A 57,528-nucleotide genomic window follows, 5' to 3' on the forward strand; every position below is an offset into this window, starting at 1 on the left:
ACGATCTTGGCGGCGATCTGCCTTTGCGTTCCCATCGCGTCGATGGTGACGATCGCGCCTTCGAGGGCGAGCATGTCGAGAAGCTCGGGAATGGCGGTGATCTCGTTGCTCTTGGTGTCCACCGCCCGCTGCGCCAGCACGAGGCCCGCCTCGTGCGCCCAGGCCTGAACGAGATGCAACGCGCCTGTCCCGTCGGCGTCCTGTTTGGAGCCGCGCACGGTCTTGCCGTCGATGGCGACGACGCCGCCGATGCGCCCGGCGAGGCTCTTCACCCAGGCGGCGAACGCCGTCTCCAACTGTCGCGGATCGAGCCGTGCGAGCGTCCGTTTTAAGGTCTGCGCCGGCGCAACCCCATGCGCGAACGGCAAGATGCGCCGGAGCCAGTCGAGCAGTTCGACGCCCACGTCCTCGATCTCGTCGAAATCCTCCGCTCGGCACAACAGGCCCACCAGCACCGTGAGCAGGATCTCGTCGAGCCGATAGACCACCATTCCGGGCACGCGAGGGTCTTCAATGTCGTCAATATGATCGAGAAAGCTTGCGTCCATCGCCGGTCTCCTTCCCGGCCAAAAGAATCCCGCTTGGTTACCAGAGCGTTAACGATTCATGATTCCGCCCTGTGTCGGCCCTACCGCAGCTGGGCCGCTTGCGCTAATGTTAGATATCGAAGGCTTTCAACCAAAGACCCCGTCCATGCACCTCACATCGCTCCTGATCTTCGCCGCCGCTTTGTTCGTCGCCGCTGGCTCGCCTGGTCCATCGATCGCGGCGCTCGTCGCGCGCGTCATCTCGAAAGGCTTTCGCGACGTGTTCCCGTTCCTGCTTGCGATGTGGATCGGCGAGGGCATCTGGCTGTCGCTGGCAGTATTCGGGCTAGCTGTGGTGGCGCAGACATTCCATTTTGCCTTTGTTGTCGTGAAATGGGTCGGCGTCGCCTATCTCGCCTACCTTGCCTGGAAGATGTGGACTGCACCTGTCGATGGGAAAGAGGGCGAGATGCCGCGCGAGGATTCTCCGGCAAAGCTGTTCTTCGCCGGGATGGCGGTGACGCTCGGCAATCCCAAGATCATGATGTTCTACCTGGCGCTGTTGCCGACCATCATCGACCTCGCTTCGGTCAGCGTCGTCGGCTGGGTCGAGCTGACGGCGACCATGGCCGTGGTGCTGGTCGCCATCGATCTGGCCTGGGTGCTCGCCGCGTCACAGGCGCGCAAGCTCCTCAGGAGCAAGCGCGCCATGAAGATCGCCAACCGCATCAGTGCCACGACGATGGCCGGCGCGGCTGCGGCGATCGCGGCGCGGTCGTAACCCGTCACATCATCTCGATGATCGGCGCGATCTCGACGCTGAAGGCCGGGTTCATCAGGATCGGGCAATCCTTGGCCTTGGCTACGGCATCGTCGATGTCTTTCGCTTCGACGATGGTGTAGCCGGCGGTCGGATTGCTGCCGCCATTGTTCTCGACCTTGCCGCCGGGTAGCACCATCTTCGACATGCCGACCGGATTGCCGCCGTCGACCACGGCCGAGCCGAGCTTGCCGTACCAGCCGTTCCAGGCGTCCATTGCGGCTTTCCGTTCGGCCTCCTCGGTCGGCATCTTACCGGAGCCGTGATAGATGTAGAGATATTTCGCCATGTTCTCCTCCTTGATCAGCGGCATCGAACCGACATGCGGCCATGCCGCCTGCCGATCATCGGACCAAACCGGCAAACAAGCAACGAGAATGCGAAACAGCTAATATAAGGCCTGTCGGGCTCCAGCCACCAGGTCACCGCGCCATGGCGTGATATTCGTCGTTTGGCCGCATATCGATCGCCGCCGCCACCCGGTTCGACATGTTGAAGAAGGCAGCGGTCGAGGCGATGTCCCAGATGTCGCGATCGGTGAAGCCGGCCTTGCGCAGTGCTGCCCGATCGGCCTCGACAATCTTCGCCGGCTCCTCGGTCAACTTGACGGCGAATTCGAGCATTGCGGTCTGCTTGGGCGAAAGATCGGCGGCGCGGAAATTCATCACCATCATCTCGCCGAGCGCCGGGTCGCCGGACAGCTGGCGTACCGCCGCGCCATGCGCGGTCAGGCAATAGTAACAATGATTTATCGAAGAGACGGCGACCGCGATCATCTCCCGCTCCAGCTTCGACAGGCCGGAGTCTGCGAGCATCAGGTCGTTGTACATGTCGGTGAAAGCACGCAGCTTCTTGTCGTCGAAGGCGTAGGCGCGCAGCACATTGGGACGAGGCCGAGCTTCTCCTCGCATTTGGCGAAATAGGTTTTTGTCGCCTCGCTCAATTCTCCCAGGCCAAGGTCAAGCGCGGTGATTTTGCCGGTCATGGGTCATTTCTCCTCCGTTGGACGGCGTCTTGTTGCCGAATTCCGATATTTCTTTGCAAGCCGTCAAACCTTTGTCGCCAAACAGCGGTCATCTGCTACCATAGTCGTAAAAGCATTGACGGGAGGGAAGTGCCTCATGGCCAGCGTGAAATCCGCGAGCAAGCCGAAGAAAAAAATCACGGCAGCGGCAAAAGCGGAGGAAAGGCCAGCCGGGCTTGCCGACTATCTGCTCGCCCGCGCGCCGGCTGAAGATCTCGCCGCTTATGAAATGGCCGATCTCGAACGCGCCGCCGATCTCGCCGGCCAGGCAATAGCCATTCACAAAAAAGGCGAGTGCGTCATCGCCGTCGATGCCGATTCCGGCGTTGTCCGAGACGGCCGCCCGGTGACGGTCATCACGGTCGTCAACGACAACATGCCGTTCCTGTTCGATTCCATCCTTGGCGAAGTCACCGAGACATCAGGCGAACCGATGCTGGTCACCCATCCGGTCATCGTGGTTCGTCACGGCAAAGACGGTGTGGACGAAATCCTCGGCGACGGCAATTTCGCCAAGGATGACGGCAACCACGACCGGCTGAGCGTCATCCATGTCCACATACCGCGGCTGACCGCGGAGCAGGCGAGCGGATTGACCGAGCGGTTGCGCAAGACGCTCGGCCAGGTTCATGCCGCTGTCCACGACTGGAGACCGATGCTGGCCCGCCTCGATCAGGCGATTTCCGAATTCCGCTATTCGGCGGTGCCGCTCGACAAGAAGAGCGTTGCCGAGGCGATCGCTTTCCTAGAGTGGCTGCGCGACGACAATTTCACCTTCCTCGGCATGCGCGAGTTCAAATACACCGGCGGCGAGGAAAGCGGCACGCTGGAGCGCGCCGACAAACCCGGCCTCGGCATCCTCGCTGATCCCGATGTGCTGGTGCTCAGGCGCGGTACCGAAGCCGTGACGACAACGCCTGAGATCCGCGCCTTCCTGCATGGGCCGGAGCCGCTGATCGTCACCAAGGCCAATGCCAAGTCATCCGTGCATCGCCGCATCTATCTCGATTACATTGGCGTCAAGACCTACACAGCCAAAGGCACGCTGGCGGGCGAATTGCGCATCGTCGGCCTGTTCACCTCGACCGCCTACACGCGCTCGGTGATGAAGATCCCCTACCTGCGATCCAAAGCCGAAACCATCATCGCCAAGTCAGGCTTCGACCGCCACGACCACTCCGGCAAGGCGCTGATCAATGTGCTGGAAAGCTATCCGCGTGACGAGTTGTTCCAGGTGCCGGTGCCGATCCTGAGGAAGCACGCCGCCGCCATTCTCGGCCTGGTCGAGCGACCGCGCGTGCGGGCGCTGGTGCGCGCCGATCAGTTCGACCGCTTCGTCTCGATCCTCGTTTTTGTGCCGCGCGACCGCTACGACAGCGTGGTGCGCGAGAAGATCGGCCTCTATCTGAAAACTGTGTTCGAAGGCCGGCTGTCGGCCTATTACCCAGCCTTCCCCGAAGGCGGGTTGGCGCGCGTGCACTTCATCATCGGCCGTTCCGGCGGCAAGACGCCGAAGGTCGAGCAAGCGACGATCGAAGCCGCGATCCGCGACATCGTGCGCACCTGGGAAGATGCACTTTCAGATGCGGCGGAGGCCAATGGCGCCGACCAGACGTTGAAGGCAATTGCCGCGCGGCTGCCGGAAAGCTACCGCGATTCGTTTAGCGCCGCGGTGGCGCTGGCCGATGCCAGGCGGATTGCCAAAATCAGCGCCGGCAATCCGATCGCCATCGACTACTATCGCCATGGCGAGCAGAAGCCGCACCAGGCAGCGCTGAAGATCTATCACCACGGCAGCCCGGTGGCGCTGTCGCGGCGCGTGCCGGTGCTGGAAAACATCGGCTTCCGCGTCATCAGCGAACGCACTTTCGAGGTCGGCGACGGTCAGTCCGGCCAGATCAGTGGTGATCAGACCGGCCGGGTCTTCATCCATGACATGGAGCTGGAGAACAGCTACGGCGAGCCAATCGATCTGACCGATGGCGGGGCACTGTTCGCGGACGCGTTCTTGTCCGTCTGGCGCGGCGACGTCGACAATGACGGCTACAATGGCCTTGCCCAGACCGCGGGCCTGTGGTCGGGCGAGATCACCGTCCTGCGCGCCTATGGCCGCTACCTGCAGCAGGTTGGCATTCCGCAAAGCCAGGATTTCATCGCCGCCGCGCTCAATCGCTATCCCGATATCGCGCGCGGCCTGCATGCGCTGTTCATCGCCAGGCTTGGCCCGACAGCCGAGACCGAAGGCGTGGTGGCGGCAAAGCACCTCAAGGCCAAGATCAAGGATGCGCTGGAAGACGTTCCCAACATCGACGACGACACCATTATCCGGCGCTATCTCAATCTGATCGAAGCTTCGCTGCGCACCAATCATTTCGTCGCCGATACGAAAGAGAAAGGCCAGTCGCTGGCGATCAAGCTCGATTCGCATGCGGTGGACGGATTGCCGGCGCCGCGGCCGTGGCGGGAGATCTTCGTCTACGGTTCCGAAGTCGAGGGCCTGCATCTGCGCTTCGGCCCGGTGGCGCGCGGCGGCCTGCGTTGGTCGGACCGCGCCCAGGACTATCGCACCGAGGTGCTCGGCCTGGTCAAGGCGCAGCAGGTCAAGAACGCCGTCATCGTGCCTGTCGGCGCCAAAGGCGGCTTCTACCCGAAGAAGCTGCCGATGACCGCCGGCCGTGACGCGATCTTCGAGGCCGGCACCTCGGCCTACAAGAACTTCGTCTCCAGCCTGCTGTCGATCACCGACAATATCGGGCTCGAGGGTGTCATCCCGCCGGCCGGCGTCGTGCGCCGCGATCCGGACGATCCGTATTTCGTCGTTGCCGCCGACAAGGGCACGGCGACCTTCTCCGATACCGCCAACGCCATCAGCGAAAAGCACGGTTTCTGGCTCGACGACGCCTTCGCCAGCGGCGGCTCGGCCGGCTACGACCACAAGAAGATGGGCATCACCGCCAAGGGCGCATGGGAAGCCGTCAAGCGGCATTTCCGTGAGATCAACCGCGATATCCAGACCTCGCCTTTCACTGTCGTCGGTGTCGGTGACATGTCGGGCGACGTGTTCGGCAACGGCATGCTGTTGTCGCCGAAGACCCGGTTGATTGCTGCCTTCGACCATCGCGACATCTTCATAGATCCCGATCCGGACATGGCCGCGTCGATGTCCGAGCGCGAGCGCATGTTCGCTCTCCCCCGCTCGAGCTGGCAGGACTACGACAAGACCAAACTGTCGGAAGGCGGCATCATCGTCTCGCGCAACCAGAAGTCGATCACCTTGCCGGCGGCAGCGGCGGCGGCGATCGGCTTGGCCAAAACCATCGCCACGCCGGTCGAGATCATGACCGCCATCCTGAAGGCGCCGGTCGATCTTCTGTGGTTCGGCGGCATCGGCACATATTTGCGGGCTTCGACCGAGACCAATGCCGAGGTCGGCGACCGCGCCAATGATGCTATCCGCATCACCGCGCTGGACGTGCGCGCCAAGGTGATCGGCGAGGGCGCCAATCTCGGCGTCACGCAGCGCGCGCGCATCGAGTTCGGCATGAATGGCGGCCGCTGCAATTCCGACGCCATCGACAATTCCGGTGGCGTCAACTGCTCCGACGTCGAGGTCAACATCAAGATCGCGCTGGCGTCCGCCATGCGCAAGGGATCGTTGACGCGCCCGGCACGCAACAAGCTGTTGGCCGAGATGACCGACGAGGTCGGCTCACTCGTCCTGTCCAACAACTACCAGCAGACGCTGGCGCTTTCGATCGCCCGCAAGCGCGGCCTCGCCGACATCGCGCATCAGAGCCGTTTCATGACGGCGCTGGAGGCGCGCGGCCTGCTCGACCGCGCCGTCGAGACGCTGCCGTCGCCGGCGGCGCTTGCCGATCGCGAAGCGCGCGGCGAACCGCTGACCAGGGCCGAGCTCGGCGTGCTGCTCGCCTATGCCAAGATCGTGCTGTTTTCCGACATCGTCGCCAGCGACGTGCCGGACGACGCGCATTTCGACCGCGACCTGATGGGCTATTTCCCGGATCGCATGGCGAAGAAATATGCCGCCGAAATCCACGGCCACCGGCTGCGCCGCGAGATCATTACACGGGTCGTCGTCAACGATCTGGTCAATCGCGGCGGCCCTTCCTTCGTCAACCGGCTGCAGGAAGCCACGGGGCGCACTGCCGCCGACGTGGTGCGCACCTTCGCGGTGGTGCGCGACGGCTTTGCCTTGCCGGCGCTCTATCGCGAGATCGACGCGCTCGACAACCAGATCGATGGCCAGGTGCAGCTCGATCTCTATCAGATGGTCAGCCGGCTGATCTATGTGACCAGCGGCTGGTATCTGAAGAACGATGCCAGCACGGCAGCCCTTGGCCAGCGCATCGCCGAACTGCTGGAAGCCCGCAAGGCACTGGAGCCCAAGCTCGTTTCGCTGCTGCCGGCCTTCTCGCGCGAGCGGATCGAGGAGAAGCGGCACGGGCTGTTCAAGAGCGGCGCGCCGGAAAGACTGGCCGCGCAGCTGGCGCTGAGCGAGGTGGCGGAACTCATCCCCGATATTGCGTTGACGGCGCGCACCGCCGGCGCCGACATCGTCGCGGCGGCCACGGCATTCTTCGCCGTCAGCGATGCCTTCCGCATCCCGCGTGTCGAGGACGCGGCACGCTCGATCACGCCCTCGGACTATTACGATCAGCTGGCCCTTTCGCGCGCCACCGACACGATAGGTGCCGCGCGGCGCGGCATCGCGGTGGCGGCACTCACCGGTCATGCCAAGGCAGCCGATCCGGTGGCCGCCTGGCTGGAGGCCGGCGGCGAGCGGGTGGCGCGCATCCGCGAGCGGCTGCAGGCGCTGACCGAAGGCGGCGACATCACCGTGTCGCGGCTGTCCGTCGCTTCCGGGTTGATGAGCGATTTGACGGGGATGTGAGTTGGTTTGTTTTCATCCGGCCGTCGTCACCTTCTCCCCGCATAGCGACGAGGGAAGGGATATGGCCGCAATGCTGGCACCTATCTCGCGATCCGGGAGAGCGGCGCAATGGTTGATGTTTACATGAATGCTGGAAAAATGCAGACATGGCGCCCGATACGGGCACGGCCGGGGGGATCATCATGGCGGTAGAGGCAGTGCAGCGTGCGTCTGGACGTGGTATCTGGGGATGGATGCTGTTCGACTGGGCCGCGCAGCCGTTCTTCACGGTCATCACCACCTTCATCTTCGGGCCGTACTTCGTCTCGCGCATGGCGAGCGATCCGGAAACCGGCCAGGCGGCCTGGGGTTACGGCATCGCCGCGGCGGGCCTGGTCATCGCCGTGCTGTCGCCGATCCTAGGCTCGATCGCCGATCAGACCGGCCCACGCAAGCCGTGGATTGCGTTCTTCGCCGCGGTCAAGGTCACCAGCCTTAGCCTGCTTTGGTTCGCGGCTCCCGGTTCGAACCTTTTCCTGGTCGTGTTCTTGTTCTCGCTGGCGTCGGTCGCGGCCGAGTTTTCGACCGTGTTCAACGATTCGATGATGCCGCGCCTGGTGCCGAAGAGCGAGATCGGCCGGATCTCCAACATGGCCTGGGGAATTGGTTATCTCGGCGGCATGATCGCGCTGATCTTCGTCGTCGCCTGCTTGGCCGGTTCGCCGGAGACGGGCAAGACGATCATCGGCATCGACCCGCTGTTCGGGCTCGACCCGAAGCTCGGCGAAGACGCCCGCGCCACCGGGCCGCTGTCGGCCGGCTGGTACTTCCTGTTCATCCTGCCAATGTTCTTTTTCACGCCCGACGCCCTCAAGGGGCTGCCGATCGGCCCGGCGGTGCGAGAGGGGTTGGCTGAGTTGAAAGCAACACTGAGCGAGGTGCGCAAGCGCAGCGGTATCTTCCGCTTCCTTGTCGCCCGCATGATCTATCAGGACGGCGTCAACGCTCTGCTGGCGCTGGGTGGTACGTTTGCGGCTGCAATGTTCCATTGGTCGATCACCGAGATCGGCATTTTCGGCATCATTCTCAATGTCGTCGCCATCTTCGGCTGCCTGGTTGCGGCGCGTCTCGACACGGCGCTTGGCTCAAAAACCATCGTGATGATCTCACTGGTCCTGCTCGGCATCGCCACGATCGGCATCGTCTCGACCGGACCGGGCTATACTTTGTTCGGCCTCTGGATGATGCCCGGGCCAGACAGTGGCGGACTGTTCGGTACGGCGGCGGAAAAGGCCTACATCTTCTTCGGCCTGTTGATTGGCGTGGCTTTCGGGCCGGTGCAGGCGTCGTCGCGTTCCTACATGGCGCGCAGCGTTACCGCCGCCGAATCCGGCCGCTATTTCGGAATTTATGCGTTGGCCGGGCGAGCGACCAGTTTCCTGGCGCCGTTCATGGTCGCGTCCGTCACCCTCGCCAGTGGCTCGGCGCGCCTCGGCATGGCGGTGATCGCGCTGTTCCTTGGCCTCGGCATGGCGATCCTGATCAAGACGCCTTATCCGGCGGACCGGCCGGCGGAGTGAGTTTACCCTCCCCCTTGTGGGCCACAAGGGGGAGGGTAAGGCAGTTAATGCCGGAAATGCCTGACGCCCGTAAACACCATGGCGATGCCGTGCTCGTCGGCGGCGGCGATCACGTCCTTGTCGTTCATCGAGCCGCCAGGCTGGATGACGGCAGTGGCGCCGGCGGCGATTGCGGCCAGCAGTCCGTCGGCGAAGGGGAAGAAGGCGTCGGAAGCGACGACCGAGCCCTTGGTCAGCGGTTCGGCAAGGCCCGCGGCCTCGGCGGCGTCGAGCGCCTTGCGCGCGGCTATGCGTGAGGAATCGACCCGGCTCATCTGGCCAGCGCCGATGCCGACGGTGGCACCATCCTTGACGTAGACGATGGCGTTGGACTTGACATGCTTGGCGACGCGGAAGGCGAATTTGAGGTCGGCCATTTCGGCCGGCGTCGGCGCGCGCTTGGTCACTACTTTCAGCTCCAGGTCGTCGATGACGGCGTTGTCGCGGGACTGGACGAGCAGCCCGCCGGCGACGGATTTGACCGTCGTGCCTGACGTGCGCGGGTCCGGCAGGCCGCCGGTGACCAGCAGGCGCAGATTTTTCTTTGCCGCGACGATCGCCGCTGCCTCGTCGGTCGCGCCGGGCGCGATGATCACCTCGGTGAAGGTCTTGACGATTTCTGCGGCGGCCGCGGCGTCGAGGATCCGATTCACAGCGACGATGCCGCCGAAGGCCGAGACCGGATCGCAGGCCAGCGCCTTGGCGTAGGCCGCCTTCAGCGAGATGCCTTCGGCGACGCCGCACGGGTTGGCATGCTTGATGATGGCAACCGCGGCGGAACGGTCGGGATCGAATTCGCCGGCCAGTTCGAAGGCGGCGTCGGTGTCGTTGATGTTGTTGTAGGAGAGCTGCTTGCCCTGCAACTGACGCGCCGTGGCGACGCCGGGCCGCTTGTTGCCATTGAGGTAGAAGCCGGCGCTCTGATGCGGGTTCTCGCCGTAGCGCATGACCTCTTCCAGCTTGCCGCCAAAGGCGCGCCATGTCGGGTGCTCGATCTCGAGCGCTTCGGCAAACCAGCCGGAGATCGCCGCGTCATAGGTGGCGGTGCGGGCAAAGGCCTTGGCCGCCAGCTTCTTGCGGAAATCCAGCGACAGCGAGCCGATGTTCATTTCCAGCGCGTTCAGCACCGAGGCGTAGTCGCCGGGATCGGTGACAATGGCGACATAGGCGTGGTTCTTGGCCGAGGCGCGGATCATTGCCGGTCCGCCAATGTCGATGTTCTCGACGATCGAGGCGTAATCGGCGCCGGAGCGGCGGACCTCCTCGAACGGATAGAGATTGGACACCACGAGATCGATCGGCTCGATACCGTACTTGCGCATTGCAGCCGCATGATCCGGGTCGTCGCGCACGCCAAGCAGCGCGCCATGCACGCTGGGATGCAAGGTCTTGACCCGGCCATCCATGATCTCGGGAAAACCGGTTAGCTCGGAGACGTCGCGCACGGCGAGGCCGGCCTCGGCGATCGCCTTTGCCGTGCCGCCGGTCGAGACCAGTTCGACACCGGCCGCTGCCAGCGCTTTGGCGAAATCGAGAAGGCCTGTCTTATCGAAAACGGAGAGCAGGGCGCGACGCACCGGAACGAGGTCAGGTGCTGGAATGTTCTTGGCGGCGACGGCCATGGGCTGGCGGCCTTTCACGACTTGATTTGAAGCATCCGGGGGCCGTAGCACATGACGCCCGGAAATCAAGCGCCGACGTTTTCGTATGCAATTTGCTGGCCCATATATAAGCTTGTCTTGCTGGTGGAGGAGAAGAATTGATGGCGTTTGTGCGCGTTGGCCAATTCAAGGCGTTGCCGGACACGACCGAGCAATTGCGGGCGATCTATGAAACCGAGGCGATCCCCGCCATCCGCGCCGCAAGCGGCAACATCAGCGCCGTGCTGCTGCAGCAACATCAGGCGAGCGACACATTCATGGCGATCACAGTGTGGAGCACCGTCGAGGATGCCGAGCGCTATGACCGAAGCGGCCAGGCGGCGGCGATGGTCGACAAGATCCGCTTCGCATTCGCCGGTCCGCCCTCGCTCACCACTTACGATGCTTTCGGTGTCCCGCAGCAAGCTTGAGCCGGCCGGCTGCTTTCGCACGGCAGGCTCAGTTGTTTTCCGGGTAACCGGCGATGCTGGTGCGCGTCAGCTGCCAGTGGACTTCGGCAACCTCCGAGGCCTTGAAGGCAAGCACGATCTGGCGGCTGCGGCGCGGGCCGCCAAGACCGGCGAAATAGATCGATTCCTCGACCTCCGGCACCACTTCGGCGCAAGTAAATACCCAGTTGTCGGCCTGATCGGCGGTCATCACCAGGCGATCATGCTCGTCCTGCAACAGGTTGATGTCGGGGTGGACGTGGAAGCGAACGGTGACGAAGTCGCGGCCGTTATTGCGGATCGAGGCATTGCCGGGCCGCTGGAAGCGGTCCCTGCCGACCAGCACATTGCCGTTCGAGGAGAGCTTCAGTTCGCGCTCATGCAGGAAACCGAAACGCGCGACATAACCGTCATGGCGGGCGATGAACCCCTGAACGCCCTTCTGGTCGATGCGCTTGCATTGAACATGCTGCGGGCCGCCGATCAGCGGCGAACCGAGCAGGTCGTTGACGCGCAGCGAATGGCTGAAGCGTGCCGACGAGGTATCGTTGATGGTGGCGGTCGAGTGCGCGGCGGTGGCGCGCGCCAGCGGCCGGAATTCAGCCGCGCCATAGGTGTCGATGCCGGCATTGACGACGTAGTGCTGGCGCCCGGACGACAGTTCGAAGGCGAGACAGCTGGCGTGTGCGGCGTTGGAGACATCGACCGGCGGCGGCAGGCCGGTGTCGGCGATGACCGTCACCCCGCCCATCGACAGGCGCTCATAACCGGAATGCGGCGCATGCAGCAACGGCGCGCCGGCTGTGTCGTCGTGGCGCAGGATGGTGGCGATGCGGTCGTGGATGGTGGCGCCCATGCCGTTGAAGCGGGCGAGGCTGCCGTCCTGATGGCGAAAGAAGCGCAGCGCCGGCAGCATGCGGTCGATGGCGCCGATCAGCGCCTGCGGCGGCGTTTCCGCCTGATTGGCATAGGTTTGCCGCAGCGGCAGAAGGTCGGCGAGGATTTCCAGGACGACCATTGGATTGCGCGAAATATGCCCGCCGTCGGCCAGGATCTGGCGGTCGAGTTCCGCGGCAAGATTGCGGGTCGCGCCGCGCAGCGCCGATGCCGGCGCCGGCAGGGACAAGGCCGCGAAAGCGAGCGCGATGCGGGCACGCAGCCTGTCCTTGCCGTCCGGCATCTCGCGCGCCATCGACCTGAGGTAGCGGATCTGGACGGCGAGCGATTTCAGGAAGGCGCGGTAAAAGGGGAACTCGGCCCCCTGCAGCACGACCGAGGAGTGCTGCAGCCAGGCGATGATGCGCTTGGCGGCGGTGCCGGGCTCCCAGGCGACGCCGGAAATATGGCCGCCATGAATGACGATCCAGTCGGAAACCAGGGCGCGGGCATTGGCGGCGGCAAGCTCGGTGCCGGCGGCGCGCATGTGGCGCAGCCAGCGAAACCCGTGCAGTGTTTTCTGCCAGCCATGATTGGGCACGTTGATCTGGAAAGGCGACTTGCCACCGGTTTCGACCAGATGCCCCGACAGGGGATAGCGCCCATAGTAGATCTCAAGTGCGATCTGCGGGTCGGCGAGGCGCAGGTCCGGCGGTGCGATCAGCACACGTTCCGGCGTGCGGCCGAAATAGCGCCAGCGGTAGACCGGCCCGGCACGCAGGCGCCGGCGCGTTTTGCGCCAGAACTCCTTCGCGACAAGCGTCCACAGACGCGTCGTGCTGCTGGCAGCAAGTGCCAAAACCCCTCCTGATCGTCCAATACCCCGACGTCGAGTTTACATGATTGCTGGACTCGTGCGAAGGCGAATTCCATGGCACTATGCCGGTTCACCCGGTTTTGACCCCGATCGTCGCTAAAAAAGCCGGTAACTCCGGGCAGTTAGATCCTTAGCCGGCTCGGCGGATACGAGCCGCGAAGAAGCCGTCGAGACCGGAGATCCCGGGCGAACCAAGATCGAGGTCGGCGGGCGTGGTGCGCAGCGTGCCGTGCGGCGTCAGGAATGGATCGATGCCGGCGATTTCGCCTTGCTGCACCCGATCGTTGGCTATTCCAGCCGTGCCGGCCAGAAAGGCGCGATAGAGGTCCTCGCCTTCGAGCGGGTCGATCGAACAGTTCGAAAAGACGATCCTGCCGCCGGGTTTCACCAGCGTGACGGCGCGGGCGAGCAGCCTGCGTTGCAGGTCCGCGAGTTTTTCCACATCGGCGGCCGTCTTGGTCCATGGCACGTCGGGATGCCGCCGCACCGTTCCGGTCGACGAGCAGGGCGCGTCGAGGAGAACGGCGTCGAACAATTCCTTCGGCTCGTATTTGAGCAGGTCGGCCTGGACGATCTCGGCGGACAGACCGAGACGGTCGAGGTTTTGCGTTAGCCGCACCAGCCGGTTCTTCGAGGTGTCGACGGCGGTAACCTTGGCGCCGGCAAGAATGAGCTGTGCGGTCTTGCCGCCGGGGGCCGCGCAGAGATCGGCAACATGAAGCCCGCTGACATCGCCGAACAATCGGGCCGGCAGACTGGCCGCGGCGTCCTGGACCCACCAGGCCCCGTCGGCGAAACCGGGCAGTTCGGTGACGGGCCCGGCAAGCCTTTCCACCCGGACCGTGCCGGTCGGCAGGACGATGCCGCCGAGCTTTTCGGCCCAAAGCTTGGGATCCGCCTTGACCGAAAAGTCGACCGGCGCCTCGACGCGGTGGGCTGCCAGGATCTGTCGGGTCTTGTCATTGCCGTAAGTTGCCTTCAGCCGGTCGGAAAACCATTTGGGCGCTTCGTCGGTAGCGGCGAGAGCGGCAGGAAGTTCCGTTTCCTTGGCACGCGCCAACGTGCGCAGCACGCCGTTGACCAGGCCGGAGAAGCGCACCGTGCGCGGATCGGACTTGGCATGGGTCACGGCCAGGTCGACTGCGGCGCTGTCGGGAATGTCGAGGAACAGGATCTGTGCAGCCGCGACATGCAATATGTGCGACAGCGCGGTCGCGTTGGGTGGCAGCGGCTTCTCCAGGCGCCGCGCCAGCAACCCTGATATGGTCATGCGATAGCGCAGTGCTGTAACCAGAATGGCGCGCACGAGGCCGCGATCGCGCAGGTCGAGCGCCTTGTATTGCGGATGGCCGTTCTCGTGGTCGGTCAACCCGTCCAGAGGTGTCCTTGCGTCAATGACGGCGGCAAGCAGTCGTGCGGCGGCTTTGCGGGCGGCAAGGCCGGCAACGAAGTCGCCGCCGTCTCTGTGTTCCTGGTCACCTGAAACCGTGCGTCGAGGCCCTCGGTCCGCCACGCTCACGACCACCGGCCCTTGGGCCCGGTCGGGTTGCGACCCCATGGGTTGGATTTCGGCTTGGCGGGTTCCGCCGGCTGTTCGGGCTGCGCGGCTTGTCCCCATGGGCCCGATGGCCGCTGTTCGTCTGCTCGCGGCGTCTGGGCCCGGCGCGGAACTTGAGTGCCGCCGCCTTGCATCTGCTGCGCCATCGCCTGGAGAGCAGAGATGCGGTTTTCTGTGTTCGGGTGGGTGGAAAACAGACTGTCCATATGCTCGCCGGAAAGAGGATTGATGATGAAGAGATGCGCGGTCGCCGGATTGCGCTCGGCATCGGGGTTGCGGATGCGTTCGGCGCCGCGGGCGATCTTGTCAAGGGCCGATGCCAGCCAGAGGGGGTGTCCACAGATTTCGGCACCGCGCCGGTCGGCCTCGTATTCGCGGGTCCGGCTGACCGCCATCTGCACGATCATCGCGGCAAAGGGTGCCACGATCATCGCCGCCAGCACGCCGACAAAGCCGAACGGGTTGTTGTTGTCGCGATTGCCGCCAAAAAAGAAGGCGAAATTGCCGAGCATCGAGATGGCGCCGGCGAAGGTGGCGACGATCGTCATGGTCAGCGTGTCGCGGTGCTGCACGTGGGCGAGTTCGTGCGCCATGACAGCTGCGACCTCTTCATGCGTCAAAGCCTGCAACAGACCTGTGGACGCAGCGACCGCCGCGTTCTGCGGATTGCGGCCGGTGGCGAAGGCGTTCGGCTGCGGATTGTCGATCAGGTAGGTCTTCGGCATCGGCAGGCCGGCCTGCTTGGCCAGCGACTGGACGATGGCGTAATATTCGGGGGCGGTCCTTTCGTCGACCTCGACGGCGCGGTTCATCGACAGCACCATCTTGTCGGCGTTCCAGTAGCTGAAGAGATTGGTGCCGGCGGCGATCAGCAGCGCGATCATCATGCCGCCGGTTCCGCCGATCAAAAAGCCGACGCCCATGAACAGTGCCGTCATCGCGGCAAGAAGCATGGCGGTGCGAAGTGTGTTCATCGTCTGCTCCTGTCCAGATGGGAGCGAAAAAGGGTCGATCGTTGTGGGTTCATCGCTATATGATGGGAAACGCCTGGTCCTGTTTCAATCCACTGGAAATATTGCATGAACGACGAGCCCAGCAAAACCGATGTCGACCCCGGCGATGACGTCGCGCCAAAGGCACTGACGCCGGAAGCCAGACGTGCGCTCGCGGAAGCCGAAGCAAGACGTATAGAATATCTGGAGAAGGAAGCAGCGGCGCCGAAGGAAATCGGCGGCCGCGGCGGCAAGGAGCCCGGTCGCTATGGCGATTGGGAGGTAAAGGGCCTGACCAGCGACTTCTAAGGGTATGTTGATATTCAGGTGATGCCGGTCTGCAAACGGCGGTTCCCTGCGCTTCCGGTGCTCACGTACTTTAGGTACGCTCCGCTCCGGTTCTCGGAAACCACCGCTTTCGACTCGGCCTGACCTGAATCTCAACACACCCTAAGCGGCGCTGCGCTGCGGCTCGAGCGCGATCCAGCCATCTTCGTCCACGGTGATGCCGATCATGTCGTAGCCGGCGATTGCGGCATGCTGCGTTTGCAACGGATGCTGGTGCGTGGCATTGATGACCACGACCGCGGCTCCTGCTGCCTCGGCGGCGGCGATGCCAGCCGGAGCATCCTCGAACACAAGGCAGTCGCGGGCATCGAAGCCGAGCCGCTCTGCACCAAGCCGAAAGCAATCGGGTGCCGGTTTGCCGCGAGAAACATCCTCCGCCGCGACGATGACGGCCGGGACAGGGATGCCGGCAGCCTTCATGCGCAACAGCGCCAGCTCGCGCGGCGCCGAGGTCACGATCGCCCAGCGATCGGGCGGCAGCACGTCGAGAAACGCCACGGCGCCAGCGATCTGGAGAATGCCATCCAGATCGGCCGCCTCGGCCTTCAGCAGCAGATCAGCCTCGTGCGCCGGGTCCACGCCTGGGAGTGCCAGGCCGGTGATTGTCTCGATCGCCCGCACGCCATGGATCGTCGGCAGGAAGGCGGCGACGTCCAGGCCCTGGCGGCGTGCCCAATCGCTCCAAACTCGCTCCGCAGAGGCGATGGAATTGATGAGCGTGCCATCCATATCGAAGCGGAAAGCCGCGAATTTTCTGCCTGCGAACATGGTTTTCCTTGAGTCACGGGAGTGCTTGTGGCGGTCGCCGAACCTAACGTCGCGGCATCCTTATGGGAAGGCGCAAGGGTCACCTTTTCGATGCTCCCTCCGCAATGTTGGAATAGCTAACTCCTCCAGGTCGCAAATCGGTAGCTGGGTCGCTCGGCAATCGGAAGGGCCGACGGTCGCGCAAATTCGCCGTAACCAATTGCCGTACTTTGTCCGACGGCTCGTCCTGCTGCTTCCCGGCGTGGCGGCTTTCGTCATCGGCTAGGTCTAAGTGCCCAGGGCCTTGCTACGCCGGACCCCTCCCCTAATTGCTTCCCTGGGCGCCTTACTCGCGAGTTTCCTATTTGGGGGCAGCGGCGGTTGTGCCGTTGTGACTGCATGCCGCGGAACGACGGCCAGACCGACACACCTATGGAGGTCGTCGTGCGTCAATCCCGTGGATACAGCTGGGCATTTCTCGCAGTCGCTTGCTCGATCGCGGTAGCTGGCGCAGGCGCTGCAGCCGGCGACCAGAGCGGCCGAGGGCAAGGCGCTGGCGGCCATCATGCTGACAATGGTGGAGGCAATGACGGCGGAGGACATGGCGCTGGCACCCATCGCAGCGAAGGCCGCAACGGCGGCCCGCAGAAAGGGCTTGGCGGCGACCCCAGCCCCAGCGGCAGTTCACCGCCGGACGACGGCGAGACCGGTACCACTACAACGACCGTAGGAGCGCCAACTACGGCCAGTATCGTCCCGTCCGCAGACCGCGGACAGCCGCTCGGCCTCCCGCCCACCCTGCAGCCTTCCAGCGACAGCAACAATTCATCAACGGTCAGCCCAATCGTAGCGCGGCCGGGCGTCCCGAATAAAGTCGTTCGCGCCTGCCATGATGCAATCGAGTCGGCCGCCGCTCCGTTCGGTGCGACCAGCGTGCGCGTCAGCAGCGCAGGTTTCATACATCGCCTGAGCCCAAATACGATCTCGGCTCCCATTGAGGTCAGCATCGACTATGTACGGCAAAGCAACGTAGAGACGCGGCGGGCGCCGATCAAATGCGAATTGAATGCGACAGGCAGCGTGATCGGACTGACATAGCGCATCGCACAGAACTCCTCGCCGACGGGAGCAGGACGAATTCGAAAGAGATGATTCATCCTGGCCTACGGCGTAGCTATGACCTTCGGGGCCTCAAAGAGGGATCGCGCAGTCGTTTTGGAAATCACTCCAACGTCGCTTGTCTCGGCCTGAGCGAATAGGGAAGTGTGATGGAACGCACGCTGGTCATCCGCGATGGATTGCGAACCTTGCTGCGTGCAGTCTTCTGGCTGACAGCCTTCACTTGGCCGGTCGCGGCTGCTGCGCGGGCAGAACGCGTCCTCAGCGGCGGCTCGATCTGCGCGCTGGGACGCTCAGTCCTGAGCCTGTCATTGTCGGCGCGTGCGGCGGCCAAGTCGCGGGCAAGAGTAGCAGCGGCTTCACGTTGCTTGTCCAGAGCCGTCTTCAAGTCGGCGACCCCTGCCACGAGTGCTCGGGCGGCGTCGCGCTCGCGGCGAACTCTGTCGAGATCCTCATGGATCGAAACTGCTGCAGCGCGTTCTCGGTCCAGAGCCCGTGCCGTCTCGGCTGCAGTCTGTTCAGCACGCTCTCTCGCTGTGACTGCACCGGTCCGTCCCTGCTCAGCCGCGTCCGCGCGCTTCACGAGCGCGGCATTGGACAGTTTGACTTTGGCGAGATCGCCACGAAGATCCGCAGACTTCCGGCGCTCCTCATCGAGCATTCCGCTCGCTTGCGCCAGCGAAACCTTGGCCTTGGCACGATCCTTGGCGGTCTCGATCTCGAGCTGTTCAATTTGCGCCCGCGCTCGCGATAAATCGCGCGCCAGCCGCTCCGATCGCTGACGCTCCAGATGAGCAGCGGGCATCTCCACAAAAACATAGTTGGCGGTCTCGCGCAGCAGCGTACGGGCATCTCCCGCAATGCGTCGAAATGCGTCAAGGGTTCGAGCTGCCGCGAGTTCGTTGCGCAATCGCTCCTCGCGTGCGTTGTCGGCGGCTGCCATGGTTGCCCTCAGCGCGTCGATCTGCTTGCTCGACTCGAGGAGCGCTTTCTGCAGAGCGGCGCTCCTGGCGCGCTCGCCTTCCGCCACCCGCCGCTCCTGGTCGGCCAATTCCTTCGCAGCGGCTGCCTGAGCACGAGCTGCCCCGACTTGCGCCCGAGCAGCCTTAAGGTCCGGATTAAGCAATTCGACACTCGTGCGCCCGTCTCCCTGCGCTGGTCCATGCATGCCTAGAGCAGCACTCGCCGGAAGCTCGAAGGATCGCGAAGGTTCCGGATTGGCGTGGCCTTGCGCCGGCGAAATGGCGGGGGCTCTTTCGATCCAGTTTTGTCTCGTCATCGCATAGCCAAGCGGCACGGCCAGACAGATTGCGGCGCCCAAACGGAGTACAAGACCGATCGGCCTGAGAACGCGAGAGGGTGAAGCCGTCGCGATGGCCGGGTCGGGATCCAGGCTGGATCGTCCCGTTTGAGCTGTGGTCTTCAAACCGCGATGCGCCGGATTGACCGACTGAGCAGCCTTGCGACGCAATTGGTCCCATACTGACCCTGACCCACTGATTCGCTTCCCGCGTTCCGCGAAGGCTAATTGTGTCGGCGCACGGCTCAGAATCCACAACACCGGTTCGCTTAGAGCGGCAAAATTGACCGCCGCCTGCCTATAAACATAATCAGCGATTTCTCTGATGGATGTCGCAAGTCGGCCGGATTGCGGGGTTGTGGAAGCAAAAGCACTGGTCCGGGCCACTGACGAGCGCGCCCAAGCTTCGGAACTTGCGTCGAAATGTTCGACCCGCACCCCGAACTGCTGGTAATTGGCATTCGAAGGCCGAACATTCGGGTGTGCCGTGTCTGAGAGATCTGAAAGCTGAGAAGAAGGTACACGCTCGGTCGCAGGGTCGACCGGGCATTGCCAGTCCCAAGGAGCCTGCCCGGGAGGATAGGATATGCCTTCGCTCAGGTCGGCATCTGGTTTTAGGCGACGTCGCCTTTGCACTCCGATGACGATGCGCCGGAGCACAAGATAGATGCCCACTGACGCAAGTAATGCTATCGCGCCCAGTACGGCAATCTCTGCGTCGTCTGCGTAAATCTCAGCAAGATAATTTGGCATTGGCGTGCCCGTGCGGTCTTGCGTGTATTCTTAAGCCCGTGAAGCTGTGTTTTGGCCCTCACCTTGGCGCTGGCCAAGCCTTGGATCGCTCGCGAACTTGTCACTTGCCTCGAGGTCCCTCCAGCATTTCAACGTCCCGAGAAATCTTGCGTACCGTTCCATCATTTCCGGCTGTGGACGGTCCATCCTGAGCTTTAAGCTAGGTCACAGAACTCCACGGTCAACCGTCACCATATTCATAACAGCGGCCCGACCCAGATTCATAACAGCGGCACCCAGCCGCGCCATCACCGGCACTTTGTTCTTCGTGCCGTCGGCGACATTCCTCGAAATATTGCGACGCGGTCACCTCGACCGCTGGCGCGGTCCCGTCGGGCGGACCTCATTCCGACGTTGGTCAGTAGGTCTAAGTCTTGGTCAGTAAGTTCGCCACCGATAGCCTACGAGGGAAATGGCTGGGCGAACCATTCGCAAGCTGGCTGTTTTGTTGGAAAGGCGACGTCCCAATGGGAACCACAGCGCGTTCTGTCGCGTTCCAACAAACTGCTTTCCGCGATAATCGAAGGGGGACTGCGATGCTGATCCGGCTCGGCTACGAAATCGCCATCGAATGTACTGCGCCCACCCCGGTGATTTCGCTGCTCGAGATCCACAAGGACAGGCAGGCCGACATCAAGCGGCAGACGCGGCTGCTGACATCGCCTGCCGTGTCGACCAGGCTCTACCACGATCCGTACGGCAATGGCTGCCGCCGCTTCACCGCGCCCGCTGGCGGCTTTCGCATCCTCTACGACGCGGTCATCGAGGACAGCGGCGAGACGGACGAGGTCAACACAGTGGCCAGGGAAGTGCCGGTGGCGGACCTGCCGGACGAGGTGCTCGGCTATCTCCTGGGCAGCCGCTATTGCGAGACGGATCATCTAAGTGATCTGGCTTGGCAGCTCTTCGGCGAAATCCCGCCTGGTTGGGCGCGCGTGCAAGCCATCGTCGATTATGTCCACAACCGGTTGTCGTTCGGCTACGGCTATGCGCGCTCGACCCGCACCGCGGCCCAGGCGCATGAGGAGCGCGTCGGCGTCTGCCGCGACTACGCTCATCTGGCGATCACGCTGTGCCGCTGCATGAACATTCCGGCGCGCTATGTGAACGGCTATCTCGGCGACATCGGCGTGCCGATCGATCCGGCGCCGATGGATTTCTCGGCATGGCTGGAAGTGTTCCTCGACGGCAAGTGGTACACATTCGATCCCCGCCACAACATGCCGAGGATCGGCCGCGTCGTCATCGCGCGCGGCCGCGACGCCACCGACGTGCCGCTGCTGCACAGCTTCGGCCCGCACCGGCTCAGCCTGTTCAAGGTGTGGACCTACGAACAGGAAGGCAATCTGTTCAACCCGCCCTATCGCGGCATCGACAGGACCGTCAGCGCGCAGATGCTGGCTTAGTAGCCGCGAGGGTCGGACCCGACCATTTCGCGTGCTGCGGCGGTTTCGGAACAGCTGGTCCGCTTCGGCACAGAGGCCCTGTGCCGCAACAGGACGTCGTCTGGCATTGCGCGATCCCTGTAGCTGATCATGGTAAGCGGCTCGTAAACATCGCTGCCGCCCGCGGATTTCTGTTTACCGGTCGTTCACCTTGGCGCAGCTTAACGCCAAACAAAAACAAAGAGTTGGCGGTTGGAGCCTCACCTTATGAGGCGTAGCGGCGCCATCCGGCTGCAATCCTGCGTTGCCCTGTCCACGGCGACGAGGCCGAGGCAAGCGGGGGCTGTAGGATGCGGAATTACGGGGGTCTTGTTCAAGCGGTCGGCGGGTTCGCCAGGGATCGCGGTGGAAATTTCGCAGTCCTGTTCGGCCTTAGCGCCTCGGTCTTGGCGCTGGCTGCGGGCTTTTCGGTCAACATCTCGCAGCTCTACAATGCCAAATCGAGCCTCCAAGGCGTGATCGACGCCGCGGTGACATCGACGGCACGCGACCTGACCACTGGGGTCATCAAGGAAGCCGATGCCAACAATTCGGTGAAGGCTTTTCTCGACGCCAACGATACCGCCGGAATTCTACAAGCTGGCCAGGTCGTCCTTGACCGGCTGATCGTCGACAAGACCGCCAAGACGGTCCAAGTGGATGCCCATGTCGATGTTGCCTTGTTCTTCCCGATTTTCGGCATGAGCGATGCGAGACGCGTCGCCGCTTCCACGACGGCGCTCTATTCGGACAAGACCATCGAAGTGGCGATGATGCTCGACATAACAGGATCGATGGCGAAGCGGGGCAACGTCGACAAGATCGGCGATCTGAAAGCAGCTGCGAAAAACGCCGTCCAGACCATGCTCCGGAACCAGGATCCGAAGAACCCCCGCGTTCGCGTCGCGATTGTGCCATACGCATCTGGCGTGAATGCCGGCAAGCTGGCTGAAAACGTCTATGCCGAGAAGCAAGGGAGTTCCGAGCTACCACCGGTCGCCGGCGGTTCGCTTCTCGTCGCCAAGACGGGCAAAAACTTGCTGCCGTCCTTCAGCGACTACATCTCCATTGTTGGCGCGGCGATGCCGCACCCGGATAATTGCGCCACGGAGCGCAAGGACAAAAATGGCGATGCGGATTTGAGCGCCGACGGCCCGGACACGGTTCGGGCGGACGGGAACGGCAAGAAATATTACGCCCTGGTCAACCGGGATGATCATCTCGGTGGCGGGGGAATGAACAGGTGCCCTGATGCGAAAGTGATCCCGCTGACCGCCGAGTCCAGCGCATTGCTGGATTCGATCGACGACTTCCGGGCCGATGGTTACACGGCGGGCGCGATCGCCATCCAGTGGACCTATTATATGCTATCGCCGCAATGGCGCACTGCGATCAACAATGCCGGTCTCGGCAAAGGCGCCTCGGATGCCGATCCGAAGAAGATCGCCAAGGTCGCGATCCTGATTACCGATGGCCAGTTCAACACCGCCTTCGCTGGCGTCGGGGGCAGCTACAATAGTCAGGGCAACCTTGCGCGCGGCAACGCCGAAACGTTGTGCGGTAACATGAAAAATGACGGCATCGAGATTTTCACCATCGGCTTCGATCTGAACGACAAGGACATGTCGGCAACCGAGCGGGATCAGGCGAAGGCGGTGCTGAAGGGCTGTTCATCGAAGGACACCTCAACCGCCAAGAGACATTTCTTCGACGTGTCCACCGGAGTGGAATTGGACGCCGCCTTTCAGGAAATCATCCGCAACACCGAAAAGGTCGCGTTGACTCAGTAGTCCGCAAACGGAAAAGGCCGCCTCTTCTTTCGAAGCCGGCGGCCTTCCGTGTTTCCGTCCGTGGCGCGGCCCAAGGCGGTGACCTATCAGGTCACCCGCCGCGCATTTCGCGCCTTAACGGGAAGACTGCTTCCCGAAAGTGCAATCCGCTGAGGCCACGTTCTGGAAAACGAAATCACTCGACATCGGATCACCTCCTTTCGATTTGTTGAACACACCGAGATGATGGGGTCTCATTTGGGAAATGGCAAGGCGTCGTGTTGAAAAAGGCGCCAGCGGGTTTTCCGCGGGATTGCGACCGACCGGTCTGACGGGCAAACTCAACCTGACCAAGCTAGAAGCGAGGGAGGATTGTCATGGAGGCAGCCGACAAGGCAGCTCGGATCGTTCGAACGATCATCGAGACGCTGAAGCCAGGCTTCGCGGTCAGATTGTGGACCGGCGAACGGATCGGCCCGGTCACCGGCCCCGTGCTCACCATCAACGACCAGGACATCGTCTGGCAGATGGTCCGCCACCCCACCTTCTCGACGCTGATCGAAATGTGGATATCCAAGACCGTCGACATCGAAGAGGGATCGCTGTTCGATTTCTACGCCTTGCCCTCGCAAGGCAAACTCAGGACGAAGTTGAAGACATTGCCGAAGCTGGCGATCCTGCGGGACCTGCCGGCAGTGCTGTTTTCAAGGAAACAGATGACGGCGCGGACCGATCTTTCAGGACGCAATCCCTTCGTCAGCGGTTCAAGCCAGGAAGCGATCCAGCATCACTATGACATTTCGAACGCTTTCTATCGGCTCTTCCTCGACGAGCGCATGGTCTACAGCTGCGGCTACTTCAAGGATTTCGCCAACAGCATCGATCAAGCGCAGATCGACAAGCTCGACCACATCTGTCGCAAGCTCCGGCTGAAGCCTGGAGAAAGACTGCTCGACATCGGCTGTGGCTGGGGAGCGATGCTCATCCATGCCGCGAAGAACTATGGCGTCATCGGCCATGGTGTCTCGCTGTCGGAGGCGCAGACCAGTCTTGCCCGTGAGCGCATCCGCGCCGAGGGGCTGGAGGACCGCATCACCATCGAGATAAAATCCTATACGGAACTCTCCGGCTCGTTCGACAAGATATCGTCAATCGGCATGTTCGAGCATCTCGGCCTTGCCAACCATGCCGCTTATTTCTCGACCGTTCATCGCCTGCTCAATCCGGGCGGCATCTACCTGCATCACGCCATCACCAGGCGCAGCAAGGGCGATATGAAAAAGACCTTGCGCAAGGGGCCGGAATACAAGGCGCTGATCAAATACATCTTCCCCGGCGGGGAACTCGACACCATCGGCATGACGCTCGGCAATCTCGAAGCGCATGGTTTTCTTATCTACGATGTCGAGAACCTGCGCGAGCACTATGCCCGCACCTGCAGGTTGTGGGCCGAGCGATTGCGTGCACGTTTCGCGGAGGCAATCGCCGAGGTGGGCGAGCCGAAGGCACGCCTGTGGCTGCTCTACCTGACCGGCTGTTCGATCACCTTCGAGCGCGCCTCGGCGCAGATTTTCCAGACCGTCGCCACCAAGCGCGCGCGTGGCCCAAGCGGGCTGCCGCCGACGCGGGCGGATCTGTACCGGTAGCTTACAGGACACGCATCGTGTCGCCGACCTTGATGCCGGTCGGCCGATCGACGTGCAATAAATGCCGAGATTATGCGCGTTGTGGCGAACCAGAATGCCAGTGCAGTCCTGGTTTTTGTCAGGCCTTCTTGTTCTGCCGGTTGGCGATCAGATCGTCGACGACGGCAGGGTCGGCCAGCGTCGAGGTGTCGCCGAGTGCCGAAAAATCATCCTCGGCGATCTTGCGCAGGATGCGACGCATGATCTTGCCCGAGCGCGTCTTGGGCAGGCCGGGCGCAAACTGGATCTTGTCGGGCGAAGCGATGGCACCGATCTCCTTGCGGACATGGGCGATGAGCTCCTTGCGCAATTCCTCGCTCGGTTGCTCGCCGGCCATCAGCGTGACATAGCAATAAATGCCCTGCCCCTTGATGTCGTGCGGATAGCCTACGACGGCGGCTTCCGAAACCTTGTCGTGACTGACAAGCGCGGATTCGACTTCTGCCGTGCCCATGCGATGGCCGGAGACGTTGATGACGTCGTCGACGCGGCCGGTGATCCAGTAGTAGCCGTCGGCGTCGCGGCGGCAGCCGTCGCCGGTGAAGTACTTGCCTTTGTAGGTCGAGAAATAAGTCTGGATGAAGCGGTCGTGATCGCCGTAGACGGTGCGCATCTGGCCGGGCCAGGAATCGGTGATGCACAGATTGCCGTCTGCGGCACCCTCCAGCACCTTGCCTTCGCCGTCGAGCAGTTGCGGCTTGACGCCGAAGAACGGCCGCGTCGCCGAACCTGCCTTGAGATCGGTGGCGCCAGGCAGCGGCGTGATCAGGATGCCGCCGGTCTCGGTCTGCCACCAGGTGTCGACGATCGGCACCTTGCCGTTGCCGACGACGTTGAAATACCACTCCCAGGCTTCCGGGTTGATCGGCTCGCCGACCGAACCCAGCACACGCAGCGATTTGCGCGACGTCTTGGTGACATGCGCATCGCCGGCGCCCATCAGCGCGCGCAGCGCCGTCGGCGCGGTGTAGAAGATGTTGACCTTGTGCTTGTCGATGACGTCCCAGAAGCGCGACTGCGACGGATAGTTCGGCACGCCTTCGAACATCAGCGTGGTGGCGCCGTTGGCGAGCGGGCCGTAGACGATGTAGCTGTGTCCGGTCACCCAGCCGACGTCGGCGGTGCACCAGTAGATATCGCCGTCATGGTAGTCGAAGACATATTGGTGCGTCATCGAGACGTAGACGAGGTAGCCGGCGGTGGTATGCAGCACGCCCTTCGGCTTGCCGGTCGAGCCCGAGGTATAGAGGATGAACAGCGGATCCTCGGCCTTCATCTTCTCGGGCTTGCACTCGGCCTTAACCGTCGCGACCTCGTCATGGTACCAGACGTCGCGTCCGGCCACCCAGCCGGTCTTGCCGCCGGTGCGGCGCACGACCACCACCTTTTCGACTGTCGTTCCGGCTTTCGCGGCGATGTCGATCGCCTTGTCGGTGTTGTCCTTCAACGGGATCGGCTTGCCGCCACGCAGGCCCTCATCGGCGGTGATGACGAAGGTCGACTTGCAATCGTCGATGCGACCGGCCAGCGCATCCGGCGAAAAGCCGCCGAACACGATCGAGTGGATGGCGCCTAGCCGAGTGCAGGCCAGCATCGCATAGGCGGCTTCCGGGATCATCGGCATGTAGATGGTGACGCGGTCGCCCTTCTTGACGCCGTGCTTCCTCATCACATTGGCAAGCCGGCAGACATGCTCGTAGAGCTCGTTGTAGGTGATCTTCTTGTCGTCGTAGGGATTGTCGCCTTCCCAGATGATGGCGGTCTGGTTGCCCCGCTTCTTCAGGTGCCGGTCGATGCAGTTGACCGAGACGTTGGTCAGCCCGTCCTCGAACCATTTTATCGAGACCTTGCCATCAAAGGAGGTGTTCTTGACCTTGCTGTAAGGCTTGAACCAGTCGATGCGCTTGCCGTGCTTGCCCCAGAACTTGTCCGGGTTCTTGACGCTGTCGGCATACCATTTCAGGTAGGTGTCATTGTCGATCAGCGCGTTTTTCTTCCACGCCGGCTGGACGCGATGGACATGAACCTCGGACATTCCGGACTTCCCTCCCAAACCGATCCGCCGGCTTGAAACGCCGGCGGGATCGCGGCAAAGCTGCCGCGAATTCGGCGGCATTATTACCAGTTCGTCCGTCATCGCAATATTAGACGTTGGATTCGCGCGGCGGGATGCCGCAGGGACCCTATCCAAGGCTGTCAGCACTCAGATCAGCTCGCTGCTAACTGCATGTTTTCGCGCGGAAAACCCGTTCTCGATCAGGAAAAATCAATAGACAGTTAAGCAACGGCGCGCACACTCTGACCTTGGGAGGAAAGGAGACTCAACCAGAGACCACCCAAGAGGACTGCCATGCGCGACCATTCCGAAATGGACCTGATGTTCAAAGGCTATGGCCTGACCACGGCCAAGATTCTCTATCATTTCCCCGACCATCCGCATCTATTGCAGAGCTTCATCTGGCAGGACTACGACCTGGCGCCGACGTTTCCGGTGCTGATCAAGTTCATCGAATTCTGGAAGGCCAAGCTCGACGGGCCGCTGCATTCGATCAGCTACACACACCAGAAGCTGATCGCGCCTAATGAATGGCGCAAGGTGGATGGCGAGTTCGTCTTGCACTAAACGGTGGCGGGGCCGCCGTTCAGGGGTTACCAACTCAAACCGCCGGCGGGTTCAGCCGGGCGAAGCCTTCCTGGCGGCGATAGGGGAAGTACGGGTAAGGCGCGGTGACTTCGCTTGCGGCGTCGAGCTTTTTCATCTGCTCCGGCGTCAAATTCCAGCCAATGGCGCCGAGATTCTGGCGCAACTGTTCCTCGTTGCGGGCGCCGATGATCACAGACGATACGGTCGGGCGCTGCAGCAGCCAGTTGATGGCGATCTGAGGCACGGTCTTGCCGGTTTCCTCCGCCACTGCGTCAAGGGCATCCATGATCCGGTAGAGATGCTCGTCCTCGACCGGTGGCCCGAAGCTTGCCGTGTCGTGCAGCCGGCTCTTTTCCGGCAAAGCCTGACCACGGCGGATCTTGCCGGTCAGGCGGCCCCAGCCGAGCGGGCTCCACACCAACGCGCCGACGCCCTGGTCGAGGCCGAGCGGCATCAGCTCCCATTCATAGTCGCGGCCGACCAGTGAATAGTAGACCTGATGTGCGACATAGCGCGGGTAGCCGTGCTTGTCGGCTTCCCCCAGCGACTTCATCACTTGCCAGCCGGAAAAGTTGGAGACGCCGACATAACGCAGCTTGCCGGCGCGTACGAGTTCGTCCAGCGTCGACAGCACCTCTTCGACCGGCGTGCCGGCATCGAAGGCGTGTAGCTGCAAAAGGTCGATATAGTCGTTGCCGAGACGTTTCAACGCGGCGTCCACCGACTTGATCAGCCGCGAACGCGACGAGCCGTAGTCGGCCGGCCCGTCGCCCATCGGCAGCGAGGTCTTGGTCGAGATTAGCACGGCATCGCGCCGGCCTTTTATGGCTTCGCCAAGCACCCCTTCCGACGCGCCGTTCGAATAGACGTCGGCGGTGTCGAACAGGTTGACGCCGGCTTCAAGGCAGATGTCGATCAGCCGCCGCGCTTCCCTGGCGTCGCTGTTGCCCCAGGCGCTAAACAATGGGCCGGAACCGCCAAAGGTTCCCGCGCCAAACGAGAGTGCCGGCACTTTCAGGCCCGATGCGCCGAGACGTCGATAGTCCATTTTCTTGCTCCAGGTGATGTGGACGAGGGATGTCGAAAGCGATCCGGTTCAGATATTCACGACTGGACGGAGGCAGGGGCGCCGAGCGTGCCGGGGCGATCGAGACGCAGCGCCAGTCCCGCTACGGCGAGTGCCGCGAGCGGCAGCAGCGCGGCGACCCAGGTCAGCGAACCAAGGCCAAGGCCATGCGCAATCGCCGCGCCACCGAGCCAGGCACCTGCCGCGTTGCCGAGATTGAAGGCCGCGATATTGAACGACGAGGCGAGGCTCTGGCCCGCACCTTGCGCCTTGTCCAGCACCCACATCTGCAGCGGTGCCACGGTGGCGAAGGCGGCAACGCCAAGCAGGCCGACATAGATCACTGCCATCACCTGGCTGTGGATGGCGAAGGTCATGGTGGCGAGCACCACGGCCAGCACCACGAGACTGCCGAGCACGGCGGGCACCAGCCAGCGGTCGGCGACCTTGCCGCCCGCGAGATTGCCGGCGATGAGACCGCCACCGAAGACGAGCAGGATAGGCGATACCGCCGCTTCCTTGAAGCCGCTTATCTCGGTCAGCAACGGGGCGACGTAGGTGAAGACGGCGAAGACACCGGCATAGCCGAGTACGGTGGTGGCGAGGCCGAGCAGGACGGGCGTGCGGCGCAACACAGCGAGATCGGCGCGCAGGTCGCTCTTTTCGGGTGCAGTCCGGCTGCGTGGCACCAGTGCCAGGATAACGGCGAAAGCCGCCATGCCGACTAGGGTCACCGCCCAGAAGGTCGCGCGCCAGCCAAAGGTCTGGCCGAGCCAGGTGCCGAAGGGCACGCCGAGGATGTTGGCGATGGTCAGGCCGGTGAACATCAGCGCAATCGCCGAGGCCTTCCTGTTGGGTGCGACCAGTCCGGTGGCGACAACAGAGCCGACGCCGAAGAAGGTGCCATGGGCAAAGGCGGTGATGATGCGGGCGCCCATCAGCGTCCAGTAGTCGGGGGCCAGCGCACAGGCGAGATTGCCGAGCGTGAAGATCGCCATCAGTGCCAGAAGCACGGTCTTGCGGGGCCAGCTGCCGGTGGCGATGGTGAGCAAAGGGGCGCCGATGACGACGCCAAGCGCATAGCCGGAAATGAGCTGGCCGGCGGCCGAGATCGTGACGCCGAGATCCTTGCTGACATCGAGCAGCAGACCCATGATGACGAATTCGGTGACACCGATGCCGAAGGCACCGGCGGCGAGGGCGTAGAGAGCAAGAGGCATGGCGGTTTCCACTTCGATGGCGACGAGCGCCGTCCCGCGCCCCGGCCCGAAAGATCGTGTCGCAGCGCATTGTGAACCAGACTTGCCCTGGGCATATTCTCTGTGAAATAGATTCACAGATGGCTAGGCCCGACATCAATCGCTCCGGCGAGATCGAAGTCTTCGTGCGTGTCGTCGAGGACGGTAGTTTTTCCGCCGCGGCACGCGCATTGCGGATGACGCCGTCGGCGGTCAGCAAGCTGATCGGGCGGCTGGAGGCGCGGCTCGGCGCGCGGCTGGTCAGCCGTTCGACGCGAAGACTGCAACTGACGCCGGAAGGCACCGCGTTCTACGAAAGCGGCCTGCGCATCCTCGCCGACATGGCGGCGGCCGAGCAGGAGGCCGCGGCGGGTGCGGCACCGCGCGGACGGCTGCGCGTCAACAGCTACGTTCCCTTCGGAGTGCACAGGCTGATCCCGCTGCTGCCGCGCTTCCTCGAGCGCTATCCCGAGATTTCGGTCGATCTGGTGCTGAGCGACAGCGTCATCGACCTGATGGCGGAACGTGCTGACGTCGCCATTCGTGCCGGGCCGCTCAGCGAATCACGGCTGATGGCGCGAAAGCTTGGGCAAAGCCCGGTGGTCGTCGTCGCGGCGCCTTCATACGTCGAAACGCACGAAACGCCGCTGAAACCGACCGATCTCGACAGGCACAACCGCATGGGCTTCGGTTTCGTGCGGCACCTCGACGGCTGGCCATTTCTCGATGCGGCCGGCAACTCCATCATGGTTCCAATCATCGGCAATACGCTGGTGAGCGATGGCGAGGCAATGCGGCTGATGGCGCTGGCGGGCGCGGGCATCGCCCGGCTGGCCCGCTGGCATGTGGCGGCCGATATCGCTGCCGGCCGGCTGGTGCCGCTGCTCGAGGATTTCAATCCAGGCGACGAGGAGGCCACCCACGCCGTCTATGTCGGCCAAGGCCGGCATCTGCCGGCGCGGGTGCGCGCCTTTCTCGATTTTCTCGTGGAGAGCGTTCGGCTGAGCTGACTGGCGCTCGGGAGCCCACAGGCTCCCGAGATGTCGGCATTGGCCGCGTTATGCTTTCGGCGTGAACGGCGCTGGGCGCCGGCCGGCAGCCTGACGCTCCAGCATCCAGCCGGGATATTCGGCCGGCAAGGCGCTGACATCATCGAGGCGGACAAGATCGTCGGCGTCGAGCCTCAGCTGCGTCGCCGCAAGATTCTGCTCCAGCTGCTCCATGCGGCTCGCGCCGATGATGACGCTCATCACGAAGGGTTTGGCCAGAACATAGCCCAGCGCGACTGTCGCGACACTCACGTCATGCTTTTTGGCGATCTCGCGCATGACGGCCACAGCCGCCCAGGCGCGGTCCTCGTTGACCGGTGGGAAGTTGAAGGAAGCGCGGCGCCCTTCGCCATTGCCCGGTGCGCCGGGCCCGTATTTACCCGACAGCAGTCCGCCGGCCATCGGCGACCACACCATCAGGCCGAGCTTCTCCTCATTGAGCAGCGGCACGATCTCGCGTTCAAGGTCGCGACCGGCTATCGAGTAATACGACTGGACGGTCTCGAAGCGAGCAAAACCCTTGCGGTCGGCGATGCCGAGCGCCTTGGCGATGCGCCAGGCCTGCCAGTTAGAGACACCGGCATAGCGAACCTTGCCGCTTGCAACGAGATCGTCCAGCGCCCGCAGCGTCTCGTCGATCGGCGTCACGGTGTCGGTGCCGTGCAGCTGATAGAGATCGATATGGTCGAGCTGCAGCCGCTCGAGACTGGCGTCGACCGAATCCATGATGTGGCCGCGCGACGAGCCGCGCTGGTTGGGGCCTTCGCCCATGGCGCCGTGCACCTTGGTGGCGATGACTACATTCTGTCTGTCGACACCAAGGTCCCTGAGCGACTGCCCGAGCAGCCGTTCGGACGCGCCGAAGGAGTAGACGTCGGCGGTGTCGAAGAAATTGACGCCGGCGGCGAGCGACCGGGCAACGATCTCGTTGACGCCCTTCTGATCGAGGCTGGCGATCAGGCCCCATTGGGCATTTTCGCCGGCAGCACCGAAGGTCATGGTGCCGAGGCAGAGTTCGGAGACGAACATCCCCGTATTTCCAAGCTGGTTATAACGCATGGTGGAGGCTCCAGAGAGTTTGTGATGACACAAAACAAATAGGAACGGTACGTTTCGTTTCTAGTGTTGGCCCAAAGAATTTCTCATCTGGCCAATGCCTGGACGTGCCCGACGGTCAGCTGGCCAGTAGCGCCACGATCGCGAAGGCTGTCATGCCGAAGGCGACGGCGGCAAGCGGCAGCAGAATTTCGAGCAGCGCTCTCTTGGAGGCAACGCGGTTGCCCTGGCCGAGATCGAATTCGCCGGCGATCCAATCCTCGAAGCTGCCGATGCTCGCGGGTGTCCACGGGCGGTGCCGATACCAGACATGCCCGGCGACGGCCGGCAACGCCACCGCCATAACAAGGAAGCCGGTCATGACGACGAGAAGATAATCGGCGTAGCTGCTGCCGCCGAAGCCTGCCCAGGCGGACAGTGCGTACCATCCGGCAAGTCCAGCCATCGCACCATAGATATCTGGATGCAGCCGGTCGGAGACATGCCGGTTGTGAGGCCGGTCACGGGGTTGTTTGTGGGAAAGGTGTTCGTTGTTCATGATGCCCTCCTTCGACATTGCAAAGGAACGGCCATGACGGTCGCTCAGGGTCTCCGACGGAGGTAGGGAGGGGGCGCGGCATCGCAATGCGATGCTGTGACGCGGCTGCCGCATCCAACCTCCGGGGTTTGTGGCAATGTGGGACGGGTCAGATCACCCAGGGATTGAAGACCGTCACGCCGGTATTATCAAAGTCGGCAACATTGCGGGTCACGAGAATGAGGTCATGGACAAGCGCGGTTGCCGCGATGAGCGTGTCGGCGCTGCCCCTTGTACGACCAGCAGTGATGCGCCCCCAGGCCAACGCGACATCTTCCGAAACGGCAAGAATGCGGTCGGCGTTATCCCGCCGCAGCTCCCGTAGCCACAAATCGAGGCGCGTTGCCTTTTCGGAGTCGACCTTGCGTAGCTTGACGATCTCACGCTCGATCTCGCCAAGGGTAATGACGCTGAGGCTCACCGATGTCGGATCCACCGAAGTAAGCCATTCAGTCGGCTTGGGTAGCCGCCTCTGCACGTCCGAAACGATGTTCGTGTCGAGCAGGTACATCAGAGGTCGACATCCCGAATCATCGTATCCGAGCGACGGTTGACCTCCTCGGCGAAATCATCGTCCCAGACCGGGCCCGTCAAAAGATACTCGGCAAGGCTTTTCTTTTTTCCGGCCAAGCGGTCGTAGTCTTCCGCAGAGAGCACCACTGCCGCGCGCTCGCCGCGCAGGGTCACCGTCTGCGGTCCCTCGCTGCGCGCGCGTTGAACCACCTTGGAAAAATTGTTCTTTGCGTCCTGAAGATGCCAGTTCATGAGAATGCTTCCTAGCTAGCTTGGCTAGATATAGCATTGTTGCGGTGAGGCAGCAAAAAATGCCGCACTCGAACTGCAACTATCAATGGCTATCGAATGCCGAAGATCGCGGAACCGACCCGGACGCTGGTGGCGCCGAAGGCGATCGCAGTCTCGTAGTCGCCGGACATGCCCATCGACAGCTTGGCGACGCCGGCCTCTCGGCCAAGCTTCTCCAGCAGGGCAAAGTGCGGACCCGGATTTTCGTCAGCTGGCGGGATGCACATCAGGCCCTCGATGGCGAGGCCGTGCACATCGCGGCAGCGGGCGACGAAGGCGACGGCCTGGCGCGGTTCGATGCCGGTCTTCTGCGGCTCGGAGCCGGTGTTGACCTGGACATAAAGCCTTGGCGCATGGCCTTGCCTGGCGATCTCCTTGGCAAGTTCGGCGGCGATCTTCTCGCGATCGACCGTCTCGATGACATCGAACAGCATCACCGCCTCCTTCGCCTTGTTCGACTGCAGCGGCCCGATCAGATGCAGTTCGATATCCGCAAATGCCTCCTTCAGCGCCGGCCATTTGCCTTGCGCTTCCTGCACCCGGTTTTCGCCGAAGACGCGCTGGCCGGCCTCGATGACCGGGCGTATGTCGGCGGCGTCAAAGGTCTTGGAAACCGCGACCAGCGTCACCGCTCCAGCCTGGCGGCCAGCCTCGTGTTCCGCCGCAGCAATCCTGGCCTTGACCGTGAAAAACTGCTGAACGGCGTCGCCCATATGCAAATCCTGCTGTTTTGGCCCGCGTTTTCGTCAGACGCGATACCCATATGGTTGACGGGTTTGCCAAACCATGGTGAACACCCGGACCACAATCCCTGAACTGCCGAGCCGTTGCCCGCAGTTCGCGCATGCTTTTAAGTGAAAAACGCCCCATGGCAACCGAACGATACAATCCGCGCGCGTCAGAGCCCAAATGGCAGAAGGCCTGGGACGCCAAGAAGCTGTTCGAAGCGCAAAATGACGATCCGCGCCCGAAATACTACGTGCTGGAGATGTTCCCCTATCCGTCGGGGCGGATCCATATCGGCCACACCCGCAACTACACGATGGGTGACGTCGTGGCACGCTACAAGCGGGCCAAGGGTTTCAACGTGCTGCACCCGATGGGCTGGGACGCGTTCGGCATGCCGGCCGAGAACGCGGCGATGCAGAACAAGGTCCATCCCAAGGAATGGACCTATCAAAACATCGCCACCATGCGCGAGCAACTCAAGGTCATGGGCCTGTCGCTGGACTGGGCGCGCGAATTCGCCACCTGCGACGTCGACTACTACCATCGCCAGCAGATGCTGTTCCTCGATTTCGTCGAGAAGGGGCTGGTGACGCGCAAGTCCTCCAAGGTCAACTGGGATCCGGAGGACATGACCGTGCTCGCCAACGAGCAGGTCATCGACGGGCGCGGCTGGCGCTCGGGCGCGCTGGTGGAACAGCGCGAACTGACGCAGTGGTTCTTCAAGATCACCGACTTTGCGCAGGATCTGCTGGATTCGCTCGACGGCCTCGAGGAATGGCCGGAAAAAGTGAAGCTGATGCAGCAGAACTGGATCGGCCGCTCGGAAGGCCTCCTGATCCGTTGGCCGCTGGCAGATGCTGTCGGTGGCGAGCATGAGCTGGAAGTCTATACGACACGGCCCGACACCATCTTCGGCGCTTCCTTCATGGCTGTCGCCGCCGATCATCCGCTGGCCAAGAAGGCTGCGGAAGGCAATCCGGCGCTGGCGAGGTTCATCGAGGATATCAGCCATATGGGCACCTCGGTGGCGGCGCTTGAGACGGCTGAGAAGAAGGGCTTTGACACCGGTATCCGCGTCGTCCATCCGTTTGACGACAGCTGGACGCTGCCTGTCTATGTCGCCAATTTCGTGCTGATGGAATACGGCACCGGCGCCATCTTCGGCTGTCCGTCCGGCGACCAGCGCGACCTCGACTTCGCCACCAAATACGGCCTGCCGGTTATCCCGGTGGTGATGCCGGAAGGCGAGAATCCGGCAAGCTTCCAGATCATCGATCAAGCCTTTGTCGACGATGGCGTGATGATCAACTCGCGCTTCCTCGACGGCATGAAGCCGGATCAGGCTTTCGACGAGGTGGCGAAGCTGCTGGAACAGAAGACCATCGGCAACCGGCCGATGGCGGAGCGCAAGGTGAATTTCCGCCTGCGCGACTGGGGCATTTCGCGCCAGCGCTACTGGGGCTGCCCGATCCCGATGATCCATTGCGAGGATTGCGGCGTGGTGCCGGTGCCGAAAGCCGACCTGCCGGTCAAGTTGCCCGACGATGTCGATTTCGACCGGCCGGGCAATCCGCTCGACCGGCATCCGACATGGCGGCATGTGAAATGCCCGCAATGCGGTAGAGATGCGCGGCGCGAAACCGACACGATGGACACCTTCGTCGATTCGTCCTGGTATTTCGCGCGCTTCACAGCACCCTGGGCGCATGAACCGACTGATCCCAAGGCGGCCAATGAATGGCTGCCTGTCGACCAGTATATTGGCGGCATCGAGCACGCGATCCTGCACTTGCTCTATTCCCGCTTCTTCACCCGTGCCATGCGCGAGGCCGGTCATGTCGATCTGGCCGAGCCGTTCAAAGGGCTGTTCACGCAAGGCATGGTGGTGCACGAGACCTATCGCGTCGGCTCGGCATCGAATGGCCGCTGGCTGGCGCCCACCGAGATTCGGCTGGAAGACGTTGACGGCAAGCGCCGCGCCATCGAGATCTCTACAGGCGAGACGGCGACGATCGGCCCGCTCGAAAAGATGTCGAAGTCGAAGAAGAACACGGTCAGTCCGGAAGACATCACCGATGGCTATGGCGCCGACACGGCGCGCTGGTTCATGCTGTCGGATTCGCCGCCAGAGCGCGACGTTGAATGGACCGACGATGGCGCCGCCGGCGCGCATCGCTTCATCCAGCGCATCTGGCGCCTGGTGTCGACGGCGGCCGAAACGTTGGCCGGCATCGAGCCCGCGGCGGCTGGCAGCGACGAGGCCGCTGTGGTTTCCAAGGCCGCGCACAAGATCCTGAAGGCGGTCGGTGAGGATATCGAGAAGCTGGCTTTCAACCGCGCCATCGCCCGCATGTACGAACTGGCCAACGCGCTGACCTCGCCGCTCAACGAGGTGGCCGAAGGCAAGGCTGATGCAGCACTCAAGGGTGCCTGCCGGCAGGCCGTGGAGATTCTCGTGCATCTGATCGCACCGGTCATGCCGCATCTGGCAGAGGAGTGCTGGGAAACGCTCAGCGGCACCGATCTGGTTGCCGAACGGCCGTGGCCGGCGTTCGATCCGGCGCTGGTCGTCGACAACGAAGTCACCTATCCGGTGCAGGTCAACGGCAAGAAGCGGGGAGATTTGACAATTGCCCGCGACGCGGACCAAGGTGCGGTCGAAAAAGCGGTATTGGCTCTCGACTTCGTGCAGAAAGCGCTCGAAGGAAAGGCTCCGCGCAAGGTGATCATCGTGCCGCAGAGGATCGTCAATGTCGTTGCCTGATCGGGAAAAGACAGGGCTGAGCCATGTGCTGCGCCATATCGCGTTCGCCGGCCTGGTCGGCTCGCTCGCGCTTGTCTCGGCCTGCACCGTGCGGCCGCTCTATTCGAGCGCGTCGCTGTCGGGTTCGCAGGCGAGCGCCAATGCCGAACTGGCTTCGATCGCCATCAAGCCGGTCAACTCGCGTTACGCCCAGCAGGTGCGCAACGATCTGATTTTCGGGTTTGGACGAGGTGCCGGCGAGCCGGCCTCACCGGCCTATTCGCTCAATCTCGGCGTGACCGAAGCCGTCGAATCCGCGGCACTTGTGCAGGTTGGGACCAACGAGGACGAACCGACCGCCGGTTCAGTGACGCTGACTGGCAACTATACGCTGTCCGATGTGAAGACCGGTGTGGTGATCGCATCCGGCAAGCGTTCGATCACCTCGTCCTTCGACAGGCCGCGTCAGGAGTTCGCCGCGTACCGGGCGCAGATCGACGCCGAGAATCGCGCCGCGCGCGAACTGGCCGAAGCGCTGCAATTGTCCATCGCCCAGGATCTGGTCAGGCACGCCAAGGCCAGCTAGCACGGCTTATCGGTTTAGCGCCCCAACATGATGGGATGATCGTGAGACCACGATCAGGTTCCCGGATAGAGACGTCCTGCATCGCCGCGAAGAGACGCCATCCGCCGCCCCAGCACAGCGGGCAGGTCGCGCCAGCGGCGTGCGCTGTGAGATGACGATTCGGTTGCGTCGTTCGAAGAGGCTGTCACGACGATTTTGCTGTCCAAGGATCGTTGGCGATCCATTCGGGAAGCAACTGTTAACCACTCGCTCCCTATTGCTCGGCAGACAGTTCAGAGTGAGTCTTGAGAATGGAAGCCAGGCGTTTTTCCCGGGTCAATTTATTGAAGGCAGCGTCGCCTGATGATCCCGAGGTGAAGCGTGACAAGGGCGGGCAGCGAACGTCTTCAGCCGCGACAGGCGATCTTGATCGTCCGGCCCACAAGGGACTGGATGGCCGGCAGCCCGGCACGCACCAGGCCGGCTATTCCGCGCCGATTGTCGATCTCGGCGGCAACAGGCGGCCTTATATGGAGCCAAGGGGCGCGGAGGCGAGCAACGCGTCTTTGAAAAGCGGCGATATCGAAAGTCCTGCCTGGCAGGAATACTTCTTCCTCGCGCCCAACGTGCGTTTCACCCGCACACCAGACTATGAAGCCAAGAAGCAACGCCCGCAGCACGAGCGTGTTGCCGAGCAAGGCGATACAGACGCGCTCCCCACGCCGCAAACAGTCGCGCAAGCCGTGGTCGATCAGGCATCCTCCGTGCCCTCGCTCCTGGCGTTGCCGGCCTCGGTGAAAACCCCAGCCTCCCAGCCGCTGGCCGGCCGCGGAGCCGCCACGCAAAGGCCGTCACCGCCGGCTGCGGCTCTCGCCCTTCCGGGACGGGCCAAAGAGAAGAGTGTCGTAGCTTCGGTGACTGCAGCAACGGGACGAGCTTCCGCGCGCGCGGCTGCCGCTCCGGGCGCGCCGATCAAACCGGCCACTGCCGAAAAACTGCGCTGGCCCTATCTTTCGGATCACGCCTTCTTCGAGGCTATGGCGCCCTATCTGGTCGATATTTCGTCACAGGCCCGGCAGGCCAGCCCAACCTCGCCGGCACCGGTCGTCGCAGAGCCTGTCATCGCCCGAGAGCGGCTCGACAACCGCTCCCCGATGGTGGCCGATGCCACCTCGCTGTTTCGCGTCATCGAATGGCTTCCAGGCCAAGCCTCGAAGCCGTTGCCGGACGTTTTGCCGGCTAACTCGAACCAGGCCATCGTCCAGCCTGACGTATCTGCGGGCATCCCGCTCCGGACCGACGCTGCCGCAATCCTCGCTGCTAAAAGCGATGCCGTTCCTGCGCCGACCGCGCCAGGCGTGGACGTTACTGTCAGGGTCGCCGGCGCTCGCTCTCCGCGCTTGCCAAGGGCCGGGAATATTGTGCTGTCAACCGCAGGCGAACTTTATGAGCTTCCTTCGGAAGAGCTGTTGCAGCAGCCCCCGGAGGGGCAAGGCTTCTACATGTCGCAGGAGCGGCTCGAGCAGAACGCTGATCTGTTGGAAAGCGTGCTCGAGGATTTCGGTGTGCGCGGCGAAATCATTCACGTTCGCCCAGGCCCTGTCGTCACGCTCTATGAGTTCGAACCGGCACCGGGTGTCAAATCCTCGCGTGTCATCGGGCTTGCCGATGATATCGCCCGCTCCATGTCGGCGATTTCGGCGCGCGTCGCCGTCGTGCCTGGCCGCAACGTCATCGGCATCGAGCTTCCGAACGAGACGCGCGAAACCGTCTATTTCCGCGAGTTGATCGAATCGGAGGGCTTCCGCAGGACCAGCTGCAAGCTGGCGCTTTGCCTGGGCAAGACGATCGGCGGTGAGCCGGTCATCGCCGAACTGGCGAAGATGCCTCATTTGCTCGTGGCCGGAACCACCGGATCCGGCAAGTCGGTTGCCATCAACACCATGATCCTGTCGTTGCTCTACCGGCTGAAGCCGGAGGAATGCCGGCTGATCATGGTCGATCCCAAGATGCTCGAACTCTCCGTTTATGACGGCATCCCGCATCTTCTGACACCCGTCGTCACGGATCCCAAAAAAGCCGTCACCGCGCTGAAATGGGCGGTGCGCGAGATGGAAGACCGCTATCGCAAGATGGCTCGGCTCGGTGTGCGCAACATCGACGGCTACAATGAGCGTGCGGCCGCTGCCCGCGACAAGGGCGAGACCGTCGTCATGACGGCGCAGACCGGTTTCGAAAAGGGCACCGGCGAGCCGCTTTTCGAACAGCAGGAAATCGATCTTGCGCCGATGCCCTACATCGTCGTCATCGTCGACGAGATGGCCGACCTGATGATGGTCGCCGGCAAGGAGATCGAAGGCGCCATCCAGCGTCTGGCGCAGATGGCGCGCGCTGCCGGCATTCACCTGATCATGGCAACGCAGCGCCCTTCCGTCGATGTCATCACAGGCACCATCAAGGCCAATTTCCCGACCCGGATTTCCTTCCAGGTGACGTCCAAGATCGACAGCCGCACCATCCTTGGCGAGCAGGGCGCCGAACAGCTCCTCGGCCAGGGCGACATGTTGCACATGATGGGTGGGGGGCGCATTTCCCGCGTGCATGGTCCCTTCGTTTCAGATGCGGAGGTCGAGCACGTCGTGGCACATCTGAAGGCGCAGGGCCGGCCTGAATATCTGGAAACCGTGACAGCCGACGAGGATGAGGAAGAAGTCGAAGCCGACCAGGGCGCGGTCTTCGACAAGGGATCGGCTGCAGCCGAAGACAGTGATTCCATTTACGACGAGGCGGTCAAGGTGGTGGTGCGCGACAAGAAGTGTTCGACGTCATACATCCAGCGCCGCCTGGGCGTCGGTTACAACCGCGCCGCATCCCTGGTCGAACGCATGGAAAAGGAAGGGTTGGTCGGCGCACCCAACCATGTCGGTAAACGCGAAATCATCATGGGGCGGCGCCCGTCGGCAACTGCGCCTGACGATGACGGCACGGATTGATCGGCCGTCGCTTCAAGCTGCGGCGCATAAAAAAGGCCGGATGCCCGGCCTTTTTTCGTATCGGATATCGGATCGCTCAGCCGATCTTCTGGCCGGTCTTGGCCCAATCGGCGAGGAAGGCGGCGAGGCCCTTGTCGGTCAACGGATGGTTGACCAGCGCCTTCAGGGTCGCCGGCGGCGCGGTAACAACGTCGGCGCCGATCAGGGCTGCCTGCTTGACATGGTTCACCGTGCGGACTGAAGCGACGAGGATCTCGGTCTGGAAATCGTAATTTTCGTAGATCTGCCGAATCTCCTGGATCAACTCCATGCCGTCCGCGCCGGTGTCGTCGACACGGCCGACGAAGGGCGAAATGAAGGAAGCGCCGGCCTTGGCCGCCAGCAGTGCCTGGTTGGCCGAGAAGCACAGCGTGACGTTGACCATACGGTTCATCTGGGTGCGGATCGTCTTGCAGGCCTTCAGCCCGTCGAGCGTCAGCGGCACCTTGATGCAGACATTGGGCGCGATCTTGGCCAACGTCTCGGCCTCCGCCATCATGGCCTTGAATTCGGTGGCCACCACTTCCGCCGACACCGGCCCTTCGACGATGTCGCAGATCTGCTTGGTGACCTCGGAGATCTTGCCGCCGGATTTCAGGATCAGCGACGGGTTGGTGGTAACGCCATCGAGCAGTCCCAGATCGTTCAGCTCACGGATATCCTTGATATCGGCGGTGTCGACAAAAAATTTCATGGCAGGTCTCCTGAAGATTTTTATGTGCATGCCATGCACATTCGGGGTCGGCCTTTGATCTAGACCAAAGTCAGGGCAAGGTCACGCCTCATGATCGAAGATTCGCCCTTTGTCGCAGCCGCACCGGTGCTGGTGCCGATGCCCGCCGAACGCCCCTACACCTATGCCGTGCCCGCCGGCATGCGCGTGGTGCCGGGCTCGATCGTACGCGTGCCGCTCGGCCCGCGCCAGGTCGCCGGAATCGTCTGGGATGGCATGGTCGAGAAGGTCGATGCGAAGAAGCTGCGCCCGATCGAGCAGGTCTTCGACTGTCCGCCGATCGACCGCGCGATGCGCCGTTTCGTCGATTGGGTGGCGCAGTACACGCTGTCACCACCGGGCATGGTGGCGCGCATGTTGCTCAGGGCACCGGAAGCATTCGATCCCGAACCATGGATCGAGGGGCTGCTGCGCACGCTTCTGGTGCCCGACCGGATGACGGCCGCCAGGGAGCGGGTGCTGGAGACGGCCGAAGGCGGCCTCGCCTGGACGCGGTCCGGGTTGGCTCATGCCGCAGGCGTGTCGTCGACGGTGATCGACGGCCTGAGGGCGCAAGGCGTCTTCGAGACGGTGATGATCCCCCCGCGTCCGGTGGTGGCCGCGCCCGATTCCAGCTACGCCACACCGGAACTGATGCCGGACCAGAGCGACGCGGCGCTGATGCTGCGCGCCAATGTCGCAGCCGGCGTGTTCAATGTCGCACTGCTCGACGGCGTTACTGGGTCGGGCAAGACGGAGGTCTATTTCGAGGCGGTTGCGGCCGCGCTTGACCAAGGCAAGCAAGTGCTGATCCTGCTGCCGGAAATCGCGCTGACGCATGCCTTTCTCGAGCGCTTCCAGCAGCGCTTCGGCGCCAAGCCGGGCGAATGGCATTCGGACCTGCCGCCCAGGATGCGCGAACGGGTGTGGCGGCAAGTGGCGGAAGGCGGCGTGCGGGTCGTCGCCGGCGCGCGCTCAGCGCTGTTCCTGCCGTTCAAGGAGCTCGGCCTAATCGTCGTCGACGAGGAGCACGATCCTGCCTACAAGCAGGAGGACCGCGTCTTCTACAATGCGCGCGACATGGCGGTGGTGCGCGGCCATATCGGTAGCTTTCCGGTCGTGCTGGCGTCGGCGACGCCATCGGTCGAAAGCCGGGTCAATGCCAGCCAGGGGCGCTACGCCAGAGCCGTGCTCTCCGCCCGCTTCGCCGAGGCAGCACTTCCCCATCTGAAGGCGGTCGACATGCGGCGCGCACCGCCGGCGCGCGGCGGCTTCCTGTCGCCGGTGCTGCTCGACCAGATGCGCCAGACGCTGGAGAGGAAGGAACAGTCGCTGTTGTTCCTCAACCGGCGCGGTTATGCGCCGCTGACGCTGTGCCGGGTCTGCGGCCATCGCTTCGGCTGCCCAGTCTGCTCGGCCTGGCTGGTCGAGCATCGGTTTCGCGGCCAGCTGGTCTGCCATCATTGCGGGCACAATGAGCGCCGCCCCGAAGCCTGCCCGGAATGTGGCACGCTGGATCATCTGGTCGCCTGCGGGCCAGGTGTCGAGCGTATCGCCGAAGAGGTCGTTGCGCATTTTCCTGACGCGCGCACCATCGTTTTGTCGTCCGACCTGATGGGCGGCGTGCGGCGGCTGCGGCTGGAGCTGGAGGCGATCGCCAATGGCGAGGCCGACATCGTCATCGGCACGCAGCTTGTCGCCAAGGGTCACAACTTCCCCAACATGACGCTGGTCGGCGTCGTCGATGCCGATCTCGGCCTTGCCAATGGCGATCCGCGCGCCGCCGAGCGCACCTTCCAGCTGCTTAGCCAGGTGACCGGCCGCGCCGGCCGCACCGGCAAGAAGAGCCTTGGCCTGCTGCAGACCTTCCAGCCCGACCATCCGGTGATGCGGGCGATCGTCTCCGGCGACGCCGAGGCCTTTTACGAGCGCGAGATCGCCGAGCGCGAGCGGGCGGCCCTGCCGCCTTTCGGCCGGCTGGCCGGTGTCATCGTCAGTGCGGTGACGCGGGCGGAAGCCGAGGGCCATGCACGCGGCCTGCGCCGCGCCGCGCCCGAGGCGACAGATCTGTTCGTGCTCGGCCCGGCCGAGGCGCCATTGTCACTGCTGGGCGGCCGTCATCGCTTTCGCTTGCTGATCCAGGGCGAGCGGCGCGCCGACATGCAAGGGTTTATCAGGGCCATGCTGGCCAACGGGCCAAAACAGCGCGGCTCGGTCCGGGTGCAGGTGGATATCGACCCGCAGAGCTTTTTGTAAAAATGATTAGTCGAGGCTCGGCGGGTCTTGCAGTATATTCCAGCACCAAACGTCAAGCGCTTCAAAATGCCTGACGTTTGCTGTAACTACGGTGAGCCCGTTAGCTACCGCCGTAGCAGCGATCAGTATGTCCGCCAAGCCCGGATTCTTCCCTTTCGCAGAGACTGCTTCCTCCATTCGGCCCGCTCTTCGCGCTATATCGGCATTGACCGCTAGAATCCGATCTGCAAATCCCTCAATGGTGTCGTTGAGCCAGACGGTGAGGCTGTCCGCGCGGTTTTTGGCCCCAGCGCGATCGAGCTTGCGTATGCCTTTCTCGATTTCGGTGATCGCAATAACCGGTATGAAGAGCGTTTGCTCTTCACCTTGCGCTACAATCCAATTGGCGACACCTTTCGCAAGCGCCGGCCTGCCGGGAGCGAACGCGGATAAGATGGAAGTGTCGAGAAGATAACCGCTCAAAGGTCGATATCCCGCGACGGTGACTCGTTCCTTTCAAGCTCGATCCCTCCCGGATAGGTCAGGAGAAACTCCCCGAAGTTTCGACGCTTGGCTGGATAAAGCTTGTGTAAGTCCTCGACCGAGACGACGGCCGCTGCCGGCTTGCCGTGCTTTGTGATAATGGTGGGCTCTCCGCTCTCTGCGGCCTCGACGAGCGCCGAGAACCCTGCCTTGGCCTCCCGAACCTGCATCGTTCTCACGGCAAATCTCCTTGTGGTCTCATGTGGTCATAATATAAGAATTATACGGCAAAGGAACAGCCCTTATGAAAACCCTTGGCCTTCTGGGCGGCATGAGCTGGGAATCGACGGCCATCTACTATCGCCTGCTCAACGAGATCGTGCGCGAGCGGCTGGGCGGGCTGCATTCGGCCAAATTGCTGCTGTGGTCGTTCGACTTCGCTGAGATCGCCGAGCGGCAGCACCACGGCGACTGGGAGGGCGCCGGCGTGCTTCTTGTCGAAGCGGCGCGCAAGCTCGAGGCAGGCGGCGCGGAAGGCCTTCTTCTATGCACCAACACCATGCACAAACTGGCCGACCAGGTGCAGGCGTCGGTGTCGATCCCGTTGATCCACATCGCCGACGCCACGGCGGTGGCAGTCAAGCGCGCCGGCATGCAGCGCCCGGCACTGCTGGCGACGCGTTTCACCATGGAACAGGATTTCTACAAGGGCCGGCTCGCCGACAAGTTTGGCTTGAGCCCCGTCGTGCCCGACGCGGCCGGGCGCGACATGATCCATCGCGTCATCTACGACGAACTGTGCCAGGGCATTGTCACCGAAATCTCGAAGGCGGCCTATATCGCCGAGACCGAACGCCTGCGCCGCGAAGAGGCCGCCGACAGCGTCATCATGGGCTGCACCGAGATCACCATGCTCATCGGCCAGCAGGATTTCGACATCCCGGTCTTCGACACGACGCGCATCCATGCCGAGGCGGCGATCGAATTTGCGCTCAGTTGAGGTGTTTCGCCCAAAGTGCCGGGAGCCATCTGGCGCCGGGTTTTTCCTCCGCTAGAATGCCCCGAAATTGCAAACAGGCATTTTGAGGGGACAAGATGGATTTTGCGCTTCCGTGGCCGACGAGCCAGGGCGAATGGCTAGCCTGGTCGAGTGCCGTCATTACCGTGCTGCTCGGACTTCTGTTCTTTCTGGCACCTGGCCTCGCCTTTCGTGCCCTGCGCTTGCAGGCCAAGCCTGAGAAGGCTGCGGCGATCGCCGAGGGACGCGGCAGAATGTCGGGCTTCTATCTGGGCGTCGGCCTGTGTTGCATCCTCTTGGCGCAGCCGCTGATCTACATGACGCTTGGCTTCTCCTGGCTGTTCACCGCCTTTGGTCGGCTGCTGTCGATGATGTCGGATGGCGCCAACACGCCATTCAATTGGGTTTCCATCGTGGTGGAATTGGCCCTGGCGGCGCTGCCGCTTGCCTTCGCCTTTGGCTTTCTGCCTTGAATCGTTAGGTATTCCGCGATGGAAGGGCGGCGACTTTCGCCGGATGCGACAATAGTGCCTGAAAACCATGCGGAACGACGCATTGCGGTCTTAAAATGCCTGTGCTAGACGGCAATCGACTTTCGGCCGGGGATAGCGGAAGCCGCGCCTCCGTGCTCGAAAAAATGCAGTAAGGTCAAAGATTTAGCCAGAGTTTTTGCTCGCGCCAACAATCTACGGCCTGTCAGACAAGAGAAAAGACGGTCCGTGGCTCAATCGTCATCGCCAATCTCAGGTGTCGCAGAACGTTATGCGGGTTCGCTGTTCGAACTCGCCCTGCAGGCAAATTCCGTCGCCAAGGTCGAAGCCGACCTCAATAGCTTCGAAGCCATGCTGGCAGGCAGCGCCGATCTTACCAGGCTGATCAACAGCCCGGTGTTTTCCAGCGAGGATCAGGCCAAAGCCATCGCGGCGATCGCCGACAAGGCCGGGATTGCCGGCCTCACCGGCAATTTCCTGCGAGTCGTCGCCCGCAACCGCCGCCTGTTCGCCATTCCCGGCATGATCAGGGCGTTCCGCCAGATATCAGCTGAACATCGTGGCGAGACTGCTGCCGAAGTGACTTCGGCACATGAGCTGACGGCAGCCCAGCAGACCGAACTCAAGGCCGCGCTGAAGAGCGTTGCCGGCAAGGACGTGGCCATCTCCGTCACCGTCGATCCGTCGCTGCTTGGCGGGCTGGTGGTCAAGATGGGCTCGCGCCAGATCGATACGTCGCTCAAAACCAAACTCAATTCGCTCAAGCTTGCACTGAAAGAGGTCGGCTGATGGACATCCGCGCCGCGGAAATTTCCGCAATTCTGAAAGACCAGATCAAGAATTTCGGCAAGGAGGCCGAGGTCTCCGAAGTTGGACAGGTGCTGTCCGTCGGTGACGGTATCGCCCGTGTCTACGGCCTCGACAATGTCCAGGCCGGCGAGATGGTCGAATTCCCGGGCGGTATCCGCGGCATGGCGCTCAACCTCGAGGCCGATAATGTCGGCGTCGTCATCTTCGGCGCCGACCGCGACATCAAGGAAGGCGACATCGTCAAGCGCACCGGCGCCATCGTCGACGTTCCCGTCGGCCCCGGCCTGCTCGGCCGCGTCGTCGACGCGCTCGGCAATCCGATCGACGGCAAGGGCCCGATCAAGGCAGTCGAGCGCAAGCGCGTCGACGTCAAGGCGCCCGGCATCATCCCGCGCAAATCGGTGAACGAGCCGATGTCGACCGGCCTCAAGGCCATCGATGCGCTGATCCCGGTCGGCCGCGGCCAGCGCGAGCTGGTCATCGGCGACCGCCAGACCGGCAAGACCGCTATCATCCTCGACACCATGCTCAACCAGAAGTCGGTGCACGACAACGGCCCCGAGAAGGAAAAGCTCTACTGCGTCTACGTCGCCGTCGGCCAGAAGCGATCGACCGTCGCGCAGTTCGTCAAGGTGCTGGAAGAGCGCGGCGCGCTCGAATATTCGATCATCATCGCCGCTACCGCTTCCGATCCGGCGCCGATGCAGTTCCTGGCGCCATTCGCCGGCGCCACCATGGGCGAGTACTTCCGCGACAACGGCATGCATGCGCTGATTAGCTATGACGATCTGTCGAAGCAGGCCGTCGCCTATCGCCAGATGTCGCTGCTGCTGCGCCGCCCGCCGGGCCGCGAAGCCTATCCCGGCGACGTCTTCTACCTGCATTCGCGCCTGCTCGAGCGGGCCGCCAAGCTCAACGACGATCTGGGCGGTGGTTCGCTGACCGCATTGCCGATTATCGAAACGCAGGCCAACGACGTGTCGGCCTACATCCCGACCAACGTGATCTCGATCACCGACGGCCAGATCTTCCTCGAAACCAACCTGTTCTTCCAGGGCATCCGTCCTGCCGTGAACGTCGGCCTGTCGGTCAGCCGCGTCGGCTCGGCCGCGCAGATCAAGGCGATGAAGCAGGTTGCCGGGTCGATCAAGGGCGAGCTTGCGCAGTATCGCGAAATGGCGGCCTTCGCGCAGTTCGGCTCGGATCTCGATGCCGCCACGCAACGCCTGCTCAACCGTGGGTCGCGCCTGACCGAACTCCTCAAGCAGCCGCAGTTTTCGCCGCTGAAGACGGAAGAGCAGGTCGCGGTGATCTTCGCCGGCGTCAATGGTTATCTCGACAAACTGCCGGTCAATCAGGTCGGCAAGTTCGAGCATGGCCTGCTCAGCCACATGCGTGCAGCCGGCAAGGACATTCTCGACGCCATCCGCAAGGAAAAGGCGCTGTCGGACGATCTGCGCGCCAAGCTGAAGGCCGAGATCGACGCTTTCGCCAAGACCTTCGCCTGAGCGAAGCGCCAGTCGGGATGAGACAAGACGGGATCAGGTTTGAAGCATGCCTTCATTAAAAGACCTTCGTAACCGCATCGCCTCGGTCAAGGCGACGCAGAAGATCACCAAGGCGATGCAGATGGTCGCCGCGGCGAAGCTGCGCCGCGCGCAAGAGGCCGCGGAAGCGGCGCGCCCCTATTCGGAGCGCATGGGTTCCGTGCTGGCCAACATCACCCAGGCAATCGGCGGCGGCGGCGATGCCCCGGCGCTGATGACCGGCACTGGCAAGGATGACGTGCATCTGCTCGTCGTCTGCACTGCTGAGCGCGGCCTGTGCGGCGGCTTCAATTCGCAGATCGCCCGTCACGCGCGAGACCATATCCGCAAGCTGCTGGCCGACGGCAAGCACGTCAAGATCATCTGCGTCGGCAAGAAGGGTTTCGACATCCTGCGCCGCGACTATGCGTCGCTGATCATCGACCGCGTCGATCTGCGCGAGGTCAAGACGCTTGGTTTCGTCAACGCCGATGCCATCGCCAAGAAGGTCATCCACCTCTTCAACGAGGGCAGCTTCGACATCTGCACGCTGTTCTATTCGCAGTTCAAGTCGGTGATCAGCCAGATTCCGACAGCGCAGCAGATCATTCCGGCGGGCGTTGCTTCGGCTCAGGCGGAAGTGACGGATGGCGGAAACGCCGTCTATGAATACGAACCGGAGCCGGGCGAAATTCTCTCCGACCTCATTCCGCGCAACATCTCGGTGCAGGTTTTCCGGGCGCTGCTCGAAAACGCGGCCGGCGAAATGGGCGCCAAGATGAGCGCCATGGACAATGCGACGCGCAACGCCGGCGAGATGATCAACAAGCTGTCGATCACCTACAACCGCCAGCGGCAGGCGCAGATCACCAAGGAACTGATCGAAATCATTTCGGGCGCCGAGGCGCTCTAGGCGCGGTCCGCGGGTCATCGACCCGCGACCGGACCGCGTGAGAAACAAAGGACGAAAAAGGGTAAAGACGATGGCGAAAGCAGCGACCCCCCAGAAGGCAGCTCCGAAGGCAGCAGCCGCGAAGACCGCAGCCCCCGCGAAGGCGGCGGCCAAGGCTCCAGCAGCGAAGGCAGCTCCGGCCAAGACGGCCGCCGTGGCCAGCAAGGCAACCGGCGTTGTAGGCAAGGTTCGCCAGGTCATCGGCGCCGTTGTCGACGTGCAGTTCGGCGATCACCTGCCGGCGATCCTGAACGCGCTCGAGACGACCAATGTCGGCAACCGCCTCGTGCTCGAAGTTGCCCAGCATCTGGGTGAAAACACCGTGCGCTGCATCGCCATGGACTCGACCGAAGGTCTGGTTCGCGGCCAGGACGTGCGTGACACAGGCGCGCCGATCACCGTGCCGGTCGGCCCGGGCATGCTCGGCCGCATCATCAATGTCATCGGCGAGCCGGTCGACGAAGAAGGCCCTGTCGACGCGATCGAAATGCGCTCCATCCACCAGCCGGCTCCGACCTATGTCGAGCAGTCTACGGAAGCACAGATCCTGATCACCGGCATCAAGGTGCTCGACCTGTTGGCTCCCTACGCCAAGGGCGGCAAGATCGGCCTGTTCGGCGGCGCCGGCGTCGGCAAGACCGTGCTGATCCAGGAACTGATCAACAACATCGCCAAGGCGCATGGCGGCTACTCGGTGTTCGCCGGCGTCGGCGAGCGCACCCGCGAAGGCAACGATCTCTATCACGAGTTCATCGAATCCGGCGTCAACAAGAAGGGCGGCGGCGAAGGCTCCAAGGCCGCACTCGTCTACGGCCAGATGAACGAGCCGCCGGGCGCGCGTGCCCGCGTCGGCCTGACCGGCCTGACGGTTGCCGAATATTTCCGTGACCAGGGCCAGGACGTGCTGTTCTTCGTCGACAACATCTTCCGCTTCACGCAGGCGGGTTCGGAAGTGTCGGCTCTGCTCGGCCGTATCCCGTCGGCGGTCGGCTATCAGCCGACGCTTGCCACCGACATGGGCGCGCTGCAGGAACGCATCACCACCACCACCAAGGGCTCGATCACCTCGGTGCAGGCCATCTACGTGCCCGCCGACGACTTGACCGATCCGGCGCCGGCGACCTCGTTCGCCCACCTTGACGCGACGACGACGCTCAACCGCGCCATCGCCGAAAAGGGCATCTATCCGGCCGTCGATCCGCTCGATTCGACCTCGCGCATGCTCGACCCGCTGGTCGTCGGCGACGAGCATTATGGCGTCGCGCGCCAGGTGCAGTCGATCCTCCAGCGCTACAAGTCGCTGCAGGACATCATCGCCATCCTAGGCATGGACGAGCTGTCGGAAGAGGACAAGCAGACCGTGGCTCGCGCCCGCAAGATCGAGCGCTTCCTGTCGCAGCCCTTCTTCGTCGCCGAAGTGTTCACCGGCGCGCCGGGCAAGCTGGTCGACCTCGCCGATACCATCAAGGGCTTCAAGGGCCTCTGTAACGGCGATTACGATCACCTTCCGGAAGCTGCCTTCTACATGGTCGGCGGCATCGAGGAAGCGGTCGAGAAGGCACAGCGCCTGGCGGCTGAAGCGGCGTAATCAAGCGAATAGCGAATAGGGAGTAGCGAATAGGGAATATGGGCCGGCGAATTCTTCTGACTACTCGCTACTCGCTATTCGCTATTCGCTAAATTGACATGGCTGAAGCTTTCAAGTTCGAACTGGTCTCGCCGGAGCGCCTGCTGGTTTCCGCCGAGGTCGAATCCGTCGTCATTCCGGGCGCCGAAGGCGAGATGACCGTGATGGCGCATCACGCTCCGGTCATGACCACGATCAAGCCGGGTGTCGTCACGGTGAAGACTGCGGCGGGCGGCGAAGAACGCTATGTGGTGTTCGGCGGCTTCGCCGACATCGTTCCGGCCGGCTGCACGCTGCTGGCGGAATCGGCTGTCGCGGTGAAGGATGTCGACCGCGCCGATCTCGCGCGCCGCATCCAGGAAGCCAGGGAAGACGCCGCCGACGCCAAGGACGACCAGGTGCGAAGCAAGGCTGAACAGTTCCTTAGCCAGCTCACCACGCTGGAAGCTGCCATCTTGCCGGCGTAAAGTCTGCTTCAGACGATTGATCGAAAAGCGGGGCCTTGCCTCGCTTTTTTGTTAGATGCCCAATGCAGCGAAGGCAGCTGCCGGTCCGCCACGGCGTAGCTGTTCGAGATGGGCGGTCGTGAGATCCATCACATTTGCGCGCCCGGACTCCTCCTTGGCAAAGCCAGCCAGATCAAAAACCGACACGACGGTTTCCGCGGCCGACAGGCGCTTGTCGCCGATTGCTGTCAACGCCGCGTCAAGCGGATCGGTGAAATGGCTCTCCGGCAAGGTCTTGCCGCGTGCTTCGCAGGCCGCGATCCAGGCGGCGATCGCCAGTGTCAGGTGTTCGGGCACAGCGCCGGCTTCGATGCTCTCCAGGGCGGAAGCGACGATGCGCTGCGGCAATTTCTGGCTGCCGTCATTGGCGATCTGCGCCGTGCGGTGGGCGAGAGCGGTGTTCGAAAAACGCTCGGCCAGTTCAGCCGTATAGCTTGCCGTAGCCAGCCCGGCATTCTTTGGCAGCGTTGGAATGGCCTCAGCCCAGAGCGCATCGACAAAGGCCCGTATCGCCGGATCGGCGAAGGCGCGATCGACGGTGGCATGGCCGCTGAGCAGGCCGAGGTAGGCGATGGCCGAATGCGAGCCGTTGAGCAGGCGTAGCTTCATGTCCTCGAAGGGCCTGACGTCGTTGACCATGGTGACGCCGAACCGTTCCCAGGCCGGGCGGCCGCCTGGGAAATTGTCTTCGACTACCCACTGGCAGAATGGCTCGGTCATAACAGGCCAAGCATCTTCGACGCCAAGCTCGACAGCGATCCGCGCCCGGTCGGCATCTGTGGTCGCCGGTACGATGCGGTCGACCATGCTCGACGGAAAGGCGACCGCATCGGCGATGTGTTTGGCGAGTGTGGCATCGCCCTTCGCGCCGAGCCTGGCATCTCGCATTTCGGCGAATTCAATCAGCAGCCGGTGCAGCGTGGCCCCGTTGGCCGGCAGGTTGTCGCAGCACAGCACGGTGAAGGGCGGCGTGCCGGCGGCGCGTCGCCGGGCAAGCGCCTCGGTTAGGAAACCATGCGCCGTCTTCGGGATTTTCGGATTTGCCAGGTCGTTGACGATATCGGGATGGGCGGCGTCCAATCCACCGCCAGCCGCCCGCAGATAGGCCTTTTCGGTGATCGTCAGCGTGACGATGCGCGTGCGCGGATCGGTCAGCGCGGCCAGCACCGCGCTTGGGTCTTCCGGCGCCACCAGCATCGCGGCGATCGAGCCGATGACCTGAAGCTTTTCGGTTCCACTGCTTCTGATTGCCAGCGTATAGAGCCCATCCTGCGGCATGAGCGCGTCGTGCGTGTCGGCGCTGCGCAGCGACACACCGACGATGCCCCAGCCTGTCTCGCCTGCCGCCAGGCAATCGTCGATATAAGCTGCCTGATGGGCGCGATGGAAGGCGCCGACACCGAGATGCACGATACCCGGGACGACGCGGCTGCGATCATACGAAGGCGTCGCGATCGAAGCCGGCAATGTCCGCGCCGTTATCGATGAAAGGCGTTTGGTCGTCGTGGCGCGGCTGGTCTGTTCGGATGGCATGAAATCGCCCTCGGGGAGTGGTCGGCAAGCGGCGTAACATCCAGACTTCTGCCACACAATGGGATTGAAAGTCATCATACAACAAGCGAGTTTTTGTATGTTGACATTATTTCTTGTCGACCCTACCAAATGGCCGTCTGGGAGGATGATCGTGGCACTGACCAATGCGGATTTGCTGTTTCCCGCCGAGGCGCATCCGCGCTCGATCGCCCGCGATCTCTATGCCGGGATCAAGGATCTGCCCCTGGTCAGCCCGCATGGTCACACCGATCCGCGCTGGTACGCGCTGAACGAGCCGTTCCCGGATCCGGCGCAATTGCTCATCGTGCCGGACCACTACATCTTCCGCATGCTGTTCAGCCAGGGGGTTCGCCTCGAGGATCTCGGCGTGGCGACGCTCGACGGCGCGTCGGTGGAGACCGACGGCCGGGCGATCTGGCGGCGCTTTGCCGAGCACTATTATCTGTTTCGGGGCACGCCGACCCGGCTGTGGTTCGATCATGTGCTCGCCGATCTGTTCGGCATCGGCGAACCGCTGACCGCGGCGACCGCCGACAGCCACTACGACACCATCGCAACGCTGCTGCAGTGGGAGAATTTCCGCCCGCGCGCGCTGTTCGAGCGCTTCAATATCGAGGTCATCGCGACGACCGAGGGCGCGCTCGACGATCTCAAATGGCACCAGATGATCCGCGACAGTGGCTGGCAGGGCCGCGTCGTGACGGCTTACCGGCCTGACGCGGTCGTCGATCCAGACTTCGAGGGGTTTTCAACCAATCTCGACCGGCTCGGCGAAATCGCCGGCTGCGACACCGGCAACTGGACTGGCTATCTCGATGCGCACCGCCAACGGCGCGCCTTCTTCAAGAGTTTTGGCGCGACCTCGTCCGACCACGGCCATCCGACGGCGGAGACCGCCAATCTCTCCGAAGCGGCGGCCGAGGAGCTGTTCAATCGGATTCGCCGTGGTTCCGACGACGAGCGCGAGCGGAAACTGTTCCGCGCTCAGATGCTCACGGAGATGGCCAAGATGAGCCTCGACGATGGGCTTGTCCTGCAGATACATCCCGGCTCCTGGCGCAACCATTCGCCCGCGATCTTCCAGAAGTTCGGCCGCGACAAGGGTTTCGATATCCCGACCCGGACCGACTATGTGACGGCGCTGAAACCGCTGCTCGACTGCGTCGGGCTGGAGCGCGACCTCACGATCATCCTCTTCACGCTCGACGAGACCAGCTATGCGCGCGAACTGGCGCCGCTTGCCGGCGTCTATCCGGCGCTGAAGCTCGGGCCTGCCTGGTGGTTTCACGACAGCCCGGAAGGCATGCGGCGCTTCCGCGAGATGACCACCGAGACGGCCGGCTTTTACAACACCGTCGGCTTTAACGACGACACCCGCGCCTTTCCATCCATTCCGGCGCGTCACGATGTGGCGCGCCGGGTCGACTGCGCGTTCCTCGCGCGTCTCGTCGCCGAGCACAGGCTGCGCGAAGACGAGGCGCATGAGCTGGCGCGGGAGCTTGCCTACACGCTTGCGAAGAAGGCGTACCGGCTCTGAGCCGGGCGCTACGATCTTAAAAGGGAGGAAGTCATGTTGCATTTTTCGAAATTGACGGCGGCCACGTTTGCCTTCGGCTCGCTGCTGGTCGGCATTGCCAATGCCGACACCGTGCTGAGGTCATCGGATACCCATCCCGACGGCTATCCGACCGTCGAGGCGGTCAAATACATGGGCGACCTGATCAAGCAGCGTACCAATGGCCGCTATTCGGTCGAGGTCTATCATTCGGCGCAGCTCGGAGAGGAAAAGGACACGATCGAGCAGACCCAGGCCGGCGTCATCGACCTCAACCGCGTCTCGATGGGACCGTTCAACGGCGTCGTTCCGGAAACGGCGGTTCCGTCTCTGCCGTACATGTTCCGATCGGTCGATCATATGCGGCATGTGATGGATGGGCCGATCGGGGATGAGATCCTGAAGGCTTTCGAGGCGCATGACCTCGTCGGCCTCGCCTTCTACGATTCCGGCGCGCGCTCCTTCTACAACACCAAGAAGGACATCACTTCGATGGCCGACATGAAGGGCATGAAATTCCGTGTCATCCAGTCCGATGTGTTCGTCGACATGGTCAATGCGTTGGGCGCCAATGCCACGCCGATGGCCTATGGCGAGGTCTATTCGGCTTTGCAGACGGGCGTCATCGACGGCGCCGAGAACAACTGGCCGAGCTTCGAATCCGTCAAGCACTACGAGGTTGCCAAGCACTACACCATGGACCAGCACCAGATCGTTCCGGAAGTGCTGGTGATGTCGAAGGCGAGCTGGGACAAGCTCACGCCGGAAGACCAGGCGATCGTCCGGCAAGCGGCAAAAGACAGCGTCGTCAAGATGCGCGAATTGTGGGACGCGCAGGAGAAGAAGTCGCGCGACATTGTCGAGAAGGCCGGCGTCAAGGTCAGCGAGATCGACAAACAGCCGCTGATCGATGCGATGAAGCCGGTCTACGACAAGTATCTGTCGACGCCCGAGTTGAAAGACCTCGCGTCGCGTATCCAGGCAACCAAGTAAATTCGTTCGTGGCTAATGATGGCGCGTTGTCCGCGCCATCATCCGGGGGAGGCGCGCATATGAAACCATTTTGGCTCGCAATAGAGCGGCTGCTGTCAGGATTGGCGAAGCTTGCGCTGTGGGTCAGCGGCATCGGGCTGACCCTGATGACGGTGATCATTTTCTGGCAGGTATTTTCACGCTATATCCTCAACAGTTCGCCAAGCTGGACGGAACCCTTCTCGGTGCTTTTGATGGGTTGGTTCATCTTCCTGGGGGCAGCGGTCGGTGTTCGCGAGCGCACCCATCTGGGGTTCGATGTGTTGCTCTATTTCCTGCCGACCGCCGCCAAGGCGGTGCTGCGCAGCATTTCGGACATCGTCGTGCTCGCCTTCGGCGCCGGCATGATCGTCTACGGTGTCCAGCTTGCCAGGCTGACCTGGAACACGGTGATGCCGTCTCTTGCCTTCCCGGGCGGCGTCGGTTTCCTGCCGGTCATCCTGGGCGGCGCGCTTGTCTGCCTGTTTTCGCTTGAGCGGCTGGCCGGGCGGTTTGCAGGACTGCCGGTCGATGCTGATCAGTACGCCACGGGCGAGGAGGGTCTGTGATGGCACTGACGGTTCTGTTCGGCACCTTCGTCTTCCTGCTGATCATCGGCACACCGATCGCGTTCTGCCTCGGCGTCGCCAGCTTCGCGACGGTGCTGGTGCTGGACCTGCCGCCGCTCGTGGTGTTCCAGCGTCTCAACTCCGGCGTCAGCGTATTTTCGCTGATGGCCATCCCGTTCTTCATCTTCGCCGGCGACCTGATGGTGCGTGGCGGTATCGCAGCCAGGCTGGTGGCGCTGGCCGGTTCCCTGGTCGGTCACCTGCGTGGCGGGCTGGGGCAGGTCAACATCGCTGCCTCGACCATGTTCGGCGGCATTTCCGGCTCGGCCGTGGCCGATGCTTCGGCGGTCGGCGGGCTGATGATCCCGCAGATGAAAGCGCGCGGCTATGGCATCGACTATGCCGTCAACATCACCTCCGTCGGCGCCATCATTGCGCTGCTGATCCCGCCCTCGCACAACATGATCATCTATTCAATCTCTGCCGGCGGGCGCATCTCGATCGCCGACCTGTTCACCGCGGGCGTTATACCCGGCCTGCTGCTGGCGCTGTCTCTGATGATCACCGCCTATTGGGTCGCCAGCCGTCGCGGCTATCCGACCGAGCCGTTCGCGGGTTTCGGCCGCGCATTGCAACTGCTTGTCGCCGCGATTCCAGGCCTGGTCCTGATCGGCATTATCTTCGGCGGCGTCCGCTCCGGCATCTTCACGGCCACTGAAAGCTCGTGCATCGCCATCGTCTACGCTTTCCTGGTGACGCTTGTCATTTACCGCTCGATGAGCTGGAACGACTTCGTCGCCGCCACAACGGCGGCCGTGCGCACGACGGCAATGGTGCTGATGATCATCGGCTGTGCTGCCGCCTTCGGCTGGTTGCTGGCCTATCTCAGGGTCCCCGCCGCGCTCGTCGCCTTCCTGCAGTCCGTGTCCGACAACAAGCTGGTCATCCTGCTGATGATCAATGTGGTGCTGCTCATCCTCGGCACGTTCATGGACATGTCGCCACTGATCATCATCACCACGCCGATCTTCCTGCCCGTGGTGATGGCCTATGGCGTGGACCCCGTGCATTTCGGCGTCATCCTGATCCTCAATCTCGGCATCGGCCTGTGCACGCCACCCGTGGGGGCGGTGCTGTTCGTCAGCTGCGCCATCGGACGGATCCCGATCTGGACGGCGATGCGCTCGATCTGGCCGTTCTACGGCGCGGCTTTCGTCGTGTTGATGCTTGTCACCTACATACCGGAGATCTCATTGTGGCTGCCGAGCCTGTTCCACTAGAGTTTTGACGCAATTCCGGACGGAAAACGTTTCACGCTTTTCCGGGATTGCTTAAGGAGACCACCACGTGTCCGCTGCCGCAACCGACCTCAAGGTCGAGAGAAAACCCAAACTGTCGGAAACCGTCGTCGCGGCGATCCGCAGGCAGCTGCAGGCGGGCGAGATTCAGCCTGGCCACAAATTGCCGACCGAGGGCCAGCTGACCGAGACCTTCGGCGTCAGCCGCACCGTCATCCGCGAGGCCCTGGCCAAGCTTGCCGCCGATGGGCTGGTCGAGCCGCGCCAGGGCGCCGGCGTCTTCGTCACCGAGCACATCTCGACGATGTTCGGCGCGCTGGCCGCCGACATGGGCAGCAAGGATTCGATCGCGCTCAACGTCCTCGAAGTGCGGCTTGCGATCGAGATCGAATCGGCCGGGATCGCCGCCATCCGCCGCAACGCCGCGCAGGAGGCGGCGATCCAGGAAGCGTTCTTCGAGTTCGAGCGGCTGCTGCTCGCCAGCGAGCCGACCGGCCCGGCCGACCTCGCCTTCCACCGCGCGATCGCCAGCGCCACCAACAACCCGTTCTATGTCGAGATGCTCGACGTGCTCGGCCGGCGTGCCATTCCGTGCGACGTGACTTCTCCCTGGTCGACCGAGCTTGTGCAGTCCGACAGCTACCAGCGCGGGCTGCAGCGCGAGCATCTGGTGATCCTCAACGCCATTACATCGGGCGATGCCGAGGCTGCGCGTGAGGCGATGCGGAAACACCTCACCGCCAGCCAGCAGCGCTACCGCGAGCGCCTGCATGCGCGTCAGGCTTTCTACACCGACTCGGTTAAAGCCGCCGCTAGCGGCGAATAATCATCTCAAGTCAGGACTATAATGAGCCAGAGCCATACCGACTTCACCTCACGATTTGCCATCGATCCGGTCGCCGCCGCGGCGATGGGAACCGATGAGCTGCGTCACAATTTCCACATTGACGGCCTGTTCCAGCCCGGCCGCATCAGCCTGACCTACACCCATTATGACCGCATGATCGTCGGTGGTGCCGTGCCGACCGGCTTGCCGCTTCAACTGGAGGCGATCAAGCCGACTGGCACCAAGAACTTCCTCGACCGCCGCGAGCTGATCGCCGTCAACATCGGTGGGGCAGGCGTCATCGAGGCCGGCGGCCAGTCCTTTGAATTGCAGGCGCGCGACATGCTCTATCTCGGCATGGGAACAGCCGACGTGTCGTTCGCGTCGGCGGACAA

At 62.9% G+C, this 57,528-nt stretch carries 47 protein-coding genes and 1 pseudogene (1 of these 48 only partly in view); 27 read left to right on the forward strand and 21 right to left on the reverse strand.

Annotated elements, in window-relative coordinates:
* A partial coding sequence (locus NKI20_RS17720) for an ISAs1 family transposase (RefSeq protein ID WP_352832465.1) occupies window positions 1-548 on the reverse strand: 548 nt, incomplete at its 3' end.
* A 145-nt stretch (window positions 549-693) separates the two neighbouring features.
* Here NKI20_RS17720 and NKI20_RS17725 point away from each other — a divergent pair.
* The gene (locus NKI20_RS17725; protein WP_352832468.1) at window positions 694-1,308 is read left to right on the forward strand and encodes a LysE family translocator; all 615 of its coding nucleotides are present in this window, start codon (window positions 694-696) and stop codon (window positions 1,306-1,308) included.
* Between the two features lie 4 nt (window positions 1,309-1,312).
* On the opposite strand, the gene NKI20_RS17730 is transcribed toward NKI20_RS17725, so the two are convergent.
* Complete coding sequence (locus tag NKI20_RS17730; protein ID WP_352832472.1) at window positions 1,313-1,636, reverse strand: YciI family protein; 324 nt, start codon at window positions 1,634-1,636, stop codon at window positions 1,313-1,315.
* Between the two features lie 133 nt (window positions 1,637-1,769).
* Window positions 1,770-2,332, reverse strand: a pseudogene (locus tag NKI20_RS17735) (peroxidase-related enzyme).
* Between the two features lie 136 nt (window positions 2,333-2,468).
* Here NKI20_RS17735 and NKI20_RS17740 point away from each other — a divergent pair.
* Window positions 2,469-7,283 (forward strand): NAD-glutamate dehydrogenase, encoded by a 4,815-nt coding sequence (locus NKI20_RS17740; protein ID WP_352832475.1) that lies wholly within the window; start codon window positions 2,469-2,471, stop codon window positions 7,281-7,283.
* A 182-nt stretch (window positions 7,284-7,465) separates the two neighbouring features.
* Window positions 7,466-8,842, forward strand: coding sequence for an MFS transporter (locus tag NKI20_RS17745; protein WP_352832597.1), 1,377 nt, complete (start codon window positions 7,466-7,468; stop codon window positions 8,840-8,842).
* 44 nt (window positions 8,843-8,886) lie between these two features.
* Here the strand turns inward: NKI20_RS17745 and purH are convergent, their stop codons facing one another.
* Window positions 8,887-10,503, reverse strand: coding sequence for a bifunctional phosphoribosylaminoimidazolecarboxamide formyltransferase/IMP cyclohydrolase (gene purH / locus NKI20_RS17750; RefSeq protein ID WP_352832478.1), 1,617 nt, complete (start codon window positions 10,501-10,503; stop codon window positions 8,887-8,889).
* A 140-nt stretch (window positions 10,504-10,643) separates the two neighbouring features.
* On the opposite strand from purH, the gene NKI20_RS17755 reads away from it, so the two are divergent.
* Window positions 10,644-10,952 carry a putative quinol monooxygenase gene (locus NKI20_RS17755; RefSeq protein ID WP_023762528.1) on the forward strand — a complete coding sequence of 103 codons (309 nt, stop codon included), beginning with the start codon at window positions 10,644-10,646 and terminating at the stop codon, window positions 10,950-10,952.
* A 28-nt stretch (window positions 10,953-10,980) separates the two neighbouring features.
* Here NKI20_RS17755 and NKI20_RS17760 read toward each other — a convergent pair whose 3' ends face one another.
* From NKI20_RS17760 to htpX, 3 genes are all read right to left on the reverse strand, one after another.
* Window positions 10,981-12,705 carry a heparinase II/III family protein gene (locus NKI20_RS17760; protein ID WP_352832483.1) on the reverse strand — a complete coding sequence of 575 codons (1,725 nt, stop codon included), beginning with the start codon at window positions 12,703-12,705 and terminating at the stop codon, window positions 10,981-10,983.
* A gap of 148 nt (window positions 12,706-12,853) precedes the next feature.
* Window positions 12,854-14,248, reverse strand: a complete 1,395-nt coding sequence (locus NKI20_RS17765; RefSeq protein WP_352832600.1) for an RsmB/NOP family class I SAM-dependent RNA methyltransferase — start codon at window positions 14,246-14,248, stop codon at window positions 12,854-12,856.
* Window positions 14,239-15,255: a zinc metalloprotease HtpX gene (gene htpX, locus NKI20_RS17770; RefSeq protein ID WP_352487326.1), complete on the reverse strand. Its 1,017-nt coding sequence runs from the start codon at window positions 15,253-15,255 to the stop codon at window positions 14,239-14,241. The genes NKI20_RS17765 and htpX overlap by 10 nt, the downstream gene beginning before the upstream one ends.
* Window positions 15,256-15,360: 105 nt before the next feature.
* Between htpX and NKI20_RS17775 the strand changes: the two genes are divergently transcribed.
* Window positions 15,361-15,582 (forward strand): DUF1674 domain-containing protein, encoded by a 222-nt coding sequence (locus tag NKI20_RS17775; RefSeq protein ID WP_023762523.1) that lies wholly within the window; start codon window positions 15,361-15,363, stop codon window positions 15,580-15,582.
* 141 nt (window positions 15,583-15,723) lie between these two features.
* Here the strand turns inward: NKI20_RS17775 and NKI20_RS17780 are convergent, their stop codons facing one another.
* Together NKI20_RS17780 and NKI20_RS17785 are read right to left on the reverse strand one after the other, a co-directional pair.
* Window positions 15,724-16,389 carry an HAD-IA family hydrolase gene (locus NKI20_RS17780; RefSeq protein WP_352832488.1) on the reverse strand — a complete coding sequence of 222 codons (666 nt, stop codon included), beginning with the start codon at window positions 16,387-16,389 and terminating at the stop codon, window positions 15,724-15,726.
* Window positions 16,390-17,590: 1,201 nt separating this feature from the next.
* Window positions 17,591-19,540, reverse strand: coding sequence for a coiled-coil domain-containing protein (locus NKI20_RS17785; RefSeq protein ID WP_352832492.1), 1,950 nt, complete (start codon window positions 19,538-19,540; stop codon window positions 17,591-17,593).
* 575 nt (window positions 19,541-20,115) lie between these two features.
* Between NKI20_RS17785 and NKI20_RS17790 the strand changes: the two genes are divergently transcribed.
* The 3 genes from NKI20_RS17790 (at window position 20,116) to NKI20_RS17800 (ending at window position 24,418) form a co-directional block, all read left to right on the forward strand.
* Window positions 20,116-20,985 (forward strand): transglutaminase-like domain-containing protein, encoded by an 870-nt coding sequence (locus tag NKI20_RS17790; RefSeq protein ID WP_023762519.1) that lies wholly within the window; start codon window positions 20,116-20,118, stop codon window positions 20,983-20,985.
* A gap of 329 nt (window positions 20,986-21,314) precedes the next feature.
* Window positions 21,315-22,793, forward strand: a complete 1,479-nt coding sequence (locus NKI20_RS17795; RefSeq protein ID WP_352832496.1) for a pilus assembly protein TadG-related protein — start codon at window positions 21,315-21,317, stop codon at window positions 22,791-22,793.
* Between the two features lie 356 nt (window positions 22,794-23,149).
* Window positions 23,150-24,418: a class I SAM-dependent methyltransferase gene (locus NKI20_RS17800; protein ID WP_023762517.1), complete on the forward strand. Its 1,269-nt coding sequence runs from the start codon at window positions 23,150-23,152 to the stop codon at window positions 24,416-24,418.
* Window positions 24,419-24,536: 118 nt separating this feature from the next.
* Here the strand turns inward: NKI20_RS17800 and acs are convergent, their stop codons facing one another.
* On the reverse strand, window positions 24,537-26,492 hold the full coding sequence (acs, locus tag NKI20_RS17805) for an acetate--CoA ligase (protein ID WP_352832501.1): 1,956 nt from the start codon (window positions 26,490-26,492) through the stop codon (window positions 24,537-24,539).
* A gap of 315 nt (window positions 26,493-26,807) precedes the next feature.
* Here acs and NKI20_RS17810 point away from each other — a divergent pair, with 315 nt between their 5' ends.
* The gene (locus tag NKI20_RS17810; RefSeq protein ID WP_031261216.1) at window positions 26,808-27,080 is read left to right on the forward strand and encodes an usg protein; all 273 of its coding nucleotides are present in this window, start codon (window positions 26,808-26,810) and stop codon (window positions 27,078-27,080) included.
* 34 nt (window positions 27,081-27,114) lie between these two features.
* Here NKI20_RS17810 and NKI20_RS17815 read toward each other — a convergent pair whose 3' ends face one another.
* Complete coding sequence (locus NKI20_RS17815; RefSeq protein WP_352832504.1) at window positions 27,115-28,149, reverse strand: aldo/keto reductase; 1,035 nt, start codon at window positions 28,147-28,149, stop codon at window positions 27,115-27,117.
* Between the two features lie 56 nt (window positions 28,150-28,205).
* Window positions 28,206-29,387 (reverse strand): MFS transporter, encoded by a 1,182-nt coding sequence (locus NKI20_RS17820; RefSeq protein WP_352606301.1) that lies wholly within the window; start codon window positions 29,385-29,387, stop codon window positions 28,206-28,208.
* 119 nt (window positions 29,388-29,506) lie between these two features.
* Here NKI20_RS17820 and NKI20_RS17825 point away from each other — a divergent pair, with 119 nt between their 5' ends.
* A complete protein-coding gene (locus tag NKI20_RS17825; protein WP_352606303.1) occupies window positions 29,507-30,415 on the forward strand; it encodes a LysR family transcriptional regulator in 909 nt (302 codons plus the stop codon).
* A gap of 48 nt (window positions 30,416-30,463) precedes the next feature.
* Here the strand turns inward: NKI20_RS17825 and NKI20_RS17830 are convergent, their stop codons facing one another.
* The 5 genes from NKI20_RS17830 to NKI20_RS17850 form a co-directional block, all read right to left on the reverse strand.
* Window positions 30,464-31,513 (reverse strand): aldo/keto reductase, encoded by a 1,050-nt coding sequence (locus NKI20_RS17830; protein ID WP_352606305.1) that lies wholly within the window; start codon window positions 31,511-31,513, stop codon window positions 30,464-30,466.
* A 115-nt stretch (window positions 31,514-31,628) separates the two neighbouring features.
* Window positions 31,629-32,048 carry a hypothetical protein gene (locus NKI20_RS17835; protein ID WP_352606306.1) on the reverse strand — a complete coding sequence of 140 codons (420 nt, stop codon included), beginning with the start codon at window positions 32,046-32,048 and terminating at the stop codon, window positions 31,629-31,631.
* 148 nt (window positions 32,049-32,196) lie between these two features.
* Window positions 32,197-32,598 (reverse strand): type II toxin-antitoxin system VapC family toxin, encoded by a 402-nt coding sequence (locus NKI20_RS17840; protein WP_352832511.1) that lies wholly within the window; start codon window positions 32,596-32,598, stop codon window positions 32,197-32,199.
* Window positions 32,598-32,852 carry a type II toxin-antitoxin system Phd/YefM family antitoxin gene (locus tag NKI20_RS17845; RefSeq protein WP_023762507.1) on the reverse strand — a complete coding sequence of 85 codons (255 nt, stop codon included), beginning with the start codon at window positions 32,850-32,852 and terminating at the stop codon, window positions 32,598-32,600. Before NKI20_RS17845 ends, NKI20_RS17840 begins: the two co-directional genes overlap by 1 nt.
* Window positions 32,853-32,941: 89 nt before the next feature.
* The gene (locus tag NKI20_RS17850) at window positions 32,942-33,604 is read right to left on the reverse strand and encodes a YggS family pyridoxal phosphate-dependent enzyme (protein WP_352832515.1); all 663 of its coding nucleotides are present in this window, start codon (window positions 33,602-33,604) and stop codon (window positions 32,942-32,944) included.
* A 155-nt stretch (window positions 33,605-33,759) separates the two neighbouring features.
* Between NKI20_RS17850 and leuS the strand changes: the two genes are divergently transcribed.
* From leuS to NKI20_RS17865, 3 genes are all read left to right on the forward strand, one after another.
* Complete coding sequence (gene leuS / locus NKI20_RS17855; RefSeq protein WP_352832518.1) at window positions 33,760-36,384, forward strand: leucine--tRNA ligase; 2,625 nt, start codon at window positions 33,760-33,762, stop codon at window positions 36,382-36,384.
* A complete protein-coding gene (locus NKI20_RS17860; protein WP_023762504.1) occupies window positions 36,371-36,949 on the forward strand; it encodes an LPS assembly lipoprotein LptE in 579 nt (192 codons plus the stop codon). Before leuS ends, NKI20_RS17860 begins: the two co-directional genes overlap by 14 nt.
* A 290-nt stretch (window positions 36,950-37,239) precedes the next feature.
* On the forward strand, window positions 37,240-39,921 hold the full coding sequence (locus NKI20_RS17865) for a DNA translocase FtsK (protein WP_352832521.1): 2,682 nt from the start codon (window positions 37,240-37,242) through the stop codon (window positions 39,919-39,921).
* Window positions 39,922-39,997: 76 nt separating this feature from the next.
* Here the strand turns inward: NKI20_RS17865 and fsa are convergent, their stop codons facing one another.
* Window positions 39,998-40,654: a fructose-6-phosphate aldolase gene (fsa, locus tag NKI20_RS17870; protein WP_023762502.1), complete on the reverse strand. Its 657-nt coding sequence runs from the start codon at window positions 40,652-40,654 to the stop codon at window positions 39,998-40,000.
* A gap of 90 nt (window positions 40,655-40,744) precedes the next feature.
* Here fsa and NKI20_RS17875 point away from each other — a divergent pair, with 90 nt between their 5' ends.
* Window positions 40,745-42,928, forward strand: coding sequence for a primosomal protein N' (locus NKI20_RS17875; RefSeq protein WP_352832525.1), 2,184 nt, complete (start codon window positions 40,745-40,747; stop codon window positions 42,926-42,928).
* Between the two features lie 6 nt (window positions 42,929-42,934).
* Here NKI20_RS17875 and NKI20_RS17880 read toward each other — a convergent pair whose 3' ends face one another.
* Both NKI20_RS17880 and NKI20_RS17885 read right to left on the reverse strand, forming a co-directional pair.
* Window positions 42,935-43,390 (reverse strand): type II toxin-antitoxin system VapC family toxin, encoded by a 456-nt coding sequence (locus NKI20_RS17880; protein WP_352832528.1) that lies wholly within the window; start codon window positions 43,388-43,390, stop codon window positions 42,935-42,937.
* Window positions 43,387-43,620: a type II toxin-antitoxin system Phd/YefM family antitoxin gene (locus tag NKI20_RS17885; RefSeq protein ID WP_502898134.1), complete on the reverse strand. Its 234-nt coding sequence runs from the start codon at window positions 43,618-43,620 to the stop codon at window positions 43,387-43,389. The genes NKI20_RS17880 and NKI20_RS17885 overlap by 4 nt, the downstream gene beginning before the upstream one ends.
* Before the next feature lie 74 nt (window positions 43,621-43,694).
* Here NKI20_RS17885 and NKI20_RS17890 point away from each other — a divergent pair, with 74 nt between their 5' ends.
* The 7 genes from NKI20_RS17890 (at window position 43,695) to NKI20_RS17920 (ending at window position 50,281) form a co-directional block, all read left to right on the forward strand.
* On the forward strand, window positions 43,695-44,390 hold the full coding sequence (locus tag NKI20_RS17890) for an aspartate/glutamate racemase family protein (protein WP_352832532.1): 696 nt from the start codon (window positions 43,695-43,697) through the stop codon (window positions 44,388-44,390).
* 95 nt (window positions 44,391-44,485) lie between these two features.
* On the forward strand, window positions 44,486-44,881 hold the full coding sequence (locus tag NKI20_RS17895; protein WP_352731993.1) for an AGROH133_08824 family phage infection protein: 396 nt from the start codon (window positions 44,486-44,488) through the stop codon (window positions 44,879-44,881).
* A 246-nt stretch (window positions 44,882-45,127) separates the two neighbouring features.
* Window positions 45,128-45,688: a F0F1 ATP synthase subunit delta gene (locus tag NKI20_RS17900; protein WP_023762496.1), complete on the forward strand. Its 561-nt coding sequence runs from the start codon at window positions 45,128-45,130 to the stop codon at window positions 45,686-45,688.
* On the forward strand, window positions 45,688-47,217 hold the full coding sequence (atpA, locus tag NKI20_RS17905) for a F0F1 ATP synthase subunit alpha (RefSeq protein WP_023762495.1): 1,530 nt from the start codon (window positions 45,688-45,690) through the stop codon (window positions 47,215-47,217). The genes NKI20_RS17900 and atpA overlap by 1 nt, the downstream gene beginning before the upstream one ends.
* Window positions 47,218-47,263: 46 nt before the next feature.
* Complete coding sequence (locus tag NKI20_RS17910) at window positions 47,264-48,148, forward strand: F0F1 ATP synthase subunit gamma (RefSeq protein ID WP_352832536.1); 885 nt, start codon at window positions 47,264-47,266, stop codon at window positions 48,146-48,148.
* A gap of 70 nt (window positions 48,149-48,218) precedes the next feature.
* On the forward strand, window positions 48,219-49,775 hold the full coding sequence (atpD, locus tag NKI20_RS17915) for a F0F1 ATP synthase subunit beta (RefSeq protein ID WP_352731985.1): 1,557 nt from the start codon (window positions 48,219-48,221) through the stop codon (window positions 49,773-49,775).
* A 98-nt stretch (window positions 49,776-49,873) separates the two neighbouring features.
* On the forward strand, window positions 49,874-50,281 hold the full coding sequence (locus NKI20_RS17920) for a F0F1 ATP synthase subunit epsilon (RefSeq protein WP_352731983.1): 408 nt from the start codon (window positions 49,874-49,876) through the stop codon (window positions 50,279-50,281).
* Between the two features lie 51 nt (window positions 50,282-50,332).
* Here the strand turns inward: NKI20_RS17920 and NKI20_RS17925 are convergent, their stop codons facing one another.
* The gene (locus tag NKI20_RS17925; protein WP_352832540.1) at window positions 50,333-51,853 is read right to left on the reverse strand and encodes a mannitol dehydrogenase family protein; all 1,521 of its coding nucleotides are present in this window, start codon (window positions 51,851-51,853) and stop codon (window positions 50,333-50,335) included.
* A gap of 145 nt (window positions 51,854-51,998) precedes the next feature.
* Between NKI20_RS17925 and uxaC the strand changes: the two genes are divergently transcribed.
* The 6 genes from uxaC to kduI form a co-directional block, all read left to right on the forward strand.
* On the forward strand, window positions 51,999-53,411 hold the full coding sequence (uxaC, locus tag NKI20_RS17930; RefSeq protein WP_502898135.1) for a glucuronate isomerase: 1,413 nt from the start codon (window positions 51,999-52,001) through the stop codon (window positions 53,409-53,411).
* Window positions 53,412-53,444: 33 nt separating this feature from the next.
* The gene (locus tag NKI20_RS17935; protein ID WP_352832543.1) at window positions 53,445-54,422 is read left to right on the forward strand and encodes a TRAP transporter substrate-binding protein; all 978 of its coding nucleotides are present in this window, start codon (window positions 53,445-53,447) and stop codon (window positions 54,420-54,422) included.
* Between the two features lie 59 nt (window positions 54,423-54,481).
* Window positions 54,482-55,009, forward strand: a complete 528-nt coding sequence (locus NKI20_RS17940) for a TRAP transporter small permease (protein WP_031261209.1) — start codon at window positions 54,482-54,484, stop codon at window positions 55,007-55,009.
* Window positions 55,009-56,289: a TRAP transporter large permease gene (locus NKI20_RS17945; protein ID WP_352606339.1), complete on the forward strand. Its 1,281-nt coding sequence runs from the start codon at window positions 55,009-55,011 to the stop codon at window positions 56,287-56,289. The genes NKI20_RS17940 and NKI20_RS17945 overlap by 1 nt, the downstream gene beginning before the upstream one ends.
* A gap of 67 nt (window positions 56,290-56,356) precedes the next feature.
* Window positions 56,357-57,133, forward strand: coding sequence for a FadR/GntR family transcriptional regulator (locus NKI20_RS17950; RefSeq protein ID WP_023762486.1), 777 nt, complete (start codon window positions 56,357-56,359; stop codon window positions 57,131-57,133).
* A gap of 21 nt (window positions 57,134-57,154) precedes the next feature.
* Window positions 57,155-57,528, forward strand: the beginning of a protein-coding gene (gene kduI / locus NKI20_RS17955; RefSeq protein WP_352832559.1) for a 5-dehydro-4-deoxy-D-glucuronate isomerase. Its footprint extends 478 nt past the window's final position; 374 of the gene's 852 nt are visible here — the first part of the coding sequence; it begins with the start codon at window positions 57,155-57,157; its stop codon lies beyond the right edge, outside the window.

The organism is Mesorhizobium sp. M0830, assembly GCF_040319965.1.
In the GTDB taxonomy this organism is placed as follows: domain Bacteria; phylum Pseudomonadota; class Alphaproteobacteria; order Rhizobiales; family Rhizobiaceae; genus Mesorhizobium.

Bases quoted from the DNA above. Each gene is read 5' to 3' on its own strand.
- fsa (WP_023762502.1), bottom strand. From the start codon at position 40,654: ATGAAATTTTTTGTCGACACCGCCGATATCAAGGATATCCGTGAGCTG.
- NKI20_RS17935 (WP_352832543.1), top strand. From the start codon at position 53,445: ATGTTGCATTTTTCGAAATTGACGGCGGCCACGTTTGCCTTCGGCTCG.
- NKI20_RS17835 (WP_352606306.1), bottom strand. From the start codon at position 32,048: ATGAACAACGAACACCTTTCCCACAAACAACCCCGTGACCGGCCTCAC.
- NKI20_RS17810 (WP_031261216.1), top strand. From the start codon at position 26,808: ATGCGCGACCATTCCGAAATGGACCTGATGTTCAAAGGCTATGGCCTG.
- NKI20_RS17775 (WP_023762523.1), top strand. From the start codon at position 15,361: ATGAACGACGAGCCCAGCAAAACCGATGTCGACCCCGGCGATGACGTC.
- NKI20_RS17945 (WP_352606339.1), top strand. From the start codon at position 55,009: ATGGCACTGACGGTTCTGTTCGGCACCTTCGTCTTCCTGCTGATCATC.
- atpD (WP_352731985.1), top strand. From the start codon at position 48,219: ATGGCGAAAGCAGCGACCCCCCAGAAGGCAGCTCCGAAGGCAGCAGCC.
- NKI20_RS17800 (WP_023762517.1), top strand. From the start codon at position 23,150: ATGGAGGCAGCCGACAAGGCAGCTCGGATCGTTCGAACGATCATCGAG.
- NKI20_RS17785 (WP_352832492.1), bottom strand. From the start codon at position 19,540: ATGCCAAATTATCTTGCTGAGATTTACGCAGACGACGCAGAGATTGCC.
- NKI20_RS17725 (WP_352832468.1), top strand. From the start codon at position 694: ATGCACCTCACATCGCTCCTGATCTTCGCCGCCGCTTTGTTCGTCGCC.
- NKI20_RS17825 (WP_352606303.1), top strand. From the start codon at position 29,507: ATGGCTAGGCCCGACATCAATCGCTCCGGCGAGATCGAAGTCTTCGTG.
- NKI20_RS17850 (WP_352832515.1), bottom strand. From the start codon at position 33,604: ATGGGCGACGCCGTTCAGCAGTTTTTCACGGTCAAGGCCAGGATTGCT.
- NKI20_RS17840 (WP_352832511.1), bottom strand. From the start codon at position 32,598: ATGTACCTGCTCGACACGAACATCGTTTCGGACGTGCAGAGGCGGCTA.
- NKI20_RS17755 (WP_023762528.1), top strand. From the start codon at position 10,644: ATGGCGTTTGTGCGCGTTGGCCAATTCAAGGCGTTGCCGGACACGACC.
- NKI20_RS17745 (WP_352832597.1), top strand. From the start codon at position 7,466: ATGGCGGTAGAGGCAGTGCAGCGTGCGTCTGGACGTGGTATCTGGGGA.
- NKI20_RS17875 (WP_352832525.1), top strand. From the start codon at position 40,745: ATGATCGAAGATTCGCCCTTTGTCGCAGCCGCACCGGTGCTGGTGCCG.
- NKI20_RS17820 (WP_352606301.1), bottom strand. From the start codon at position 29,387: ATGCCTCTTGCTCTCTACGCCCTCGCCGCCGGTGCCTTCGGCATCGGT.
- atpA (WP_023762495.1), top strand. From the start codon at position 45,688: ATGGACATCCGCGCCGCGGAAATTTCCGCAATTCTGAAAGACCAGATC.
- NKI20_RS17790 (WP_023762519.1), top strand. From the start codon at position 20,116: ATGCTGATCCGGCTCGGCTACGAAATCGCCATCGAATGTACTGCGCCC.
- NKI20_RS17865 (WP_352832521.1), top strand. From the start codon at position 37,240: ATGGAAGCCAGGCGTTTTTCCCGGGTCAATTTATTGAAGGCAGCGTCG.
- NKI20_RS17740 (WP_352832475.1), top strand. From the start codon at position 2,469: ATGGCCAGCGTGAAATCCGCGAGCAAGCCGAAGAAAAAAATCACGGCA.
- uxaC (WP_502898135.1), top strand. From the start codon at position 51,999: ATGATCGTGGCACTGACCAATGCGGATTTGCTGTTTCCCGCCGAGGCG.
- NKI20_RS17895 (WP_352731993.1), top strand. From the start codon at position 44,486: ATGGATTTTGCGCTTCCGTGGCCGACGAGCCAGGGCGAATGGCTAGCC.
- acs (WP_352832501.1), bottom strand. From the start codon at position 26,492: ATGTCCGAGGTTCATGTCCATCGCGTCCAGCCGGCGTGGAAGAAAAAC.
- NKI20_RS17885 (WP_502898134.1), bottom strand. From the start codon at position 43,620: ATGCAGGTTCGGGAGGCCAAGGCAGGGTTCTCGGCGCTCGTCGAGGCC.
- NKI20_RS17780 (WP_352832488.1), bottom strand. From the start codon at position 16,389: ATGTTCGCAGGCAGAAAATTCGCGGCTTTCCGCTTCGATATGGATGGC.
- NKI20_RS17925 (WP_352832540.1), bottom strand. From the start codon at position 51,853: ATGCCATCCGAACAGACCAGCCGCGCCACGACGACCAAACGCCTTTCA.
- NKI20_RS17815 (WP_352832504.1), bottom strand. From the start codon at position 28,149: ATGGACTATCGACGTCTCGGCGCATCGGGCCTGAAAGTGCCGGCACTC.
- NKI20_RS17940 (WP_031261209.1), top strand. From the start codon at position 54,482: ATGAAACCATTTTGGCTCGCAATAGAGCGGCTGCTGTCAGGATTGGCG.
- NKI20_RS17890 (WP_352832532.1), top strand. From the start codon at position 43,695: ATGAAAACCCTTGGCCTTCTGGGCGGCATGAGCTGGGAATCGACGGCC.
- NKI20_RS17795 (WP_352832496.1), top strand. From the start codon at position 21,315: ATGCGGAATTACGGGGGTCTTGTTCAAGCGGTCGGCGGGTTCGCCAGG.
- NKI20_RS17860 (WP_023762504.1), top strand. From the start codon at position 36,371: ATGTCGTTGCCTGATCGGGAAAAGACAGGGCTGAGCCATGTGCTGCGC.
- htpX (WP_352487326.1), bottom strand. From the start codon at position 15,255: ATGAACACACTTCGCACCGCCATGCTTCTTGCCGCGATGACGGCACTG.
- leuS (WP_352832518.1), top strand. From the start codon at position 33,760: ATGGCAACCGAACGATACAATCCGCGCGCGTCAGAGCCCAAATGGCAG.
- purH (WP_352832478.1), bottom strand. From the start codon at position 10,503: ATGGCCGTCGCCGCCAAGAACATTCCAGCACCTGACCTCGTTCCGGTG.
- NKI20_RS17845 (WP_023762507.1), bottom strand. From the start codon at position 32,852: ATGAACTGGCATCTTCAGGACGCAAAGAACAATTTTTCCAAGGTGGTT.
- NKI20_RS17730 (WP_352832472.1), bottom strand. From the start codon at position 1,636: ATGGCGAAATATCTCTACATCTATCACGGCTCCGGTAAGATGCCGACC.
- NKI20_RS17920 (WP_352731983.1), top strand. From the start codon at position 49,874: ATGGCTGAAGCTTTCAAGTTCGAACTGGTCTCGCCGGAGCGCCTGCTG.
- NKI20_RS17830 (WP_352606305.1), bottom strand. From the start codon at position 31,513: ATGCGTTATAACCAGCTTGGAAATACGGGGATGTTCGTCTCCGAACTC.
- NKI20_RS17910 (WP_352832536.1), top strand. From the start codon at position 47,264: ATGCCTTCATTAAAAGACCTTCGTAACCGCATCGCCTCGGTCAAGGCG.